The 46698-nt window shown below is 50.6% G+C and carries 31 protein-coding genes and 1 pseudogene; 22 read left to right on the top strand and 10 right to left on the bottom strand.

Annotation, left to right across the window (positions count from 1 at the left end; all coding sequences use genetic code 11):
* Window positions 1–250 precede the first annotated feature (250 nt).
* From EJQ19_RS01160 to EJQ19_RS01220, 14 genes are all read left to right on the top strand, one after another.
* Entirely contained in the window at window positions 251–2566 is a 2316-nt protein-coding gene (locus EJQ19_RS01160; RefSeq protein ID WP_126139384.1) for a helix-turn-helix domain-containing protein, read from the top strand.
* Between the two features lie 277 nt (window positions 2567–2843).
* A complete protein-coding gene (locus EJQ19_RS32755) occupies window positions 2844–2966 on the top strand; it encodes a hypothetical protein (RefSeq protein WP_277600916.1) in 123 nt (40 codons plus the stop codon).
* Window positions 2953–5661 carry a discoidin domain-containing protein gene (locus tag EJQ19_RS01165; RefSeq protein WP_126139385.1) on the top strand — a complete coding sequence of 903 codons (2709 nt, stop codon included), beginning with the start codon at window positions 2953–2955 and terminating at the stop codon, window positions 5659–5661. The genes EJQ19_RS32755 and EJQ19_RS01165 overlap by 14 nt, the downstream gene beginning before the upstream one ends.
* Before the next feature lie 171 nt (window positions 5662–5832).
* Complete coding sequence (locus EJQ19_RS01170; RefSeq protein WP_126139386.1) at window positions 5833–6807, top strand: ABC transporter permease; 975 nt, start codon at window positions 5833–5835, stop codon at window positions 6805–6807.
* A 3-nt stretch (window positions 6808–6810) separates the two neighbouring features.
* Window positions 6811–7707, top strand: a complete 897-nt coding sequence (locus EJQ19_RS01175; protein ID WP_126139387.1) for a carbohydrate ABC transporter permease — start codon at window positions 6811–6813, stop codon at window positions 7705–7707.
* Window positions 7708–7773: 66 nt separating this feature from the next.
* Window positions 7774–9360, top strand: coding sequence for an extracellular solute-binding protein (locus EJQ19_RS01180; protein ID WP_126139388.1), 1587 nt, complete (start codon window positions 7774–7776; stop codon window positions 9358–9360).
* A 146-nt stretch (window positions 9361–9506) separates the two neighbouring features.
* Window positions 9507–14951 carry an S-layer homology domain-containing protein gene (locus tag EJQ19_RS01185; protein WP_164716252.1) on the top strand — a complete coding sequence of 1815 codons (5445 nt, stop codon included), beginning with the start codon at window positions 9507–9509 and terminating at the stop codon, window positions 14949–14951.
* An 84-nt stretch (window positions 14952–15035) separates the two neighbouring features.
* Complete coding sequence (locus EJQ19_RS01190; RefSeq protein ID WP_164716253.1) at window positions 15036–17759, top strand: discoidin domain-containing protein; 2724 nt, start codon at window positions 15036–15038, stop codon at window positions 17757–17759.
* Between the two features lie 633 nt (window positions 17760–18392).
* Window positions 18393–19277, top strand: a complete 885-nt coding sequence (rarD, locus tag EJQ19_RS01195) for an EamA family transporter RarD (RefSeq protein ID WP_126139391.1) — start codon at window positions 18393–18395, stop codon at window positions 19275–19277.
* Window positions 19278–19855: 578 nt separating this feature from the next.
* Window positions 19856–22225 carry a helix-turn-helix domain-containing protein gene (locus EJQ19_RS01200; protein WP_241242673.1) on the top strand — a complete coding sequence of 790 codons (2370 nt, stop codon included), beginning with the start codon at window positions 19856–19858 and terminating at the stop codon, window positions 22223–22225.
* A 233-nt stretch (window positions 22226–22458) separates the two neighbouring features.
* Complete coding sequence (locus EJQ19_RS01205) at window positions 22459–24114, top strand: type 2 periplasmic-binding domain-containing protein (RefSeq protein WP_126139392.1); 1656 nt, start codon at window positions 22459–22461, stop codon at window positions 24112–24114.
* A 78-nt stretch (window positions 24115–24192) separates the two neighbouring features.
* Window positions 24193–25167 carry an ABC transporter permease gene (locus tag EJQ19_RS01210; protein WP_126139393.1) on the top strand — a complete coding sequence of 325 codons (975 nt, stop codon included), beginning with the start codon at window positions 24193–24195 and terminating at the stop codon, window positions 25165–25167.
* 53 nt (window positions 25168–25220) lie between these two features.
* On the top strand, window positions 25221–26096 hold the full coding sequence (locus EJQ19_RS01215; RefSeq protein WP_126139394.1) for a carbohydrate ABC transporter permease: 876 nt from the start codon (window positions 25221–25223) through the stop codon (window positions 26094–26096).
* 13 nt (window positions 26097–26109) lie between these two features.
* On the top strand, window positions 26110–29307 hold the full coding sequence (locus EJQ19_RS01220) for a glycosyl hydrolase family 95 catalytic domain-containing protein (protein WP_126139395.1): 3198 nt from the start codon (window positions 26110–26112) through the stop codon (window positions 29305–29307).
* 665 nt (window positions 29308–29972) lie between these two features.
* On the opposite strand, the gene EJQ19_RS01225 is transcribed toward EJQ19_RS01220, so the two are convergent.
* Both EJQ19_RS01225 and EJQ19_RS01230 read right to left on the bottom strand, forming a co-directional pair.
* Window positions 29973–30455, bottom strand: coding sequence for a TspO/MBR family protein (locus tag EJQ19_RS01225; protein ID WP_126139396.1), 483 nt, complete (start codon window positions 30453–30455; stop codon window positions 29973–29975).
* A 171-nt stretch (window positions 30456–30626) separates the two neighbouring features.
* Window positions 30627–30821: pseudogene (locus EJQ19_RS01230) on the bottom strand (hypothetical protein); the annotation flags it as partial.
* Window positions 30822–31591: 770 nt separating this feature from the next.
* Here EJQ19_RS01230 and EJQ19_RS01240 point away from each other — a divergent pair.
* Complete coding sequence (locus EJQ19_RS01240) at window positions 31592–32068, top strand: NUDIX domain-containing protein (protein ID WP_164716254.1); 477 nt, start codon at window positions 31592–31594, stop codon at window positions 32066–32068.
* A gap of 166 nt (window positions 32069–32234) precedes the next feature.
* Window positions 32235–32705 carry a GNAT family N-acetyltransferase gene (locus EJQ19_RS01245; RefSeq protein ID WP_126139398.1) on the top strand — a complete coding sequence of 157 codons (471 nt, stop codon included), beginning with the start codon at window positions 32235–32237 and terminating at the stop codon, window positions 32703–32705.
* 476 nt (window positions 32706–33181) lie between these two features.
* Here the strand turns inward: EJQ19_RS01245 and EJQ19_RS01255 are convergent, their stop codons facing one another.
* From EJQ19_RS01255 to EJQ19_RS01280, 6 genes are all read right to left on the bottom strand, one after another.
* The gene (locus EJQ19_RS01255) at window positions 33182–33499 is read right to left on the bottom strand and encodes an NIPSNAP family protein (RefSeq protein ID WP_164716255.1); all 318 of its coding nucleotides are present in this window, start codon (window positions 33497–33499) and stop codon (window positions 33182–33184) included.
* A gap of 313 nt (window positions 33500–33812) precedes the next feature.
* Window positions 33813–34844, bottom strand: coding sequence for a zinc-binding alcohol dehydrogenase family protein (locus tag EJQ19_RS01260; RefSeq protein ID WP_126139400.1), 1032 nt, complete (start codon window positions 34842–34844; stop codon window positions 33813–33815).
* Window positions 34845–34928: 84 nt separating this feature from the next.
* Window positions 34929–35495, bottom strand: coding sequence for an SDR family NAD(P)-dependent oxidoreductase (locus tag EJQ19_RS01265; RefSeq protein WP_126139401.1), 567 nt, complete (start codon window positions 35493–35495; stop codon window positions 34929–34931).
* A 9-nt stretch (window positions 35496–35504) separates the two neighbouring features.
* Complete coding sequence (locus EJQ19_RS01270; RefSeq protein WP_126139402.1) at window positions 35505–36065, bottom strand: NAD(P)H-dependent oxidoreductase; 561 nt, start codon at window positions 36063–36065, stop codon at window positions 35505–35507.
* A 67-nt stretch (window positions 36066–36132) separates the two neighbouring features.
* Window positions 36133–36714: a TetR/AcrR family transcriptional regulator gene (locus EJQ19_RS01275; RefSeq protein ID WP_126139403.1), complete on the bottom strand. Its 582-nt coding sequence runs from the start codon at window positions 36712–36714 to the stop codon at window positions 36133–36135.
* A 69-nt stretch (window positions 36715–36783) separates the two neighbouring features.
* Window positions 36784–38163, bottom strand: a complete 1380-nt coding sequence (locus tag EJQ19_RS01280; RefSeq protein ID WP_126139404.1) for an FAD-dependent oxidoreductase — start codon at window positions 38161–38163, stop codon at window positions 36784–36786.
* A gap of 374 nt (window positions 38164–38537) precedes the next feature.
* Here EJQ19_RS01280 and EJQ19_RS32990 point away from each other — a divergent pair, with 374 nt between their 5' ends.
* The 5 genes from EJQ19_RS32990 to EJQ19_RS01305 all read left to right on the top strand — a co-directional run bounded on the left by EJQ19_RS32990 (window position 38538) and on the right by EJQ19_RS01305 (window position 41856).
* Window positions 38538–38687: a TetR/AcrR family transcriptional regulator gene (locus EJQ19_RS32990; RefSeq protein ID WP_420901653.1), complete on the top strand. Its 150-nt coding sequence runs from the start codon at window positions 38538–38540 to the stop codon at window positions 38685–38687.
* 283 nt (window positions 38688–38970) lie between these two features.
* On the top strand, window positions 38971–39573 hold the full coding sequence (locus EJQ19_RS01290; protein ID WP_126139405.1) for a hypothetical protein: 603 nt from the start codon (window positions 38971–38973) through the stop codon (window positions 39571–39573).
* A 51-nt stretch (window positions 39574–39624) separates the two neighbouring features.
* Window positions 39625–39921, top strand: a complete 297-nt coding sequence (locus tag EJQ19_RS32995; RefSeq protein WP_164716256.1) for a stalk domain-containing protein — start codon at window positions 39625–39627, stop codon at window positions 39919–39921.
* A gap of 310 nt (window positions 39922–40231) precedes the next feature.
* A complete protein-coding gene (locus EJQ19_RS01300; RefSeq protein ID WP_338143315.1) occupies window positions 40232–40867 on the top strand; it encodes a DUF3221 domain-containing protein in 636 nt (211 codons plus the stop codon).
* A gap of 602 nt (window positions 40868–41469) precedes the next feature.
* Entirely contained in the window at window positions 41470–41856 is a 387-nt protein-coding gene (locus EJQ19_RS01305; protein ID WP_126139407.1) for a VOC family protein, read from the top strand.
* Between the two features lie 55 nt (window positions 41857–41911).
* Here EJQ19_RS01305 and EJQ19_RS01310 read toward each other — a convergent pair whose 3' ends face one another.
* Together EJQ19_RS01310 and EJQ19_RS01315 are read right to left on the bottom strand one after the other, a co-directional pair.
* Entirely contained in the window at window positions 41912–43612 is a 1701-nt protein-coding gene (locus EJQ19_RS01310) for an MORN repeat-containing protein (protein ID WP_126139408.1), read from the bottom strand.
* 30 nt (window positions 43613–43642) lie between these two features.
* A complete protein-coding gene (locus EJQ19_RS01315; RefSeq protein ID WP_126139409.1) occupies window positions 43643–44029 on the bottom strand; it encodes a DUF4280 domain-containing protein in 387 nt (128 codons plus the stop codon).
* 277 nt (window positions 44030–44306) lie between these two features.
* On the opposite strand from EJQ19_RS01315, the gene EJQ19_RS01320 reads away from it, so the two are divergent.
* Window positions 44307–46698 (top strand): TolC family protein (locus EJQ19_RS01320; RefSeq protein ID WP_478354288.1); only part of this gene is annotated, 2392 nt, incomplete at its 3' end.

Consider the following 46698-nt stretch of genomic DNA (forward strand, 5'->3'; position numbering starts at 1 on the left):
CAGATGTGTATAAGAGACAGCTTGTATCCATTAGGGAAACCCGCTTATGTAGCGGGTTTTTCGTGTTGGTAATACGGATCGAAATTGAACTAATCGTCAATTTCTCAGTACTTTTCGATAAGACGGGGAACAGATCGTGTCACCCCATGCAAAAATAGCCACCTTGACCGTATATGCGCAATGGAACGATAATCGAAATACAGTAGGCAAAGGGTCTGTACAAGCGATAGCTTATTGTGGGAGGTTATCTATGAAGTCAAACGTTTCGGGCAAAGTGATGCTCATCTATGGGATCGTTTTCATGTTTATCATATCGCTAACCTTCGGTCTGTCCTACTTTGGCACGGTTGGCAGACTGAAGCGGGATCTCACAGATACGAATCTGGCGCTGCTCAAGCAAGTGGATCAAAAGATGGAGGCGGCTTTTCGGCAGACGGAAAAGGATTTGCTCGGTTTGACCGATCAGCTGGAATTCGTTTACTTCATGTACGGCAGCTATATGGAGGACTCGCTGCGCTACACAACCTTTTTTGGTCTCAATGAGAAGCTGAAAAACTTTATTAATTCCAATCCGAATTATTCGTCAATCTTCCTTTATTCCTCAACCAGCGGGGACATCTTCACGGATAAAGCTTTCATGCAGGCAGCTTCAAGCGAGGAAAAGTGGTTGGATGCGTATATCGATATGCCGGAATATGTACGGTGGCTGACGACGCATCAAGTGTGGGACGGGTTCGGGAATCAGGATGTGGTTACACTTGTACGCACTTATCCGACCATCAGCAGTCCGGGCTATCGTAAAGGGGTGGTCGCGGTCAACATAAAAGAAGAGGTCCTTTATACAATGGTAAAAGCCGTATATGAGGACAGCAAGGTCGGGCATCTCTTCATTATCGATAAGGATGGAAACGTTGTAACCCACGATGACAAAACACAAATTTACCGGAATATGCGGGAGCTGCCCTATATCAAGCAAGCATTATCCGACAAGAGTACGGGTTCGTTCACAATGAATATGGAAGGTATCGATCAAACCGTGTTTCACCGCTATTCCGACTATACTGGCTGGACGATGATCAGTATCGTGCCGGAGGCGCAAATCTATAAGCCGCTTCAAGTGACGCGCAATCTGTTGTTCGTTTTTGCTGCTGGGATGATTGCTCTTGCACTGATCGTGTTATTTTATGTGAACAGGTGGACGTATAAACCGTTGGATCGTTTAGTTGGGAAAGTATCGGGCTCATATCGCTCAGGACGCCAGGAGAGGACCGGTGCTAGAGCGCTTGGTCTACAGGAACTGGAACGGGTGTTCGATCAGATGGTACTGGACCAGGAGCATTTGGAGAAGCATGTGCGCGATTCCAAGCCGGTTCTAAAGTGGAAAATTATGATGGATCTCCTCGCCGGCTACAGAACAGACTATTCGTCCGTTCGTCATCACCTGGAATTCGTAGGGGTTCGATTATATCCGGACAGGTATCTGGTCTGCACCGCGGAAATAAGCAAAGAGGGGGAAGCTGGGGAAGCTGTAACCCCTCGGGACGAAACCTTGTATACGTTTGCTTTCTGCAATGTGGCCGAAGAGCTGATCAACAGTGAATGTGCCGGCTCTGCCATCGATCTGGGGGGCGGTCGGGCCGCCGTAATTTTCAGCTTCGCGGAGGGAGATGCTGAGCAGAACCACTTGCGGGCCCTTGCTATCCTGGAGATGATTCTCGATGTCATGAAAAAGCAGTTCCGTCTGAATGTTACAGTTGGGGTTGGCCGAAGCTGCAAAGAGATGAAGCACATTGCCGCCTCCTATGACGAGTCGCGTAAAGCGCTCCATTATAAAATGGTGTTCGGCCAACACTCTGTGATCTCCATTGAAGATCTTCAAACGGCAGACAGTCAGGACTATTACCGCCTGAACCGGATGGCGGAGCCAATTATGGACGCGATGAAGAGCGCCGATATGGAGAAGCTGCGGCGCGGTCTGGGGGAGCTGTATCAAGTGGCGGTTGAAAGTAATCTGCCTCCAGACCTGCTGCGTCAGCTATCCTTTGATATGATTATGAAATCGCTGCAAGCGGCGGGCGCCATCGGGGTAGAGCCAGAGGAATCGATGGGGGCGTTGGACAGCATTTACGAGAAAATCAGTCGCTGCGAGAATTGGAGAGAAGCCGAGAAACTCGTTCTGTCGGTGCTTGAAGAACTGGTGGCGAAGATCGAGGAGAAGCGCAGCCACCGGGGCCGGAATGAGGCCATCGAAAGAATGCTGACCTATATCCAGGAACATTACCACGAAAGTGATCTTTCACTGGATCGGTTGGCTGAGCAATTTCATCTCAGTCCGACCTATATCAGCAAGCTGTTTAAAGAATATACGGAAAGCAATTTTATTGATCATCTCATCGCGATTCGAATTGACGCCTCCAAGTCGTTGCTGTTGGATAAGGAACGCAAGGTGAACGAAGTTTCCGAAGCGGTAGGCTACGCGAATACAAGAAGCTTCCTGCGAACGTTCAAAAAGTATTCGGGCATGACGCCGACGGAGTTTCGGGAATCGGCGAAGATCAAGTCCTAAAACTACGGTTAATTGAAAATAAAGCATTCACGCTCCGCCGCACACTCAACAGTGGGCGGCGTTTGTCTTTTCTAAAAGCACACGCTTATAAGTCCAGTGTGCGAATTTTCGCCGCTGTTTACTTATCCGTAAAAAATGAAACCGTGCTTAAAAGTGTCACGCGAGAAGGATTAAAAAAGGTCATGTAGTGCAGATTTCGTCTATTCTCAAGTGATGGATGTCGCCTTACGATCATACCATCCGCTAACCTGCGGATAATACCAAAGGGAGGAGGAAGATGACAAACCGAAAAGTGATGGGGGTGGAGCACAGGCGGGTAACGGAAGGTTGGACAAGAGATATTTTTGAAAGCGCTTCAAAAAAATGGGCCGGGAGGATTTCATTTGATGAGGATATTTAGAAAAACAGGCTTGTACCTATGCGCAGTTACGATGTTATTCAGTTCGGCGCTCATGGCACCCACGGGCACGGATCTCGTCCGGGCGAGTGGGAACGAGAAGCTGTTGAGCGGCAATTCTTTGGGAGCCTTGTTCCCTGTATCCACTCAGACAATCGCTACTGGAGCCACCTATTCATGGCTGACAGAGGGCACACATGCGACAGATTCCCTCATTGTCTCGACGGATAACAACGGGGCACCGGACATGTCCGATGGAATTAACGGCCCGGACGGCAATTACAGCAACAATTCTACATGGGCTAACAACACGGTCGCTTTCGGAACGATGATCTATGACTTGAAATCTGTCTACAAGGTAACGACCGTCAAAGTGTGGGCGGACACGGCGACGAATAGCGGAATGAAGCGTTTTGAGGTGCTGGCCAGCCTCGACGGTTTGACCTATGCCCAGGCAGGAACTGTAGAAAATACGAATGCGGCGAATTCTGGCTTCGCTGCGGTTGAATTATCGATCAAGCCGACTGTGTACGCCAGATACATCAAAGTGATTATGCATAAAGATACGCCCCAATATAACATGAGACTTGGCGAGGTCGCCGTGTTCGGGGATTCCCTGGAGCCGCAGGCACTGCTCAGCAACAATTTCTTAAGGTCCGGAGGTCCCTACAATACGAACACGCCTAGGCTGCCGACGAATGCTGTGTATCAATGGGCAACAGACCAGCCCTTTGTGACGCAAGGCGATTTAATTACAACCGACAATGATGCCAAAAATGACGGGGCAGGAGGCGTAGCCGACCTCATTGACGGCTCAAGTACCGAAACTTCGGCGGATATGACCGTCAACTCCGCATGGTCGTCACAGGGAAAGTACGGAACCGTCATTTTTAACTTGAACGAGATATATCAGATTGGCAACATCGATGTATGGACTAGAGCGGACAGCACCAAGTATATGGATGGTTATGAGGTCCAGTTGAGCACGGATGGAGTGAACTATACGTCACTTGGCTACACAGCCAATCCGAACGCTCGTACATCCAGTGCGATTGTGAATACGGTATCCTCCGGCGTGCCGGGGAGAAATGCCAAATATGTCAAGATCATTATGCATAATGCGAATGACTCCCAGCAACTGACGGTCGGCGAGATCGCAATCTGGGGTTGGAAGCTGTACGATACGTCGCTTTCGCAGACCGCAACGCCCGAGCAGGTGGAGGTGAGAGCGGATTTGAAAAATTACAGCACTCTCTATCTTGATTGGTCCAGCTATAACCATGTAGTTAACAACGTAAATAAATACGCGGTGTATATCGAAACCTCCGACTTTACCAACGCCTCCGGCCTGACGGCTGCAATGACCTTAAATCCAGGCACAGTCGGGCAATTGGGCAAATACACGCCTTATTTTGCGCTTAAACCGGAGACGACCTACTATATAGCGGTAACGCCGTTCCGCTCAGGAAGTACAGAACGAACCGATGTGACTACGCTTCGGATAACGACGCCTTCCGTACTCGGCAGAGCCAAAGCGGGGGACATATTTGCGGTTAACGATGCGCCCTATGGCGGAGGGAACTATGTCAATCACGGGGCTGATGAAGAGGCGAATCTGACGAAAAAATTGAAGCTGCTGAGGGAAATCGGCGGCATTAACAAGAGCAGATGGTGGGATCACAGCAGTTCAATGAAAACGAAATACGGCAGCTACGGAGTCAACTTTCATCTGTTTTATCACGGCAGCAGCTATGTGGCCGGGGATAATAATCAAGGCGTGTGGACGTTTTCCTCCTTTAATGAGCCTGACTTGGCTGGGACCGCTCCCTCATCGGCCGCAACGACTGTCATGAATAATCATAGCAGCATGAAAGCGGTTGACAACAGGAATCTGCTGGTGGAGCCCGCGCTTGCCGGAGTCGATGCCGCCAGTCTTGCTTGGTTGGATGACTTTTACAATTCCGACGGGCAGAACGGTGCATTGGTCAAATCTTATTTTGACGTCATGGATGTTCATCCTTATGTGAAATATGCGGATGCGGCGGTGCCAGGGCTGGATCAAGGAACGCCGGAGAAGTTAATATCCAAAATCGCTGATTTAAAAACGGTGATGTCAAGCCATGGAGACACCGGCAAGCCCATTGTGTTTACCGAGTTAGGCTGGAGCACCTATTCAGGCGGGGGATTTTTGAAAAAGGTTGACCGTGCGACGCAGAGGAACTACTTGGCAAGGGCATATCTGCACGCGATCGCCAGTGGTGTCAGCACGGTGCATTGGTACAACTTCCAGGATGACGGGACGACCGCAAGCAATTTGGAGCATAACCTTGGGCTTATCGACTGGAATGCGGTGCCGAAGCCCAGCTATTACGGCTATTACACGCTAGTAAGGGTGATGAAAGATGCGGAATATCTGGGGCCTGTAACCGGCATCGGCAATCCTTATTATGGCTACAGGTTTTGGGACGAGAATAAAAACCGGTACGTGACCTCCTTGTGGGATGCCAGTTGGCAGACAACAAGCACCGGGAATGCAACAGCTGTGTTGGCAACAAGCGATGCCGGGGTTACGGTTGTCGGCATTGATGGCAGCCATAAGTATCTCCCCGCGGTAGCGGGAAGCATATCGATCCCGCTTACAGGAGCACCCTTGTTCATTTACTCCAGTCAAAGCGTAAGCGTGACTTCAGTCAGCTAGAGACACTTGTCACCTTAAAGAAGTGAACCCTACACAAAAAAGGTGACCAGTCGGCAAGCTAAAAAAATACATGGCGTTCAAGACGTGTCTCTTTTCTAACACAGCGGCTGCGGAGTACGATCAAATCGCCGGCACACCAACCGGTCCACATTGCGAAAGGGTGAACACCATATGGAGGAAAAACAGGCTCGTTTCAATACGGTGACACGACGGAAGCCAGTATCCATCAAGCCGGCCCCGTCCGCATTCCGCAGCCGCTTGACTAGGGACCGCCATTTATATTTGATGCTGCTGCCTGTCATTGGATTCTACTTAATGTTTAAATACGCGCCAATGGCAGGTGAAGTGATCGCCTTTAAGGATTATCGATTTGCTGATGGCCTATTCGGCAGCAGGTGGGTGGGGTTTAAGCATTTCGAGAGCTTGTTCCAAAGCATTGATTTTTGGAGGGTTCTCAGGAATACGTTGCTTCTTAACGTATATAGCCTTGTATTTGGATTTCCGGTGCCCATCGGCTTGGCGCTTCTGCTGAATGAAGTGCGGAGGGAATGGTATAAGCGGATTGTTCAGAATTTGCTGTACTTGCCTCACTTTATTTCGTGGGCGGTGCTGGGGGGGATCTTCATTGCGATGCTTTCCCCAAGCACGGGCGTTGTCAACATGGTGCTCACGAAGGTGTTTGGTATCGATCCCATCTATTTCATGGCCAGCTCTGCCTGGTGGCCGTTTGCTTACACCTTGTCGGGCATTTGGAGGGAGGCAGGCTGGGGTACGATCCTTTATCTCGCTGCGATGGCATCGATTGATCCTCAGCTGTATGAGGCGGCCAAGATGGATGGCGCCTCCAAGCTGCGCCAGATCTGGCATATTACACTGCCGGGCATTCGCAGCACCATTGCCATTTTGCTCGTGCTCCGCATGGGACAGATGATGGATGTGGGGCTTGAACAAACGCTGGTGCTGCAAAACATGTCCGTCCTGGATGTGGCGGATGTGATCAGCACTTATGTATACCGGGTCGGGCTGCAGAATATGAACTACAGCTATACGACCGCTCTCGGTTTATTCCAATCCGCAGTCGGACTGATTCTGGTTGTAGGCGTAAACAGATTGACCCGGGTGTTTGGAGAAAGGGGGTTATGGTGAGCAATGGATAGGTACAAGTCACGCGATTCTCTCTTTGTCCGCTTGGGGACCGGGGCAAACTATACGATATTGGCTTTCTGCGCGCTTATCGCTTTATATCCGCTTTGGTATGAAATAGCGGCTTCCTTCAGCAGCAGCAGGGCCATTACGGCGGGCGAGGTCGCGCTGTGGCCGGTTGATTTCAATACAGAGGCCTACAAGCGGCTTTTCCTGGATGGACAGCTCATTGTGGCTATGCGCAATACGGTGCTGGTTACAGTTGTAGGCACTGCGCTCAACATGATCCTGACCGTACTGGCTGCTTATCCGTTATCAAGACGAAGACTTATGGGGCGCCAGGCGCTGCTCATGTTCATTACGTTCACCATGCTGTTCATCTCGGGTGTCATTCCGAATTTTATTCTCGTGAAGTCGTTGGGACTTATGAATACGTACTGGGCGTTATGGCTTCCTTCTTTGATCAGTACATACAACATGTTTGTTATGAAAACGTTCATGGAAGGCTTGCCGGAAGAAGTGGAGGAGTCGGCGGCGATTGACGGGGCAGGCGATTGGAGAATACTAGCCCAAATTATGATACCTCTTTGCAAGCCGATTATTGCCGCACTGTCGCTCTTTTATGCAGTCGGATGGTGGAACTCCTATTTTAACGTGCTGTTATATGTGACCAAGTCAACCATGCATACACTGACGCTTAAGCTCTACCAGATGATTCTGCAGGTGGATCAGAGCCTTCTTGACAGCGGTTCGGGAAGCGAGGGGGTCGCACAGGTGGTTCTGACGCCGGAAGGCATTAAAGCGGCTGCGATTGTTATTGCGGTTACGCCGATTCTGATCGTGTATCCGTTCTTGCAAAAGCATTTTGTCAAAGGTGTCTTGATCGGTTCAGTGAAAGGTTGATATCATGGGGCGAGCAGTCCTTGATATAGATGCAAACTATATTTTAAGGGGATGAGAAGGTTGAAAATGTACAAACATGCTTGGAAGCCGGTTCTTGCGGTAAGTCTGTCACTCGCAGTTCTGGGGGCTTGCAGCTCGAACTCTGCAAATGTAGGGAGCTCCGCGTCGCCGCAGGGCAGTACTGCTGCGTCGGCGGGACCAAAGAAAGAAATCAGTATTTCCGTCTTTGACCGTGGAACCGTACCTGCGGAGGAGGGGAGCTATGAGAACAACCGCTGGACCAAGTGGATCAATGAAAATGCCCCGGCAAAAGTGACGTGGGTCCCTGTTCCGCGCGGGCAGGCTCAGCAGAAGCTGAGTACACTTATCGCGTCTGGCAGTGCGCCCGATCTGATCTGGGAATATGACCGCAACTACATTGCACAATTGGCCAATCAAGGCGCGATCCAGCCGATTGACGGGTATATTGAGAAGTATAGCACGACGTTGAAAAAGTATTTATCGGAGCATCCCGAGCTCAAATCGGCGATGACGATCAATGGCAAAACTTACGCAATTACCACCAGCAGAAGCGTAGATGGGATTGCCAATCACGGCATATGGATTCGCCAGGACTGGCTGGATAAGTTGGGCTTGAAAACGCCGACAACGACAGAAGAATTGGTTGAGGTGGCCAAAAAGTTCAAGGATGCCGACCCTGACGGCAACGGCAAAGCGGATACGGTCCCTATCGTCTTTAATGGCAATGCCATTCAAATCATCAGAGCCTTCTTCTCCGTGAATGAGAACCAATGGTATCTGGAAGATGGCAAAATGAAATTCGGCAGAACCCTTGACCGGTATAAAGATTCCATTGCCTATCAGAAGTCCTTATTCGATCAAGGCTTGCTTGATAAAGAGTACATTACGGACAGTAACTTTCAACGCGCTCGTCAAATGTGGACGACAGGCAAAGCGGGCATTTACTTCAGCAGTTGGAATATGGAGAACGAATTCAAGGATCTGAAGAAGAATGTGCCGGATGCCAAGATGGTCCCGCTGGAGCCCGTAGCCAGCAAATACGGGAAAAATGGCTTATATCAAGAGCTTCCTGCAAATATCCTGGTCGCCTTTAACTCCCAGATGAAGGAGGATAAGATTGAGGCCGCCATTAAATTTCTGGACTGGATGATCGAAAAGGGTGACATGGTGATGAAGTACGGCGAAGAGAACGTTCACTATAAGCTGGTAGACAACGTAATCCCTCAAAAACTTGACGCGGATAAGTTCCGTAAGGAAGTATCCTATGCTAACGAGTATGCGATCGTATCGGATTTCAGCCTGAAGGCTGAATGGTTCCCTGCGATGGCTGCACAAGATGCGGAATCGCAGGAATATGCCAAACTTAAAACGCAATCGCTGAATACGGCGCTTAAGAACAAGTATCGCAGAGACATCGCGTTTAATCCTGATTTTGCAGAGGCAAGCCAACTGATCGCTACGTTCCATCCGATTGCCACACAAATTGAAGTAAAAGCTGTAACCGGCGGGAGCGCAATGACCCCGGAAACGGCTATGGAAGAGGTTCGCAAGGAATGGAAGCGTCTGGGCGGCGACAATGTGGAGAAGCTTGCGCAGGAGTGGTACGAGAAAAACAAAGCATTTTTGAACTAACAGGATCGGGAAGGTTGTGCCAACGTTCAACGGGAAGCAGCCTTCCCAATCGCATTGTGCGAGTTCAAGAAGGTAATCTGTATATGCGTGCCGTACGGCTAGCGGGTTAACTTGAAAGAATGAAGGAAAGGAAGCGAGACTCTGGAATGAAACCATTCATCAAGCTAAGCGCAGCATTTCTCGCTGTGCTGTTGTTTATTCAGACGATAAGCATTACAAGTGGCAGAGACGCCATCGCGCGTGCGGCCGAGGCGGATCCGCCCAAGCTGCTTAGCAACAATGCACAGGGGGTGTTGTTCCCGGATCCTGAACGTTCTATTGCAACCGGGGCTTCTTATGTCTGGCAGCGAGAAGGAATTTTCACAACGGATTCCGGGCTTGTCTCGGGAGATGCGGATGCCGGGCCCAAAATGACTGACGGATCTGTAAGCGCTCTCATTTCAAGCCAAACCCAAATCGGGGAAGCCTACGGAACGCTGGTTTATGACTTGCAAGATGTATACCGGGTAGCATCCGTGCAGACTTGGGCTGAGTATTCGGTAGCGAGCGGCGTGATGCAGATCGAGATCTATGCCAGTCTGGACGGCACGAATTATAATCGCGTTGCGGTTACCGAACCGACGTTAGCGGATACGGCGGGCATAGCACCGTTAGTCAGCGAGATTAAACCGGCTCCTTATGTTAGATATGTAAAAATTATTTTACATAAGGATCCGAACAAGCTGAAGCTGAGCATCGGTGAGGTAGCTGTGTGGGGGGAGCCGGCGGAGCCGCAGTCGCTGCTAAGCAATAATCAACTAAAAGCCGGAGGCTATTACCCTGTCGGCACGCCCAAGACGGATACCAAGGCCACCTATAAATGGAATACAGATCAGCCATTTGTGACCCAAGCGGGAATTATGACTAGCGACAATGAAGCGGGAGCGAAGGATGACGGCAGCGCCGGCGGCCTGCCCGATCTGACCGATGGCTCAAGTGTGGAAGAGACGGCTGGTACGACGGCCAGTATGGACGCAGGCTCGAAGGGTCAATACGCCGCTGTAACGTTTACGCTGAACGATATGTACCAGATCGGAAAGATCGACGTATGGTCCAAAGCGGGCGGGGGCAGTTTCATGGATGGATACGAGGTGTTGTTGAGCACGGATAATGTCAATTACTTCTCAACGGGCTATACAGCTAATCCGAACAGCCGTTACACAGGGACGATGGTGAATTCGCCTTCCTACGGCATCCCGGGCAAGCATGCCAGGTATGTCCGGATCGTCATGCACAATGCCAACGACTCTGACCGGCTAATCGCGGGTGAGATTGCGATCTGGGGGTGGAAGCTGTATGATGCGACGCTGGCAAAAAAGGATACGCCGGATCAAGTTGAATTCTCTACCTACGTGAAGAATTACAACACATTGTACCTGGACTGGTCGGCGTACAATTCTGTCGTCAATAAAGTGAACAAATATAGCCTCTACATTCAAAAGAGCGATTTTACGAACACGAACGGAAAAACACCCTTTGCCACCGCCGATAACGGAACCGTTGAACAAAAGGGAAAATTTGTACTCATTTCTTCCCTGGAGCCGGAGACGACGTACTACATCGCGATCACGCCCACGAGCACTGCATCAGGCGAACGAAAGGATGTCAGGACGGTCAAGGTAAAGACACCTAGTGTGCTTGGCGGAGACAAGGTCGGCGATATATTTGCCATTAACGACGCGCCTTATGGCGGCGGCAACTATGTGAATCACGGGGCCAAAGAGGATGAGAACATTATCCGCAAGCTGATCCTGATGAGGAGCATCGAAGGCATTAATATGAACCGTTGGTGGGTTCACGATTCCTGGATCAAGTCGTTCTCCAATAAATACGGGGTCGGTTTCCACTCGTTCTACCACGGGCCCCAGGATGTTCCCTTGGACAATAAGCAAGGCACTTGGACCTTCTCCACAGTCAACGAGCCTGACCTGAAAGGGACGAATCCCGCTGCGCTGGCCATGACCATCAAGTCGAATCACGAAAGCCTGAAGGCTGTAGACAGCCGCAATATGCTGGTTGAGCCGGCATTAGGCGGGACGGAACCGGCAAGTATGACCTGGTTGGAAAACTTTTATAAATCCGACGGGCAAAACGGGGCGCAAGTCAAAAATTATTTTGATGTGCTGGATGTTCATCCTTACGTCAAAAATCATGAAGGCAGCCTGCCCGGACTCATTCCGGGTGCGCCGGAAATGTTAATTGGGAAAATCAAGGAAATACAGGCGTTAAAAGCCAAGTATGGCGATCAAAATAAGCCGGTTATTTTTACGGAGCTCGGGTGGAGCACGTATAACGGAAGCGGGTATCTTCGACAGGTGGACCGGGTTACACAAGGAAACTATTTGGCAAGAGCTTACATGCATGCGATTGCCGGCGGCATTAAGAGAATGCACTGGTACGATTTCCAGGACGATGGGACCGATTCGACCAATTTGGAGCATAATCTCGGAATGATCGACTGGTACGGTGTCCCGAAGCCGAGTTATTACGCGTACTATACGCTGGCGAAGGTGTTAAAGGATGCCCAATATATAGGAGTTAAAGCCAACGTCGACCATCCGTATTATGGCTATGAGTACTGGGATGAAGGGAAAAATCAATATATTACTTCACTCTGGGCGGCGGATGAATCGACCAAAACGGCAACGTTTCAAACCCAGGATACAGGGCTTACCGTTGTGGGTATCGACGGAAGTTATTCGTATTTGCCTGTCAGCGGCGGAATGGCAAGTCTGACCATTAGCGGCACTCCTGTATTTATTTATTCCAAATCCCGCCTTGAGGTTTCGTCCATCGACGATTCTTTCGTGCTGACCGACAGCAAAATTGATGTTCGGCGCGGTGATGTTCTTCAAACGGATATTAAACGATCCGGCATGGGGGCGGAGCTGAGCGGCAGGCTGGAATTGCTCGGCCCTTCCGCCGATTGGAAGTTGGATGGCGAAGTGAACTTTGCTCCGGGAACGGCCGCCATTCCGATTAGCATTCCCATACCGATAAATGCGGAGGAGAAAGCGCAGGAGCTTACACTCCAGGTGATCTCCGGCACCTCGCTGATTGCATCTATCAAATTGACGGCCAATGTGCTGGAGACGATGAAGGTCCGCATCGTTCCCGAGGTCGTAGCGCCGGGGCGGTGGGATCAATGGAACGCGGCGCTTTATGTAGAGAATGCGACCCCGGACAAGGTGCTAGGGGGTTCGGTCAGCGTTACCGAGGCGGTATATGTAGCTTTGGGGGAATTCGGTCCGATCGCCTTTAGCGGCTTGCAGCCGGGAGAAGTCAAGAAGCTGACGATTCCGATCACGGGACTTCCGGAGCAAGCAAGAGCCAAGCTAAAACTCGCCGTTGAGCTGGACAGCGGATTTACGAAAATCGTAGAGAGGTCGTTTAACTTCCTTGCCGCTGTGAACGACCAGACGGTGCCGATTATCGACGGTAGGCTATCTGAGCCTGAATGGCATTCAGGCATGCCAATCGTCATCAATAGGTCGGATCAGAATAAAAATATTGCGAACTGGGGCGGGGAAACGGATCTCAGCGGCAAGGGCTTCCTGAAGTGGGATCGCAGGAATCTCTACTTCGGCATGGAGGTTCAAGACGATATTCATGTTCAACAAGGAACAGGTGGTGACATGTGGCAGGGAGACAGCATCCAGTTTGCCATAGACACAGGCAGATCTGGCGGAATAGGCAGCGCCAAGAACAATGAATTCGGCATCGCGTTGGGGGAACAGGGCCCTTTCGTTTGGAGATGGCTGGCCGCCAACGGAAAGACGGTAGGAGAAATGACAAGCGTGCAGGCAGCAGTATACCGAAGTGAAACCGCTACTACCTACGAGCTGGCTCTCCCTTGGTCGGAAATATTGCCGGAAGGGAGTGCGCCATCGGAAGGGGACATCTACGGCTTTTCCATGCTGATTAATGAGAATGACGGTACGACCCGTCGCGGTTGGCTGGAATATATGAGCGGGATTGGCTCCAGCAAAAACACACAATTGTATGAGGATCTGATTCTGGCTCAAGTCGGCTCACCTGAGGTGAGAGTAACAGGGATTGCGCTTGATCATAGAGCGGCGACGCTCGGCATCGGGGAGCCTCTGGTTCTGAAGGCAACGGTGTCGCCTGGTGAAGCAACTAACAAGAAGGTGAAGTTCACTTCCAGCAATCCATCGGTTGTAAGCGTTACCCAAGAGGTCTATGGACAGACGGCGACCGTCAAGGGCATGTCAGCTGGCAAGGCGACGATTACAGTGACGACCGAAGACGGCGGCTTTACGGCAAGCAGTACAGTGACGGTCAGGCCGCCGGTTGAAGACATGCCATCCGGCGGTACGAGTGGAGGCGGAATCCCGGTGTCAGAACGAGATCCGGAACCGCCGGTTATTCGAAACGGTACGATTGTGATTCCGGTGCAGGAGGCGAATTCGAATGGCGTTGTGTCCGTTGAGGTAGACATGGACGTTTTGGAGAAAGCGATTCAAAGTGCAGGTTCTGCCCCCGGACACCTCCTCGCAATAGAGCTTCCCGGTGTGCCAGAAGCCGAGAAGGCCCAGATCAAGCTCCCTGTGGCAGTGCTGAAAGCGGCTCAGGTGGCAAACATCGAAAGGGTGGAAATTCGAACAAACCTAGCGACGATTGCTCTGACTCCGGATGCTTTGGTCGGCTATGTGAAGCCGGATTCGATGAATGTGGAGATTTCAGTTGCGAAGGTCAGCCCTACTGTGCTTATGGGAGCGGTTGCTGAGCGGACGGGAGCTTCGGCAATCTACGATTTTAGCGTTATGCTTGACGGTGTGAAGATTGAACGGTTTTTCGGCAAAAAAGCCGTTCGTGCCTCCATCAACTATACGTTGGCAGCTGGCGAGAACGCAGATCAGGTCATCGTCTACCACATTCCGGGGGGCAGCACGCTTGAGGTGGTAAAGAACGGAAAGTATGACGCTGTCCAGGGCAAGGTTACGTTTACAACGGATCATTTCAGCTTGTATACCGTCCTGTATACGCCTGTTGTCTTCGGCGATCTGGAAGATGCAGCTTGGGCTAGAAGCAGCATTGAGGCACTGGCGGCTAGAGAGATTGTTAACGGTTTAGGCGGCGAGCGGTTCGCACCCAATGATCGGGTGACAAGAGCGCAATTTATCCAGATGTTGATGAACGCTTTCAACCTTACCGACTCGAACGCAGCGGCGAGCTTCCGCGATGTGCAGCATGACGATTGGTTCTACCAAGCGGTGGCAAGCGCCCAAAAATTGGGCATCGTGGAGGGCTACGAAGATGGTTCCTTCGGCATTGACCGTGAAATTACGAGACAGGACATGGCGGTAATGACGTACAGGGCTATGGCGGCTGCACAGATCCGTTTGCGGCAATCGGTTTCGACAACGAGCTTCACGGATGGAGCGAAGATTGATGTCTATGCGAAGGAAGCCGTCGAAGCGATGCAGCAGGCCGGGATAATAAACGGGCTTGAAGAAAATCGTTTTGTGCCGGATCGGCCTGCCACACGCGCGCAAGCCGCCAAGCTTATATACGGTCTGTTATCTATGTAGATTAGGGAGAAGGACCGGCAGTCTTTGGCTAGACCCGGCCTGGCGGTCAATTCCCAGCATTCGGAAAGGAGCTTTGACATGAGGATGACCAAGAAGATCTGTGCGCTTCTCTGCGCCATTGGTATGATGCTGGGATGCGCTTCCGTCGCGATGCCCGCCCGTCAACAAGTTATGGCGGCAGCGGACGAGACACTGTTAAGCGGAAACGCAGTCGGAGGGGCGCTGTTTCCGGCGGGTACGGCTGCTATTCATACAGGGGCGTCTTATGTTTGGCTGAAGGAAGGCACGTACGCCACTGATGCACAATTAATTGCGTCGGACGGTGATGGGGCGCCGGATATGACGGACGGCGGAAATGGTCCGGAGGAGGAGTTCAGCAGTTCGACAGGGGATGCGGCAGGTACTGCAGCATACGGAACGCTGATCTACGACCTGCAAACGGCTTACAGAGTGTCTTCAGTAAAGGTGTGGGCGGATACGGGCAATGGCAGCCGTATGAATCAATTTGAAGTATATGCCAGCTTGGACGGGCTTACTTATAACCGGATTGGCGCTCAGGAAAATACGCGTGCTGCGGGCCAGGGGTTTGCTCCCGTCACCTATGCCATCAAGCCCACTGTCTATGCCCGTTATATCAAGATCATTATGCACAAAGACCCGCTTATGCCGGTCATGCGGCTGGGAGAGGCGGCTATATTCGGCGAAGTGCTGGAGCCAATGGCGCTATTAAGCAATAATGTGTTGAAGGCTTCTGGCGAATATAACACAACCACCCCCAAGATTGCGACAGGTGCATCTTACGAGTGGCTGACAGAGGTTCCCTTCGTCACAGACAGCGACATTATTAAAACAGATAACGATTCCAAGAATGACGGCGCCGGAGGCGTGCCGGATTTAATCGACGGTTCGACCACGCAAACGAATGCAGACTATATTATGACCTCGGTCTGGGGGCGAAAAGGGAACTACGCAGCTGTCGTTTTCAATCTGAAGGATGTATACCAGATCGGAAAAATCGACGTATGGACCGGGGTAGCCACTAGTGGTCCTTTATCCATGGATGGCTATGAAGTGCTTGTCAGCACCGATGGCGTAAATTATTCATCTCTGGGTTATACAACGAATGCGAACAAACGTTCTTTGAACGCAATTGTGAATTCGCCTAGCTACGGCGTTCCTGGCAAGCATGCGAAGTATGTCAAAATCATTATGCATAATGCAAATGACTCGCAAATGCTGAGAATCGGTGAAGTGGCTATCTGGGGCTGGAAGCTGTACGACCCGACGCTGCCAAAGAAAACAACACCGGATCAAGTGGAGTTTATGACAGAGCTGAAAAATTACAGCACGCTCTATCTGGATTGGTCCGGTTACAACGGTGTGGTTAACAACGTAAACAAGTATGGCATCTATATTGAGACAGCCCCTTTCGCCAGCACGGAAGGATTGACACCGAAATTCACGGCGGAGGCCAAGTCCATTGAGCAGGTCGGCAAGTATGCAACCTATTTCGCTTTGAAGCCGGAAACAACTTATTATGTGGCGGTGACTCCCTTTCATTCAACCGGGGGAGAAAGGAAGGACGTCGAGACACTCAAGCTTACGACGCCATCTGTACTCGGCGGAGAACGGGTTGGTGACATATTTGCTATCAACGATTCCCCTTACGGCGGAGGGAATTACGTTCATCATGGAGAGAATGAGGATGTGTTCCTCATGACGAAACTGCGACTACTCAGGGACCTTGGGGGAGTTAACAAGAACAGATGGTGGGATCACAGCAGTGCCATGAAATCGCTGTATGGTAAGAGCGGAGTGAATTTTCATTATTTTTACCACGGTCCTGGGTATGTGCAGTCCGATAATGACGGGGGCGCCTACACGTTCTCTACCTACAATGAACCCGATCTTGCCAATAGAAACCCGTCTGACGTAGCGGCGGCGCTGAAAGCCAATCATGACAGCCTGAAAGCAGTCAGCAGCAAGAGTCTGCTCGTAGAGCCCGCGCTGGGCGGGGTTGACCGGTTGGCGGCAGGCAAGGGCTTGAATTGGTTGGATAACCTCTACAATTCCGACGGTCAGAACGGCGCTCTGGTAAAAAATTATTTTGACGTTATGGACGTTCATCCTTATGTCAAATACGAGTATCCGGCGGTGCCTGGACTGATCCAGGGGACACCGGAAAAACTGCCCGAAATGCTGCAGGCCTTGAAGGACACGATGGTCAGCCACGGGGACGGAGATAAGCCAATTATAATGACCGAGATCGGCTGGAGCACGTATACGGGCGGCAGCTACTTGAAGGCGGTAGACCGGGCGACCCAAAGAAACTATTTGGCGCGCGCCTATCTGCATGCCATCGCGAACGGGATTCGAACGGTACATTGGTATGATTTTGCCGATGACGGTACGGAAACCAACAATTTGGAACATAACCTGGGCCTGATTGACTGGAACGGCAAGCCGAAAGAGAGCTATTACGGCTACTATACACTGATCAGGGTGATTAAAGATTCCAAGTATCTCGGGCAGTTGTCGGGTGTTGCAAATCCCTATTACGGGTATCAATTCTGGGATGAAAATAAGAACAGGTATATCACCGCGCTGTGGGATGCGAGCTGGCAAACATCGAGCAGCCCTACTCGGAAGGCGCATATCGAAACGACCGACCCGGGAGTAGACGTGGTCGGTATTGATGGAAGCTACAAATTCATACCGGCGGTGGCGGGAATTGTCGATGTGCCGCTGACGGGCGCGCCTGCTTTCATCTACTCCACGACCGGCGTTAACGTGAGCTCGATAAACTGACGTCGACGATCATTCAAGGTTTCCTTGAGAAGCTTGTTAAATAAAAGATGAACCGCTGAGATAAGCAGTATGCCCCTGTCTCCCAGAAACCATAATGGTTAATGTAGGACAGGGGTTTTTCACATACTGGATAGGTGGACTGATTATCAACGGAACGTTAATAAACGAACGCTAGCTGTAACTGCATAAAAGCAGGAATTTTCCGCTTTCCCTCCCTAATTCGATGAAATGCCTGCAAAAAGGCAGGAATTTTCGGCGATGACTTTCTTTTTGGAGCGGATATGGTCTAAAAACTGCTTTATAGCAGGCATTTTGTAAGAAACGCCGTTTTGGTGAAAAAAGCCTGCTTTTCTGCAGGAATTAGCTTTTCTTCTTTGACAAGTAAAGGCTGAAGAAGTAGGTAAGGTGCTTCATGACGCAGGATCGTGCGAAAACAAGCTAATCCAGCAGGAAATCCCCGGTTGTCGGGGATTTTTTGCCGTTCTTGGGGGAAGAAGGATCGGACGGGATGGCTTGCGCTATGGTACAATGGGCTAATGAATTAACCGACGGATAAAAAAGGGCGTGCCTGCTTAAGTTGGCGATAAGCCTTGCCATTCGGTTACGCAATGAAGGAAACGGAGAGTATGGGGAATGAAAAAAGGTTTAATCTACGCCATTCTGGCTTATATCGCCTGGGGGCTGCTTCCGGTGTATTGGAAGCTGTTCGGCAGCATGCTGCCGGGGGAAATTTTGGCGCACCGCGTAATATGGTCGTTCGTGTTTATGACGATCCTGCTGCTGGCCGGCAAGGGGCAGTGGAAGGCGTTCACCCAGCTGCTGACCGTGCCGCGCACGCTGCTCGTCGTCGCCACCAGTTCGCTGCTGATCAGCGCGAATTGGCTCATCTTCATCTGGGCCGTGAACAACGGCCACGTGATCGAAACCAGCATCGGCTACTACATTACGCCGCTGTTCAACATCATGCTCGCGGTGCTGTTCCTCCGCGAGAAGCCGACCGGCGCCCAGTGGGTCGCCGTGGGACTGGCCGCGATCGGCGTCGCGATCGCGACGATCGACTACGGACACTTCCCGTGGGTGTCCGTCTCGCTGGCGGCTTCCTTCGGCCTGTACAGCCTCGTGAAGAAGCGCGTGGCTTACGGCGCTTCGATCGGCCTGGCCGGGGAAACCGCGGTCGTGCTGCCGCTCGCGCTGATCTACGTCGGCTACTTGTACGCGACGCATCAAGCAACCGTCGGCACGCTGCCGGCGTACAAGCTCATCCTGCTGCTCCTGGCGGGCGCAGCAACGGCCATGCCGCTGCTCTGGTTCGCCAAAGCAGCGGTGCGTCTTCCGCTCTCGATGCTGGGCTTCATCCAGTACATCGGGCCGTCGATCACGCTGCTGCTGAGCGTGTTCGTGTTCAAAGAGAAGTTCTCGCCTGCGCTGCTGGCGAGCTTCGCTTTTATCTGGAGCGCACTCGTCGTCTATGCGCTGGCCTCGATCCGCACGGCGCGGGCAGCGGCCGTGCAGCGATAGTGACGCCGGACGGGGGAACTTTGCGCCTGGCGAAGCGGCCGTTTGTACAGCCCGCCCGGGCTGAGCTCACCCGAGGCTAGCTGATCTCCGCGTCCTCCCCGTCTGCTCAACTGGAATTTCTCCATTCCATTTTAGCAAAATGGTGCAGTTCTCCCCAATGAACTGGAAAACCTCCAGTACATTTAGAGGGACTACATGAATTTGACTTAATTTGGCGCTCATGAGCTGGAGCAATTCCAGTTCATGTCCCCATTTTCACGAAAAAGGCGTGGATGAACGGGAGGAATTCCATTTCAGCAACGCACGCACGAGCAAGCGGCTCCATAGGAACGGCTCTGCATATAGAGCTGACCCTATTTACGCGCCTTGTGTTATCAAACCAAGCTTACTCACCCCAAATGCCTGCAACCCCGCAGGCGTTTTTTGCATTTCACGCGCAGAAAATGCCCGCATTTCTGCTCGAATCGTGCGCGACGCGACCGGGATTCACCGGAGCGTTTTTCATTTTCCTCTATGCAAGCGTAATCATACCGAAGTACAATAGGTAGGAATACGAAATCAGGAAGGAGCGTGCCGACTTGAAATTCCCACCGAGACTACGGCTGTTTGGCAATCGCAGAAGCGCGCTCTCGACGATGATTGCGACGAATTTGTTTATTTTGTTGATTCCCTTGGCGATGGGGGTCTTTCTCTACACCGCGGTCGAGAAGAGTCTGGAGAGCAGCTCGAACCGCTCCAATGCCGCAATGCTGGAGCAGCTCAAGCTGTCGCTCGACAACAAATTTGCGGAGATTGATACGCTAATGAAGCAGGTCGTGTTCGACCCGAAGCTCGATTACATGCTCAAAATTCCCGCAGATTCCGACGCGGCCAGCCAATACTTGTTCGTCGAATTCATGCGGGACAAGATGGCCAAGTATCGCAGCATGACGAGCTCCTTTATTTTTGACTATTACGTGTACTTCGCGACCAGCGATACGATTGTGAAATCCGATCTGTTGACGGACTCGCGGAGCTTTTATAGCACCCACTACACCTACAAGGACCTGTCCTACGGTCAGTGGAAAAGTATGCTCCAAAACGAACACAGCATGTCCTATTTGCCGACTACACCGCTGATCGGAGCGCCATCCAATGACGATGCGCTGCCGAAGGAAGTCATCACGTATGTGCAATCGCTGCCCATTCTGACGCAGTCGGCCAATCTCGGCAGCTTCGTCGCGCTGATCAACGTTGATCAGGTGAAGCAGCTGTTCGCACAGATGGAGTCGGCCAGTCACAGCGCGATCTACATTCTGGATGCGAACGGCAATACGATCATCAGCAACAGGGGGAATCGCTTCCCACAAGAACTTCATGAGCGGGTCGAGCAGGGAGCCGAACCGTTTCCTTTTAAACTGCAAGGCGTCGATCAGATGGTCTCGGTCGCATCCTCACAGAAGGCCGGCTGGAAGTACGTTTCGATTACGCCGGACGATATTTTTATGAAGCAGGTGAATCAAATTCAAAGCTGGGCCATTCTTCTGTTCGGCCTCTGCGTGATTATGGGGCTGCTTGCCGTCAGCATCGGGGCTTATCGCAATTACAGACCGCTGCAGCGAACGGTGAGCGCGATTATGCGCGGAAAAGAGATGAGCAAGCGCCCCCTCTCGGACGAATACGAGTTCATCCGTCAGACGATCGAAGGCTCCATGCACGAGGAAAAAAGCTTGCGGAGCACGCTCAAACAGCAAGTGCCGTTTATTCGCGCCAATTATTTGTCCCGGCTGCTGAACGGGCATATGGACGTGGACGTCTCCATGCCGGGCGAGGGAAGCCTGCAGTTTATGGAGCTTGATTTTGTCAGCGACCGCTTTGCGGTAATTTTGGTCAAAATCGAAGAGGTGTACCCGGGCGCTGAAGATGAGGAGCAGCGCTGGGCGCATGCCCGGTTCATCATCGCCAACGTTGGCGTCGATATGATCGGCGTGCATCACATGGGCTTTTCGCTGGAGCTCGATCGGGATCGCGTCGCGTTCCTGGTCAACCTGGCCGAGAATCGCGAGGAAGCCGAGGCCGATCTCAGGGAAATCGCCCAGTGGCTGTTTACCATGATCTCGGAACGGTTCCATATCGGCATCACGGTGGCCGCCGGCGGAATCCATCAAGGGCCTAAGGCGATTCGGAACGCATATCCCGAAGCGCTGGCGGCGCTGGAGTACCGGCTGATTCTGGGCCAACATGCCATCATTCATTTTAACGACATTAATGATTCGAAGCAGCATTACTATTATCCGCTGGAAGTCGAGACGCAGCTTATCAATTTTGTGCGGAGCGGCGATACGGACAACGTCGAGAAGACGCTGGATAACATTTATGCGATGAATTTTGAAGCGAGCCATATGACCCCGGAGCTGGGAAAATGTTTGTTTTTTAACATCATCTCCACATTTCTGAAAATCGTGAACGCCACCCATGTGGCACAAGGCGCAGTACTTGGCGCCGACTTCGACCCGATCAAAGAGGTATTCGGCAATTCGACCGCGCAGGGCATGCAGGAGAAAACGAAGGAGCTGTACCAGCGGTTAACCCGCCTGTTTATCGTCGAGCGGACCGATCACAGTACGCAGCTGCTGCAGGATATCGTGCGCGCTGTGCATGAAGAGCTGGGCAATCCGAATCTGGGGCTTGCCCAAATCGCGGAGCGGTTCGGAATGACACCGCAGTACATCTCTACCTTTTTCAAAAAGAATCAGGGACAAAACCTGCTCGACTACATTACCGCCAACCGCATTCAGAAGGCGAAAGACCTCATGGAGAACAAGGAGCTGACGATTGTGCAGATTTCTCAGAAGGTTGGCTATAACAACGACGTTGTGTTCATTCGGGCTTTTAAAAAGCTGGAGGGCATTACGCCGGGCAAATACCGGGAAACGATGCTGGCGAATAGAGCCAGTGTGGACGTATAGAGGCAGCCCTTCGGGGCTGCTTGTCTTTTTTCAGAAAAGCAACTGACGATTTTTAATGTGGCACTGATTCGTTTTCTGCTGAAGGGCATTTCTTACGAAACGTCGGCGGATGTGAAAACTAGAGAGTATTCAGGCTCGTTTCGGGGAGCTACACTGGGAACCAGACACGGCAGCAACGCTTACCGCAGCATACAGTTCCGCAGCACGCAAACTAAAGGGAGGCAAACCAACCAATGAAGAAGCATCTTAAACAAACAGGTTCTGTTCTTGTCGTTTCACTACTCGCGATTTCGGTTGCCGCATGCAGCAGCGATAACGGAAGTAAGGCTACACCGGCAGGCTCCTCAGCCGCTTCGACGGCCGCAGCAAAAGAATCGCAGCCGCCGAAATTGTCTCAGCTCACGTACTGGGTACCGAATCATTCGGCCGCTTCCTCACAAATGAAATCGTACGCTGACATGGGCATGTACAAAGAGCTGGAGAAAATCACCGGCGTGAAAGTCTCATTCCAGCATCCGCCATTAGAAGTGCCGCAGGCGCAAGAGCAGTTCAACCTGATGATCGCGACGAACGATCTGCCGGACGTCATTGAAGCAAGCTGGGGCGCAACAAGCGGTGCCGTCGTCCGCTACCCGGGCGGTCCGGAGAAAGCGATTTCCGATAAAAAAATCGTCAAGCTCAACGACCTCATCGACAAGTACGCGCCGAACCTGAAAAAGCTGCTGGACGCCCACCCGGATTGGAAGAAGCAAATTTCTACCGATGAAGGCAGCATCTACGCATTCCCATTCCTGCGCGGTGACGACAAAGTGCGCGTGTTCTTTGGGCCTTCGATTCGCCAGGACTGGCTCGACAAGCTGGGGCTGAAAATGCCGACCACGATTGACGAGTGGTATACGGTGCTGAAAGCTTTTAAAGAGAAAGACCCGAACGGCAACGGCAAAGCGGATGAAATTCCGATTTATCTGGATAAAAACCTGTTCGCGACCGACGCTCCGTTCATGGGCGCATGGGGCATTAACTACAGCTTCTACCAAGACAAAGGTGTCGTGAAGTACGGCCCGATTCAACCGGAATATAAGGACTTCCTCGCTACGATGAACAAATGGTACAAGGAAGGGCTGCTGGATAAAGACTTTGCGGCGCCGAACGACAAGCTGCTGGATAACAAAATGACGACGAGCCTGCTCGGCGCAACAGCTTCCTTCAACGGTGGCGGTATCGGGAAATATGCTGGTCTGATGAAGGATAAAGAACCAAGCTTCAACCTCGTCGCAGCTCCGTATCCGGTGCTGAAGGCGGGCGATAAGCCGATCTGGGGACAGAAAGATTTTGCCTATAACGGGGTTGGGGCTGCGATCTCCACAGCGAACAAGAATCCGATTGAAACGGTGAAGTGGCTGGATTACGCATACGGCGAAAAAGGCGACCTGCTCTTCAACTACGGCATCGAAGGGCAAAGCTACAAAATGGAGAACGGGAAAGCCGTACTCCTACCAGAAATTCTGAATCCGCCTGCGGGCACTTCCGTGCAGCAAGCCGATGCGAAATATACCCGTGCGACATGGAGCGCGCCGTTCGTCCTCAGCGACAACTTCCAAACGCAGTACATGGCGTACCCGCAGCAAAAGAAAGCGCTGGAAATCTGGTCGGCGCCGACCGTAGAACGCAAGATGCCGCTCGTCACGCCAACGCAGGATGAAAGCAGCAAGTTCGCATCCCTCGTAACGGACATTCAGACGTATCAGGACGAAATGCTGCTCAAGTTCATTATGGGCGTAGAGCCGCTCGACAACTTCGATAAATACGTGAAGAAGATTGAAAGCATGGGCATCCAGGATGCGATCAAAATTCAACAAGCGGCGCTGGAGCGCTACAACAAACGCTAAGCATAGGGCGGTGGGGGCGGGAGATGAGCATTCATCTCCGCCTCCGGCGCGATGCAAGAAGAAAGGCAGGGCCTGACTATGACACAGCACGCGAGCGATCTTGGGGTGCGAAGGGCGGAGCCGTCCCGTAACGTTCAGAAGACGTCCTGGCTGCAAACGATCCGCAAGGACTGGAAGCGTCACTGGGCCATTTATCTGATGGCGATTCCGGTGATTGCCTATTATCTCATTTTTCATTACGGGCCGATGTATGGCCTGCAGATTGCGTTCAAAGAGTACTCCCCGGCAAAGGGAATTTTGGGAAGTCCGTGGGTTGGTTTCAAGCATTTTGAGAGCTTTTTTAATGGCATTTATTTCTGGCGGTTGATCAAAAATACGATCCTCCTCAATGTGTACGATTTAGTGTTCGGCTTCCCGGCAGCCATCGTGTTGGCGCTCCTGCTCAACGAAATTCGTCAAGCGCGGTTCAAACGTGTCGTGCAGTCGATTTCGTACCTGCCGCACTTCGTCTCCATCGTCGTCGTGGCCGGACTGATGGTCGATTTTCTGAGCCGAACCGGTCTTGTCAACCAAATCATCGGCATTTTCGGGATCGAACCGATTGATTTTCTGAAAGAAGCGGGCTGGTTCCGATTCCTGTTCGTTTCCTCGGGCATCTGGCAGGGAATCGGCTGGGGCTCGATTGTGTACCTGGCGGCGATCTCGACCATCGATCCTACCCTGTATGAGGCAGGACGGATGGACGGAGCGAACCGCTGGAAGCAGACGCTGCATATTACGATTCCAGGCATCATGCCGACGATTGTAATTTTGTTTATTTTGCAAATGGGAAATATGCTCACGGTAGGCAGCGAGAAGGTGCTTCTCTTGTACAACCCGCTCACGTATGATACAGCTGACGTTATTTCGACGTATGTGTACCGCAAAGGGGTGCTGGAAGCCAGCTATGGTTTTACGGCGGCCGTCGGTTTGTTCAATTCGGTGATCAGCTTCATCCTGATCGTAACGGCCAACACGGTTGTGAAGCGCATCAGTGAGAATAAACTATGGTAGCCGAAGGCACGCAGGCATCGCAGGCAGGGCTAGGCAAAGGAGATTGAAAAACTATGAGACTATCGCGTGGAGAACGAACCTTCGGCTATTTCAATGTCGCACTGATGCTCGCGCTCTGTGCAGTAACTTTGTACCCGTTTCTGTACGTACTGATGGCATCGTTTAGCAACGCGACGGATTTGCTGCAGAACAGAGGGCTGATGTGGCGGCCTGCGGGTTGGGATTTAAGCGCCTATAAAGCCGTATTCAGCAATCCCATGATTGCGGAAGGCTACAAAAATACATTGATCTACGTATTCCTGGGCACAACGATCAACCTGATCATGACGGCGATTGGCGCATACGTGCTGTCGAGACCCGGTTTATATTGGAAACATACATTGATGTTCTTCATCGTCATTACGATGGTGTTCCACGGCGGTCTGGTGCCGTCCTTCCTTCTCGTGAATAACCTGGGCATGATGAACACGATGTGGGCGCTGATCATTCCAGGTGCGATCAATACGTTTAACATGATTATCATGCGAACTTCGTTTCAAGGCATTCCCGTCAGCTTGGAAGAGTCGGCACGGATGGACGGGGCGAACGATTGGACGATTTTGTTCCGGATCGTGATTCCGCTTTCGCTGCCGGTCATGGCGGTCATGGTGCTCTGGTATGCGGTCGGACACTGGAATTCCTATTTCAGCGCACTGCTCTATTTGAGAAATCGTGAAGATTATCCGCTCCAGCTGGTGCTGCGCGAGCTGCTCATTGAGAACAGCACGGACGCGTACTCGGCCGGCACGGGCGGTGACGATAAATACGCAATCGGCGAGACGATCAAATATGCGGCGATCATCGTGTCGACGGTGCCGATTCTCTGTTTGTATCCGTTCCTGCAAAAATATTTCGTTCACGGCGTGTTAATCGGAGCCATCAAGGAATAAGAGGAGTGACAGCATGCGAGGTGTAACGTACGAGAACGCTCCCAGCGGTTGGAATGAAGCGCTGCCGCTGGGGAACGGGCATTTTGGCGGCATGGTATTCTATGAGGACAACCGCCTGACGATGGCGATGAACCATTACGACGTGTATTACCGGAAGTTGAACCGATATAGTCGGGCGTTTCGTGAGGGTGAAGGGCGAGACTTCGAGCGTCAATATGGCTATTCGTTCGAGGAACTCCGGCAGCGGGCGCTGGAGATGTATCGGAATCCGCAGCAGGAGGCGATCTTTCTGTACGGAGATGCGCTGTCTCCGGAGAGCATGTACCGCAAGTATGGCAAGGCGTCCGGCGGGACTTCGCATTATCCGACGGGGGAGCTAAGATTGTTCGTGAACGAGGGGCTGAGGGAGGCTGCGCGTTCATCGCTCTCGCTGGATGTGGAGCGGGCGGAGGTTCGGTTGGGTGTTGAGGTGGGTGAGAAGGATGGCGAGGAGGAACCTCGGCAAGACGGCGAAAGGCTGGAAGCGTCCTTTTTCGTTGCTCAGGGTGAGGATTGGCTGGTGACGGAGATTCGGCAATCTTCACCTGGGCTGCTGCCGGCCGTGGAGCTGGCGGTCCCGGCCAGGCGGTACGTCAACATGCAGGTGACCTATCATCAGGAGGACGAGACGACATTTTACTACCGGGGATCGTTTTATCCGGATGGCGAGGATCGGGAGCGGCATGCTCCTTTTTCTTTTGTCGTGGTGATGAAAATCGTGGGTGCTGTCGGGCGGTTGCTGGACAGCGAGGATGGGGATGGCCTGCATATTGAGCTTTGCGAGGCAGGCCGAGAAGTGACGCTCCTCACGACAGTTGTAACGGAGGAGGAAACGGGCGATCCGCTCCGTTTGGCGTTGGCGCGTGCGGCTGGGGTAGATCTTGCACGTGTAGCTATGCTGCGGGAAGCGCATCGACAGCATTGGACGCAGTTCTGGCGGCGTTCGTCGGTTTCGCTGTCCGATCCGGTGCTCGAAGATTTGTGGTACATCAATTTGTACGCCATCGCTTGCAGCAGCGGCCGAGGGGGCCGGATGATCGAGCAGGCGTGCGGACTGAACGGTTTGTGGGACATCAAGCAGCCGACCAAATGGGGCAGCATGTGGTACTGGGACGTGAACATTCAGGCGGCGTTTTGGCCGCTGTATACAGCGAACCATTTGGAAGTGGCGCAGGCGTTTAACGATGGTCTGCTCTCGTATGTGGCGGAAGCCGAGCGCATGGCAGAGCAGTTTTATGGGATGGAAGGCATCGCCGGGGATTATCCGCATGCGCTGTACTTCTCTATTTGGCCGTGGTGTGCTCAGTTCCTGTGGAACTATTATCGGTACAGCGGGGATCTCGGGTTTCTGCGGGAACAAGCCTATCCGCTTTTTAGAAAGACCGCCCGATTCTTCGAGAGCTTCCTGCAGGAAAATCCGGAGACCGGACGGCTGGATATTTTTCCGGACATTTCGCCGGAGCAGGGGCCGCTCACCCGCAATTCGACGTGCTCGCTATCGGCGGTGAAGTACTTGCTCTTGATCGCAAGCGAAGCGGGAGAGCTGGTCGGGGCGGCGGAGAGCGACGCCTTCAAATGGCGGGCGCTCGCCGAACGGCTGGCGCCGTATCCGACGGGGGAGTCGCCCGGCTACGGCGGCGTGTTCCTCGACTCGGAGTGGGCGCCGGCGACAGTGCATTTGCGCCATCCGTCGCTGCTCATGCCGATTTACCCGATCGGAGAAGTCGACCGGTACAGCGAGACGGACGTGCGGCGCCGGGCCGAGAATACATTGCGCTACGCCGCCAAGAACACGGAATACGGCATGTTTCAGTTCGGTTGGTTGTCTTGTGTGGCCTCTCGATTGGGCTTGGGCGACACCGCGCTCCGGCTGCTGTATGAGCAGGGCATCGACTTGTCCCTGCGGGTAAATGGATTGTTCGCCGAAGAAACCGAGCGTTGGATGAACTACTGCAACATCACCAACGAGCCTTTGTACCATCCATTTATGATGGAGGCTTCGGGGGAGCTAGTCGCCGCCGTGAACGAAATGCTGCTGCAAAGCTACAGCGGGGTGATCGAGGTGTTTCCCGCTGTGCCTGACGGGCTGTCGGAGATGGAGCGTCCAGCCGGGGAGTACGCGCATCTCGTATATGGGAATGTACGTTCTTATGTGGCTTGGGAGGAGTGTGCTTATCGCGGGCTGTTGGCGGTAGGTGCTTTTGAAGTCAGCGCCCGGCGAGTTGGGGGCCGCACGATGTGGGTGTACGTCGTGAGCCAGGCGGGGAATCGCGCGGTGCTGCGGCACCCTTGGGCAGTTGGTACACGGGTGCAAATCTGGGGCCGAAACGGCACTGGTTGGTCAACGGTGCAGGCGACAGCGGAAGGCGATTGCCTCGCCTGGGATACGCAGGCAGGGTGGGCCTATGCGATTTATCCGCAGGAGGTGGAGCTGCTGCCGGAGGAGATTGAGGGGTGGTGTTTGGCGTCTTCCTTTTCGAAGCGTCCAGATCCGCCTAGCGCAGGGTCAGCAACACCACGAGTCGTGAGGCCGCTCGTCCACCAAGCGCATACCGGCCGGCGCGTTTTCCTCGGCAAAGACGGGGAGACCGACCTGCTTCGCAAGCTCGATCATTTCACGTTTGATTACTACGCCGGTAATCATCGGGAATCGCGCCTAGCGGCGTATCGGCTCGATTTCGGCGTCGGTGCGGAGACGCAGCAGAAGCGCTACGAGCTGGCGCTGCCGAGGCAGATGCACGTGGGCGGCGTGCTCGGGCAGACATTCCGGCCGATCTCGCCGGACATGCTGTTCACCGCGCGCGCTGGCATCGGCTGGGAGCCCGGTAGCGCTGCGCTTGTTGCGCTGGATCGCGGAGAGCCCGACGAGCTGCGCCGGGATTTCATCGGCGGCGAGACCGAGGCGACGTTCGTCATCGAGCTGCCGCGCGGCCGATACGACGTGCTGTTCATCACCGGCGACAGCGAAGCGCCGTCGTACACGGAGATTGCCGTGGAAGGGCAATCGACCTGGAAGCCGGAGCGCGCGCTGCAAGCGGGCGAGTTTGCTTGTGATATTTTGCCGATTGCGATGAGGAAGGATGGGTATGCGGGCATCCGGTTCAGCACCTTGCCGGGAATGGTGTGGCGGATCAATGTGCTGATTGTCAATAAGGGGTATGTGTATTTGTAAGGGATTGCTTATAGCTTTGCGGCGATACGAAAAAGACACCCTTGAGGTGTCTTTTTATATTGAAGATTACTACGTGATGTTATGATATTGTCCATACTTTGAGCATGGTTTAATATGGAAATACAGTACTCCAGAAGAAACGGCACTCTTAATAAAAGAGCGATTTCAACTTTAGTTCATTCCGCTAACGAAGAACGTTTATTGAACGTTTGACTATTTATTATCCCTCGTGATAAGTCCAAGAATAAACAGGATAATTCCGATAAGTGGAATTATCACTTCAAACAGATGCAATCTAATATGCATATTGTTTTGAACGTAGTACATCAATACAAAGAGAAAAATACCTGACAGCATTAATTTGTTTGATGGCATTTATTAATCACCTCAGTCCAAGTTTATCATATTGATTGAATGTTATGCTTAAGAACGATAGCGAGGCGATGGAACTGATCCATCGCTTGTTTTTTAATTCTGTGCCACTCATGACGTGATCCACGGCACCCTCATTAGCCTCGGGATGGCGATTCTCACGGCTCAAATTTTCGCGAAGATCAAGGCTCCAAAGATCAATGGCTGGATTACCATGTTTGGATTGGGCGTGCCCGGGAACGGCATGCTGCTGCGAGCCGCTTGTACCCTAGCCATCCCTGGCCCAGTAAAACTCAGAAAGTACGGCTAGAATTTTTATTCAGCTGGTAGATAGACCAGGCTAATAAAGTGGCGAAACATGACCACAATAAGTAAGGAACCAGCAGCCAGGCGGCTAGCTTGGAATAAGGAATCGTGTAGTAGATCAGAAGGAACGTAGTAACAGCAACGACAAGGGTATCCAGGAAAGCTAAACGGAGGTTTTTCAGTTTAAATTCGAAAAAAGTAAAGGCTTGATTCGCGATATAGTTGATGAACAAGATCAGGATGTAGGCTATGGATACTTCCTGGAAGCCGTCGGTTTTGGTATAGACGATTGCAATTGACAGGGAAATCAAGACATAGAGGATGCTCCAAACAATGCCGAATAATTTGGGCGGAGGGCTCCATGTTGGCTTACGAAGACTTGCAAAATACGCCAGATCGGTAGGAAACAGAACACTTGAGATAGAGAAGAGTGCATAAGTAATAAGGAAAACAGTAATAAACGATAACAAATCGAAGCACCTCCATTTTGTTTATCCTAGTATATTAACCTATATGATTTACTTTGACTAAAAAGGATAACCTGTTACTATAAAATTTTAGTATTTCTACGTAAAGGCAGGATAGTTGTAACTCAAATAAGCGAATAAAAGTAAAAAGCCGCCTTACAGGCGGCCTAAGCGTTATCTCTTTTTCACTTTTAACAATCGTAAGCTATTAAGTGTCACAATCAAAGTAGCCCCCATATCAGCCAAAATCGCAAGCCACAAGGTCAGCCAACCGGGAATGATCAGTACCAGGGCCAGTAGCTTGATGCCCAAGGAAAATGTTACGTTTTGTTTGATGATCGACAAAGTTTTTTGGCTTAGTCTTATTGTGTGTTGCATGTTCGATCAACTCCTTACTATTCGATGAAGTAACTGAATTAATTACAAAAAATAAATATTGCCATCAACATAATAATCCCCTAACACGAACCTTTGTTTTCTATTTTATCCAAGCATTCTGACCATGTAAGGCATTTGCAGCTTAGTCCACTGTCTAGTATCTGTATCATAAAATTAAGTTGCCTCTTTCGCTCTTCAAGTTGAGAGCGTTTTGCTTTGCCATCTGTTCCCAACGCTCTGATAGTAGGCATTGTGATTTATCAAAGACGAAAAGCAAATGGATCATCTTGTATGCGACCAGGGTGTAAATGCAATTCCTGCCAAATGAATGGAGCTTAATGGATATAAAAAAAGAGATACCAGTGGCTTGCTGTCATACAGTTTAGCGAAAATGCAGTCCATTCCTAACATTTTCAGTCATAGCAAGTCATGTAAATGTGCCTATTATGCTGCAGCTAGCAGGAGATGATGAAGCGAAAGCATTCTTGCAAAAAGACATTCAAGCAAATATAAACATTATTACCGGACAATAACCGGCTCAAGGAACAGTGATTCATTGAACGAACGGGAAACGTTAGCTGAATAAAGACACCGGGGCAGCCGTCCATGATGATCGGCTGCCTTTTCCTCGTCGCTAAAGGGCAGCTTAATAATAGCCCCTACTTTTGTTATAGGTAATTCAAATAAAATGATAGGTTCTTTTTAACACTATAAATGGCATGTTTTATAATTACCATAAAGTGGTTAACGGAGGTGAGGAGATGAATGTCTTTTGTACTGCAGCTGGTTTAATTGTCGAAGATAACAATGTTCTTCTTGTAAAAGTTACTTATGGAGCCAATAAAGGGCGCTGGATGCTTCCAGGAGGTTTTGTAGACGAAGGGGAAACATTTCAGGAAGCCGCAATAAGAGAAGTAAAAGAAGAAAGTGGACTGACTGCTGAAGTAAAAAGCCTTATTGGTGTAAGAGATGGGATTAGAGCTATTCATAATGGTAGTGAACACGGAATATACTTAGTATTTGAAATGGAAGTAACTTCAGGTACTGTTAGTATTGATGGTTATGAGGTTGATGAAGCTAGATTCATACCTGTAGAAGAAGCTCTGCGAGATCCATTGGTAATCCATTTAACGAAAGAAATGATTATCGCACATCGTTCGAATAATAAAGGATTGCGTCAACTGCATAAAACAGTGCAAGCTAACAATAGCTGGACAAAATATGAAGTTTTAGCTTGAAATTCAATTGAGGCACTAAGTTATCAGGAGACTATAGTTGAATAATTAGGGAGCAGATTGCCGCGGCTGGCAGATGCTCCCTTTTCATTTGAGGTAAAGGGAGGAGACTAAGATTATTTCATGAATTATTAATGGTAAAGTTTAATATTGTGCGGGAGGGAATTTATTGAATATAGAAATCATACCCCTCGATGACTCTCATATTCCTAAAGTAAAATGCCTGTTAGCTGGTTACTTAAATTCTTCTTCCAATGGAGTGGACGAATCAGCTCCATCACCAGAGCAACTAGAACTATGTGAACAAGTCTTAAATAGGTTTATTAAAGACGTCTCATCTTATTGTTATTTAGCTAAGCAGGATCATGATTATATTGGCTTCATCGTCCTCTCCTGGAGCTTCTCCATTAGCAAAGGTTACCCAATATTGCGTATAGAGGCTTTATATACATCATCGAAGCATAGAAAGAAGGGCGTTGGCAAAAAGCTAATGGAGCATGCCATTAATCTAGCTAGTGCTAATAATGCCGCACGATTACAGCTCGAAACAGACGATGATAATGCCCCTGCTCGTACTTTGTATAAGCAACTTGGATTTAAATTAATAAAGGGTAAGGGTGTATATATGTCATTTTTATAGATATTATGGTTTCGAATTAACGGGACACTATAGTTGAAATGGGGATTCCAATATGGTTGTTAGCTTGGAAAAAATACGATTCTTAGATATAAAGAATTTACACAGTGGACGGATACCCTGAATGATCTACACGAGAGCATTTGGTTGCAACCGCTATCTGAAGGAAAAGCATCAACCGGAGAAATCATTCCACACCTTGAGAACTGGGATAATTACCTTATCTCGGTAATTATCCCGGCGATTAAAAATGACGAAGGCATGATATTCCCGGACTTCGATTCGTTTAACCAAATAGCTTACGAATATGCGAGATCGGTAGTTTCTAAAGCTAGTCTGCTCGACTTGTCCTCACACGGGAACACCATATTCTTTGCTTTACATCATTCACGAATTTAACGACCACGACAACCATCACAAAAATCAAATAATTGAGGCAGCGCACACGAACCTTTGCTAGCATCGGATAGAACACTGATCTACGGTGTGAAAAATGAAGCGCGATTCATGAAAATCTCTTGGATATTTTCAACAATCGGCCCATCCTCTTCAGACTTACGCTTCACCTCGAGCCACTCGGGATCTTGCCGGAATGCACCCCAAATTTTCTGACGTTCGTCCATATCTTTATATGCCAATACATAATACAGCTTCGAAAGGCCGGTTTGATCGATCCAGAAATCGGTTACTTTTATCCCCAACCGCTCAAAGATCATGAGCGTATGCTGGCTGAAACGCTGTTGAATGGCTTCCATTTTACCCTCGTACATCGTATAAATACGCAGCTCGTACAGCATGACCATTTCCTCGCTTTCATTAATCCTGTTTTGTGTAATCTGCTCTTACAGTAGCTGAATTTTAATGGGAAGGCAATATAAATAACGCGTGGACAAGAGGGTAATTGGAACGAGATAATCTGCTTATCTCCAGCCATGAATGAAGAGGCATATTTTTAACGATAGCTCAACCAGAACAGGGAGCAGGCCACAGCGGCGCTGCTTTCTGTTCTATTGAAATAACGGCAGAGTAATCCGAGTAAATGATAAATATATTTGTGAATGATGGGGCAGTTAGCCGAAAACTACTCCCAGAATGGCTAGTTTCCATCTATCAAAAACGTTCAAGCACGATTTTACCCACGGTCCGACCGGTTTCCAGAAGACGGTGCGCCTCGCGTAAATTCTCGGCGTTGATAGGACTTAACTTCTCTGCAGCGGTCGTTCCGAGGATCCCTTGATCCACGAGTTTCGCGATTTCATTCAGTAGGTGATGCTGCTCGATCATATCGTCCGTCTGATACTTCGAGCGGGTGAACATGAACTCCCATACGAAGGTGGCGCTCTTATCCATAAGCAAGGTCAGATCTAGCAACTCTTTCGTCTCGACGATCGAGCAGATTTTTCCTTGCGGCGCAATGACCTCAGCCATATTCCTCCAGTGCTGCTCTGTACGGTTCAAGCAGAATACGTAATCGACATTTTGAAATCCGATCGCTTCGAGCTGTGGCTTGAATGATTCGTAATGATTAATGACGTGATCCGCGCCCTTCTCCTTCACCCACGCCATCGATTCCGGGCGGGAGGCGGTTCCGATGACGGTTAGACCGACATGTTGAGCTAGCTGCACGGCAATGGATCCCACGCCGCCTGCCGCTCCGATAATCAGGATCAACTTGCCTTTATTTCGGGCTTGATCGTGCGAGATGCCCAAGCGGTCAAACAACCCTTCCCATGCCGTAATCGCAGTTAAAGGCAAGGCTGCAGCCTCAGCAAAATCGATACGGGACGGCTTCTTACCGACGATGCGTTCATCGACAAGGTGAAACTCGCTGTTGCCGCCTGGGCGTACGATACTGCCGGCATAGAAAACTTCGTCTCCGGGCTGGAACAAGGTGACCTCCGGACCGACCTGCTTCACCACACCCGCTACGTCCCACCCCAATACCTTCAGCTGACTTTCGACGCGGTCCTTGGGCGCTCTTACTTTGGTGTCTACGGGATTGACCGAGATAGCCTCCACTTTAATGAGCAGATCCTTTCCCGTTGGAACCGGCTTCTCGATTACGGCATCCACCAACGAGTTGGTATCTTCGATTGGAAGATAGTTATACAGCCCTACAGCTTTCATCAATTCTTGCGACATATTTTATTCCCTCCTTTAGTTGTTGTTTTTGGTTCAAAATACTGCGTCAGCAGCGGGGATTTACCATGGAAGCTGGTTATCCATTTAATAGAAGCCGCCCGTTGGGCCATCTTCCGGCACGGTCGCCAGACGTACGGCCGTTTTCGCCCCTACTTCAGCGGTCAGCTCCGCCTTGTCGCCGCCCATTTGGGTTTTGACCAGGCCGGGATGCACTGCGCTTACCTTCAGATTGGTTCCTTGTGATCGCTGGGCCCAGTAGGCTGTCAGCATATTCAATGCCGCCTTGGACGCCGCATAGGCTGGGGTGGCAATACGCTGTGCCAATTCATTGGAGAGCATGAACCCGATGGAGCCCAAGGCGCTGCTCTGGTTCACGAGTCGGCTAGCGTCGCTCTTTAGGAGCAGCGGCAGCAGGGTTTGCGTAATGTGGTAGGGCGCGAATGTATTGACCTCGAATGTATCGCGGAATGAGTCTCCTTCGTATTCGCCTTTTTCTGCCCATATGCCTGCATTGTTCACGAGAATATCCAAGCGACCGTAGGTGCTGCCGATCCACGCCGACAGTGCGGCGATATGCGCCGTATTCGTCACTTCCAGCTCAACGCCAATCGCCTTAATTCCTTCCTTACGCAGCTTTTCCTCCTTCAGAATAGTTGGGTATTACTTGTTAATCGTGATCAAATCGGCTGTCTTCACATGACGGATATCTTCGAGATGCCGTACGTAAGCGGCCTTGCCTTCGGCAACCTGCTCATCCGTCAAATGGTTCACGTTATGGATGGCAAAAGGAGGCAGATAATGAGCACTTACGTAGTTGGCGAGCGCCTCCATCGGTTTGGCGATATCCCGAATCGGGAACAGGTTATAGCCACATTGCTGATAGGATGCGGAGGTACCTGCAGTCGAGATGGCGATCCCGATCTCCTTGCCTTTCAGGTGCTCGCCGCCTGGACCGAACGCCCAGCCATAAGCCAATACCTCATCGAACCACTGCTTGAGAAGCGGAGGCGTGCTGTACCAGTAGAGCGGATATTGAAAAACAATCCGGTCATGGCGATCCAGCAGCCCTTGTTCATAGGCGACATCGATTCGGCCATCCTGATAGCGCTCGTACAGCGCATGCACCGTCGTATTCGGCTGCTCACTTACGGCTTCGGCCAATGCCCTGTTGATGCGAGAGTTTTGCAAATCCGGATGAGCTACAATAATCAATGTTTTCATCTAAAGCGCTCCTCTAATTTCATTTATACGAGAATGATCATTCTAATTAGATTAAAAAAATTTGGGCTTACTCTCTCTCTAAAGTTCGCATCGTCAGCGTTGAAATACGCGCAAGCTTCTCCATCGGGACCGAAGTGCGCGCCATCACTCTTATCCCCGTTAGCGCGTTATGCAGATACTCCGCCAATTCCTGTGCTTCGTAACGGTCCGCGAATTCGCCGTTCTGCTGTCCCCAGTATACGATCTCAATAAGCAGCCTCTCTACCTTCTCGAAAGCATCCACGGCTTTGGCATCCATTTCTTCATCCCGGCACGCCAGTTCGACGGCTGAATTGACAAACATGCATCCGGGCGGCGCTCCTTCTTCCCCCTTGCTCATGAAATCAAAGATGAATTGAAGGGCTTCCTTCGCGGTCTGCGCTTGCTTCACCCCTGCTGCCAGCTTCGCATCCGTACGGCTCTCGAACCGTTCTATGGCCTTAAGGTACAAGGTGCGTTTGTCCGTGAATGTATCGTAGATGCTTCTACGATGAATGCCCATATGTTCGACAAGATCACTCATTGACGTCTTCTCGTAGCCTTGCTCCCAGAAGAGCTTCATGGCCTTATCCAGGACGACGTTTTCTTCGAATTCTTTGCTTCTGGCCATTGCAACTACCTCCCGCACTATCATACCATTACGAGAATGATCGGTAAAGAATAGGATCGCGTTCCCCGCTTAGTCTAGGATAAGACTCAGCAAATCATTCAGCAGCTCAGCCATGGAAGGATGGGTAAAGATCGTATCGCGGAGTACCGTGTAGGGCTCGCCTGACCTTATGAACACAGAGACGATGTTTACCACTTCACTGGATTCGACGCCAAACATGGTGAACCCGAGCAGTTGCTTCGTTTCTGCGTCAATGACTGCTTTCAGAAGGCCCTCGGTTTGCTTCAGCTGGCGAGCCCGTGTTGAGGCTGTTACGGGTAATTGGGCGACCTTGACGTGATAACCTTGTTTCAGCGCCTCGCTCTCTGTTAATCCAACATGAGACAACGGCGGATCGATGAATACCGAATAGGGCACGAACTTCCGGTCCAGCGTGGTACGGTGTCCGCTACCGAACCATTGGTCCTTCACAATCCGGTAATCATCCAGGGAGATATACGTAAATTGCGGTCCTCCATTCACGTCCCCTAGTGCCCAGATATGCGGCTGGTTCGTCTGCAATTTCTCGTCAACCTGAATGAATCCGCGCGCCGTTTTGTTGATGCCAGCTGCTTCAAGGTTCAATTCATCCGTATTGGCCTTTCTCCCCGTTGCGATTAGCGCGGCATCGCCCTTCCATTCCTCCGAACGGTTGGATGAGGATAAATGAAGGATGAGCCCTGTTTCTTCGTGGTCTTCCATTTGGGTTACACCGGTCTGCAGCTGTATTCGGATTCCTTTGTGCTCGAGCACCTTCTGAACCTCTGCCGCAATATCTTGATCCTCTCTTGGCAGGAAGAGCTCGCCTTGTTCGAAAATCGTGACTTGAGTACCGAAACCGGCGAAAATTGAAGCAAACTCAAAGCCGATATATCCGCCGCCAATTATGGCCAGCCGTTCAGGCAGCTTGGCGAGGTCCAATATTTCAGCACTTGTATATACCTTGCTGCTCTCAATGCCTGGTATGGCGGGAATAACCGGCACTGCGCCTGTGTTGATGAAGATCCTGTCGGCTTCCACAAGCAGGCTGCCCAGTTCTGTTTCGACCCTTACCAGATGCGCAGTTTCAAAAGAAGCGATCCCTGTTATTACGGTTACGCCAGGTTGATCCTGCACCAGTCTTAGGTTCTTGTTACGCAGCAGAGAAACCAATTCATCCTTCTCTCGGATGGCCTGGGCATACAGCTCTTGTCGTACCGCCCGATCGCGAATCCCTTGCTGTGCAGCCAGATGAGCTTGTTGAGCCAGTGCTTTCGTCGGAATGCAGCCTACATTAATGCAGGTACCGCCATACATGTGCGCGGACCGTTCTACTACGATAACCTTCAGTCCTTGTTGGGCGAGAAAAGGGGCCAGTGTTTTTCCGGCTTTACCGAATCCAATGATAAGGGCATCAGTTTGATGCTTCATGTTTTGATCACCTCCGCATTAAAAATTAGACCAAGACATTGATTACTCCTTACACGAATAGAATAGCGTATTTGGGAACGATCATTCTCGAGAGGGGATGGTTTGTTTTTCCTGTAAGTTCATCCTAACATTTCGGGAACGATCGGTAAAGAATTATTTTTTTACTGTCCGTTCTCGAAAAACAGCGTAAGATCCCTTAATCAGTAATTGGCCCGATAGCACAACGACGGAAGCATTATTTTCACTATGACCGGCAGCCGTCGCTCAACAATTGAACTACAACCCCAATGATATTAAGATAAGAATTCATTTATGTATGAAGAAGATCGGTTGAAAACGCAATGAGATATGCTGAAGCCACACGTTAACGTATTTTGGAAGCGGCAATGGAGGAGTTCTCTTCCTATGGCATTGCCGGTGCACGGGTGGAACGAATAGCCAAGAATGCAGGATGCAACAAGAATATGATCTTCATTTACTTTGGAAATAAAGAGACGCTCTTTACGACGCTATTCCTGAAATGAGGAAAATGGTCCACATTAATAAAAATAAGGATTGGAGTCAGTGGATACTTTATGGAAGGCTCCAGAAAGGTTGCAGAGGCCGAGGTAATTGAAATTCATTCGAAAGTAGAGTTATTAAGCTAAAGGGACACGATAGTGTAATAAGAAGGGAGCAGCTAGCCAACGGCAGTTGCTCCCTACTTTCGTTAAAGTAACTTAGATTGTTAGAGCAACATTCCAATATATTTCACGTATGAGTTATTATGGAATTATTTATAAACCGTTTTCGGTGTGGGGAGGGAAAATGAAAGCTAAAGGAACTAAACAAGTTTTTATTACCTTTGGATTTCTTTCTGCTATTACGGTTATTGTTCTTTGGGCAACAGGATTATTTGGCTTATGGTCTTGTGGAATGTCTTTTATCGCAAACAATACTAAGGATTTTACTGATAAAAATGGACATTTTGTAGAAGGGAAATATTCACTTAAAGTTAATTTGTCTGATTTAGAAAATAACATTGGTGAAGAGATATATAATGATGGCGATCATAGGATATTCGTCTCATGGTTTCAGAGAACACATGAAAATGGATATGAAATTGAGTTTAGATCAAGTGGAAAATATTCTTTAGCAGCTGCTTCACTCATTTCAGGTGTTCGTCATGAGACGAACAGCGACAATTCCTTCACTATGATCACGACTGCAAAAATGACAGTTGATTACGAAGGTAAAACATACATTGCTAATGCAACGGGTCAATGTGGTTTAAATTATAAGGATGGAGACTGTTTTTCTTTCATCTTCTTTTTGGATGACGAACAACATGAAAATAATCCGATCGAGCATGCTGGTATAGTCGAACTAATAATTGCTGATCTTTATAAAAATATTTGGAGAAAGAAATAAGTTGCAAATATAGTTTAAGCAAAGGGAGTGATGGTTTGAATATATACGGTATTGAACTATAACGGTCATGCTTACGTACCTGTACGTTTTGTAGCAGAAAGCTTGGGTTTTGGGATAAGGTATTCAGGCAAAGACAATGTGGTATCGATTATGAATGAGCCATCTAACGTTGACGAAGTAACAAAAAAGGTTTGGTTGGTCCAATACCGCATAACTAACGGAGTGGACAGAAATTATGTAAAAGGTGTTTTAGGCGAACCGAGCGAAAACGAACAATTGATGATTCACAACAAGCGGTTTGGAGATATGATATATCCCCAATCCATGGTTATAAATATGATGATTTAAACAGAATCGACGTTAAGGGTCTTGAACAAGGAGACATTAAAGCTCAGATTTTCATTTATTGGTCTAATGAAGGCAAGGTTGAAAGAAGTGTATTATGGTACAAAAAAGATAACTGGATTCACGTGAACTATTTATACGAAAACGGCTCAACCACAGATGCTATCTACGAATAAAGCTGGTTTTATTACGACGCTGAGGCTGGCGCAGCGAAGACTTAAAAAAGGAGTGAAGAGTTCTGAAGAAGTTTATTCTTGGTCTAATCTTTGGTATAGGTTTAACTGCAACAATTGGTGTTTATGCTTCTGATTCAATTCAGGCATATCTATTTCCTGTTAAATTTGTATTTAATGGAGTAAGCAAAGAGATAGACAATAGTGAATACACAACATTGAACCACCAAGGTCATGCTTATGTACCTGTTCGATTTATAGCAGAAAATATGGATGCAACAGTGAGATATCAAGAACAGTCAAAAACAATCTTTATTGATCAAAATGCTAACGCTGGAATTCCTAATATACAAGGATACATTACTAAAGTAGAGAACAATAGAATTCTTGTTGTAAGTTCCGAACAAAAAGATTTTAGTTCTACAGGTGGAGTTAAAGAATTTTACGATGCAGTATGGGTTTCAAATGTACCTAATGAAGTTAAAGTTGGTCAACAGGTACAAGTTTGGTTTCAAGGTGGGGTTCTTACTTCATATCCTGGTCAGGCTAGGAGTGCTAAGATATCCTTCATAACAAGTGAAAAACCTAAAAATGCCACATTATTGGAAGAGCAGGTTATCGAAAAGGCAATAAATACGCAGGCTTATTCTGATTTTATGATATTTGTAATCAAAGAAGTTAAATATGATGAAATTACGGATAAATGGCAAATTCGATTCAAAAATGGAAAGTTAAATACTCAAGAACAGGAACAATTGATTGAAATTCCTGATTAGAAAGGATCTCCTTTTTTCTCATTCAAGTAACTCGCCGCGGCGGTCATCTGCTCCTTGTTTCTTTGAACTAACAGTCAGAAATATTATAAAAATAAGTATCTTTTTTCCAGGATATAAAAAGAACAGAGAGTATTTAACATTGGGAGCAAGGTTTAAGCTAACGGGACACGTTAGCGCAATTATGGAAAAGGATAGTTTACTTGAACCTATCATGGATTTAAGAAATTGGGCAATAATTCATGAAATTGGAGTTGGAACTATTGCAAGTTTCTGAGTATGCTTCGAAAATTATATTAAAGAAGAGCCGAAAGAATTTGAACAATTAATTGGTATAGTATTTGAAAAAAACACAATATAGTGGAATTTCATACGGACTCCTGTGGAGTCTCATATTACCGTTAAACTCTCAAATGGACTTATGGAGGATATGAATTGGCTTGAAAAGGTAAAGAAACTTGTTCTTCTTTTCCAATCTTCCATATAACCGTAGCCGGAAGCTGCTCTTTTTGGAGATATTGATGGATTTATAATGAACCATAATGTAAAATGAATTCATTAAGTGAAACGTAGTTTCACCTAATGGAACAAAGTGGGGTGGTAATATGTTATTTAATTTTTTAGGGATTGATCATATTCAATTGGCTGCTCCTGAAGGTTGCGAACTCATAGCAAAGGATTTCTTTGCTGACTTGCTTGGTTGGAGAGAAATTCCTAAGCCTGAAAACTTAAGAAAGCGCGGTGGAGTCTGGTTTCAATGCGGCATTCATCAGGTGCACATTGGTGTTCAAAAGGACTTTGTTCCTGCTACAAAAGCTCATCCCGCATTTTATGTTCAGAATATCGATTCGTTGCGGGACTACTTACTACGAAATAATGCTCAAGTAATAGAAGATGATGCAAGAACAGATGAAGGGGTAAAACGTTTCTATTTGCATGATCCATTCGGCAATCGTCTTGAATTTCTTGAGCTGAGGGACGACGAACGTTAACTTAATAATTTTAAAAAGCCGCCCCCCTTTCGCATCGGAAAGGGGGCGGCTCGCTTTATTTCGTCGAGCTCACCTGCAGCAGGTGGGCTTCTTTCACGGAATCAAAATGCGTCAAGGTGAACACGTAGTCACCCTTGTAATACGAGTTCGTGTACGCGCCCGATCCAGCGCCGACGCCGAGCTCGAGCACATTGTAACCGGCCTCGTTCGGCTCGGTTACTTTTTTGAACGTCTCGATCGCCGGCTGCAGCAACGCGAGCGGCTTCGAGCCCCAAAGGGCCAGGGACGTGACCACGGCCTCTTTGGGGTTCGTCTTCGACGGCTCTACCAGCAGGGACATCTGGTAGGCCGGGTAGTTCAGCAGCAGCTTCACGCTGGCTGCTGCCGGAACCGCCGCTGCCGCCCCACCGGCGGCGGCTCCCGCACCGCCCGCCTCCCCAGAGGCGGCGGGCGAACCCCCGTCAGCGCCTGCGGCTGCTGACGACAACCCGCCGGAGGCGTCCGCAGGCGCCTCCTGGCCCGCGAGCGTGACGCTGTCCGGCTGCAGCGTCACTTCCTCCGGTTTGCCCAGCAAGTCTTCGACTTTCTTGCTGGACAAACCGAGGAACCCCTGCAGGCTGGCCTGCCCGCCAGCCCAGAAGCTCCGCAGCAGCGGCGCGCCGTCTGCGTCAAACAACGTACCGAGGCCGTCATAGACGCCGGCCTTGAAATCGCCCTTGTAGACGAGCTTGCCGAGCTCGTCGTACGCTTCCCCGGCACCGTTCAGGGTGCCGCTGACGAACGTGCCCTTGAAGCGGGGCACGCTCTTGTCATCGAACAACGTGCCTTCGCCGTTGTACGTCCCGACCAAAAACTGGCCTTTATATTTCATCAGGCCGTTCGCGCCAAATTCCGTACCGTCCCCGGAATAGACGCCGTTTTTAAAGCCGCCTTCATACACCGGCAGTCCTTTGGCATCAAACAATTTGCCGGCCCCGTTATACTGCCCCGCTGCAAATTCACCCTCGTACTTGACGATGCCGCCCGCGGAGAAGAGCTTGCCAGCCCCGTTGTACAGGCCGCCGCTCCACGCGCCGTCATAGACGACATCGCCGCCAGCCGCAAACAGCTTGCCGGCGCCGCCGTACTTGCCATTTTGGAACTCGCCGATGTACAAAACCTTTTGATTCGCGTCGTACGCCGTGCCCGCACCGTTATACTGATCGCCGGCGAAAGCGCCTGTGTAGAGCAGATGCCCCAGTTCATCGTAGGCCGAGCCTTGGCCCGCCCGCTGCCCCTTATCAAAATCGCCCTCATACGCCAGTTTGCCGTTCGGATAATACAGCTTACCTTTGCCGGCGTAGACGCCGTCGACGAGATCGCCGACATAGCGCGACGCTTTCTGGGTATCGACGACCTTGCCTGTGCCCGAGAAGCTGGCCAGCTTCGTCGTGTCCTCCTGCAGAACCGTGACGCGGTGCAGCCACTTGTTCACGATGGCAGGCGGCCGCACAAAAATAAAAAACAACAGCACAAGAATCAGCAGCACGATGCCGAGAAGGAGTCGCTTGGAGATGTAGTAAGAGCCGATCAGTACATAGTTTTTCAGCGACGTTTCGCGGGTAACGAGAATTTTGCGCAGTACCTGCTGGAATTTCTGAATGGCCATCTTCGGCAGCCTGCCGACGGTCAATATGGCCTTCATGACTTGCCCGATGAAAGGCGCTACGACGGGCTTGAGCACTTTTTCAAGGGTTTTGATCGGCTGGATCTCCACAATGTTCACTCCTAAAATGGGGTAAATGCGCTAAGGCACCTGAATGGTCATCTGACCGGGCTGTTGAATTTGAATGACGCCGCCCCAGTTGCACATGCACTTGGACGTGTTGTTGAGCGCCGGCATGTTGGCGACCAGTACGGTCGGTGAGCCGGGCATCCAAGGCGCAGCCGTGACGGGGACGCAGGGCATCGGCGTCAGCACGCCGAAAGCGGCGGCGGTTGCGGCGGCTACGGTCGGATTGGCCGGCGAGTTGCACATGCCGAACGGCAAAATGTTCGCCATCGGCTTGTTATCCATGATATTGGCGATCGGCATCGAGGTCAGCACTTTGTTGGCGGGAAGCACCATCAGCGAACTGGGCGCGGCCCCGAACGTGCATTGCAGCATGGCACCGCCGCAGACTAGATTTCCCATGGCAGAAAGTCTCCCTTCAAATACGAGTAGCTGGGCGTAAAGCGAAATATCGTGAAGATGCGCGTCTATTTTGCGGAATGTGTCAGTGGTTGGAAGAAACATAGCGGACATGACTTGAGACTATTTTCCGTCAGATTTCGCGTCTACTATTACTTTTATACTACTAGAAAAGAGGTAGAGCGGCAATCCAAACCTGCATTCGATTTGATTCGATATTTTTCTCCAAAGAATGGATGCGAGAGTGTGTAAGATATTGTACTATTAAGAGGAAGGTTTGATGCGAGCGGAGGGGTTCGTTCTGAAGAGATTGCATGTGTTTAAAATAGGGCTGGCGCTCGTCCTGGGGACGGCTTCGCTGCTGCCTGCCGGCCTGCGGGCGGAGGCCGCTTCGGTCAAGTCGCTGACGCTGAAAGAAGCCATGGAACGCGGCGTCAAAGTCAGTGCGCAAATGCGCGATGCGAAGAACGACATTCTTAAGAAGCAGCTGGAGCTGGAACAGGCGCAGCAGGCCGTGAAAAGCGAAGAAGCCAAGGCGCAGGGGCTGTTTGCCAAAGCACATAATTTAAACCAGGACATGAGCGTCAAAATGAAGGTGCCGGACGCGCGGTCCCAGCTATTTATTTCCCGGGAAACGTTTCGGCAAACTGCGACAAATGTCGGCTACGAAGTGGAGAAAGCGTACCTGACCGCTTATCAGGATTTGTCGGCGGAGGGGCGCTCCCGCACGAAGCTGGAGCAAGCGAAAGCGGCGCTGGACGGCGTTCGGACGAAGCGTAAGTACAACCTGGCAAGCCCCGAGGATCAGGATAAAGCGGAAAAGGCGCTGGAAGAGGCGAACTCGAATTACAAACAGGCGCAATTGACAGCCAAAGCGAGTCGGCTTGCACTGGGCAAGCTGCTGCAGCTCGATATGGAGAATCCGGTGGCGCTGGAGTTTCGGCCGTTTTGGGCGAATTTGAATCAGGCGGCGCTGCCAGCTTTGATCGATCGGGGCCAGAAGACGACGCTGTCTTTGCTCAAAGATACGGAATCGCGCCGATTGGCGGACGAGAAGCTGAATGTGACCAAAGATCTGCTCAGCTCGAAATTTGGCCCTGCCCGCATGCGGGTGATGGAGGCCATGTACAAGAACCCGGATATCGACATGGATTTGTTTCAAAGCAGCTATGACGCAACACTTACGCAGGTGAAGCAGGACTGGCAGGGGTATTTTTGGCTGCTCGGCTTTATTCCCATCCCGAAATCGCTGCTGCAAGGGGAATTTGACGGCCTGCGGTATTTGGACGACCTCCACAATGCGCTGCCCATCGCCACGATCGAGCAGGGCAAGGCAACGCAGCAGGAAAAAGACAGCCGTACCGCCGTTATCGCGGACATTCGAGGGGCGTTCCTCGAGGCAAAAGGCACCGAGGAGACGTACGCACAGGCTTTACGCGATCGGGACCGCGCAGTCGATGAATTGGCGAAGGCCAATCAGAAAGCGAAGCTGAGCCTGATCAAGCAGGACGAGCTACAGTCGTTCAAAGACGCGGTCACGCAGGCTGAGCAAAGTATCCAGCTCGCGCAGATCGGGTACATGCTGGCAATCGGCAAGCTGGACACGGCGACGGGCGGTGCAGTAAGCCGAACGTATCGGGACGGCATTATTCCGTACCACGATTTGGATGACGGGTTGTCGGCGGTGAAGACGCAGAAGCCGAAAGCGCCGCTTGGCACTTGGAAAATCAAACAGGCCGTGGGGCCGCTGCTGAGCGATTTCAGCGTAACGGTCAGTAAGAAGCTTGGCGCAACGGAGTATGCGGTGTTCACGAAAGATGGGAAACGCATCGGCAAGAAGATGAAAGTGAACAAACCTTTGCGCAATTTGGCGTTGAAATTCAGCGATCCGGATTCGCTCAAAGTTGTACTCTACGCCAAAGGGAAAAAAATAATAGAGCTCCCGCTGGAAGGGAAAGGCAGCGCCGGGCAATTGGTTGATCCTGCACAGGATGGTGAGGCTGCGGCAGGAGAGGGGAACGGCGGCTCCGGCAACGGCGGCTCTGGCGCGGGTCAGGGTGCAGGCACAGGTGACGGCGATAATGGCGAAGGTGACGCAGCAGGCACCGAAGCAGGACTCGGCACAGTCATTATCGGCACGTTCAAAGTGAATCTGGATGCGCTGACGCCGGAGGCGTTCAATGCCGCTTCGGCGACGATGACGGAGTCCGGTCAGGGTATGCTGTACAAGCCGGATGCGCCGGGCGCTTCCTGGATCGGTATGGATAATATAACGGACAGCGACGCACTTGCAAATCCACCGAGTTCGGCGGTATTGTCGCCGACAGCGCTGGCAGCGATTAAGCTGACGGTCGCCATCGACAAGCCTGGCGAGATTGCCTCGACGCAGACGCCGGAGGAACTGGCGAAGCAGATCGAGACGCTTAAGAAAGACGTCCTGAAGCTGGAAGAGGACAAAGCAGCGGCTGTCACGGCGATGAAGCTGATGGACATTGCCAGCCTGTCGGCGCAGCTCAAGGAAGCGCAGGCGAAGCTCGGCATGATGGAGGCGCTGCAAAAAGGCGACAGCCAGGCGGCGCTCGCGCAGATGGCGCTGGTGAACAACCCCGACGCGTTGGTGGCCGCCATGGCAGAGGAAGCCTCCGAGCCCGAGCCCGGCAACGGAACGGGCA

Origin of the sequence: Paenibacillus whitsoniae (assembly GCF_003955665.1) — a bacterium.
Taxonomy (GTDB): domain Bacteria; phylum Bacillota; class Bacilli; order Paenibacillales; family NBRC-103111; genus Paenibacillus_E; species Paenibacillus_E whitsoniae.

Bases quoted from the DNA above. Each gene is read 5' to 3' on its own strand.
- EJQ19_RS01160 (WP_126139384.1), top strand. From the start codon at position 251: ATGAAGTCAAACGTTTCGGGCAAAGTGATGCTCATCTATGGGATCGTT.
- EJQ19_RS32755 (WP_277600916.1), top strand. From the start codon at position 2,844: ATGACAAACCGAAAAGTGATGGGGGTGGAGCACAGGCGGGTAACGGAA.
- EJQ19_RS01165 (WP_126139385.1), top strand. From the start codon at position 2,953: ATGAGGATATTTAGAAAAACAGGCTTGTACCTATGCGCAGTTACGATG.
- EJQ19_RS01170 (WP_126139386.1), top strand. From the start codon at position 5,833: ATGGAGGAAAAACAGGCTCGTTTCAATACGGTGACACGACGGAAGCCA.
- EJQ19_RS01175 (WP_126139387.1), top strand. From the start codon at position 6,811: ATGGATAGGTACAAGTCACGCGATTCTCTCTTTGTCCGCTTGGGGACC.
- EJQ19_RS01180 (WP_126139388.1), top strand. From the start codon at position 7,774: ATGTACAAACATGCTTGGAAGCCGGTTCTTGCGGTAAGTCTGTCACTC.
- EJQ19_RS01185 (WP_164716252.1), top strand. From the start codon at position 9,507: ATGAAACCATTCATCAAGCTAAGCGCAGCATTTCTCGCTGTGCTGTTG.
- EJQ19_RS01190 (WP_164716253.1), top strand. From the start codon at position 15,036: ATGACCAAGAAGATCTGTGCGCTTCTCTGCGCCATTGGTATGATGCTG.
- rarD (WP_126139391.1), top strand. From the start codon at position 18,393: ATGAAAAAAGGTTTAATCTACGCCATTCTGGCTTATATCGCCTGGGGG.
- EJQ19_RS01205 (WP_126139392.1), top strand. From the start codon at position 22,459: ATGAAGAAGCATCTTAAACAAACAGGTTCTGTTCTTGTCGTTTCACTA.
- EJQ19_RS01210 (WP_126139393.1), top strand. From the start codon at position 24,193: ATGACACAGCACGCGAGCGATCTTGGGGTGCGAAGGGCGGAGCCGTCC.
- EJQ19_RS01215 (WP_126139394.1), top strand. From the start codon at position 25,221: ATGAGACTATCGCGTGGAGAACGAACCTTCGGCTATTTCAATGTCGCA.
- EJQ19_RS01220 (WP_126139395.1), top strand. From the start codon at position 26,110: ATGCGAGGTGTAACGTACGAGAACGCTCCCAGCGGTTGGAATGAAGCG.
- EJQ19_RS01240 (WP_164716254.1), top strand. From the start codon at position 31,592: ATGAATGTCTTTTGTACTGCAGCTGGTTTAATTGTCGAAGATAACAAT.
- EJQ19_RS01255 (WP_164716255.1), bottom strand. From the start codon at position 33,499: ATGCTGTACGAGCTGCGTATTTATACGATGTACGAGGGTAAAATGGAA.
- EJQ19_RS01260 (WP_126139400.1), bottom strand. From the start codon at position 34,844: ATGTCGCAAGAATTGATGAAAGCTGTAGGGCTGTATAACTATCTTCCA.
- EJQ19_RS01270 (WP_126139402.1), bottom strand. From the start codon at position 36,065: ATGAAAACATTGATTATTGTAGCTCATCCGGATTTGCAAAACTCTCGC.
- EJQ19_RS01275 (WP_126139403.1), bottom strand. From the start codon at position 36,714: ATGGCCAGAAGCAAAGAATTCGAAGAAAACGTCGTCCTGGATAAGGCC.
- EJQ19_RS01280 (WP_126139404.1), bottom strand. From the start codon at position 38,163: ATGAAGCATCAAACTGATGCCCTTATCATTGGATTCGGTAAAGCCGGA.
- EJQ19_RS01290 (WP_126139405.1), top strand. From the start codon at position 38,971: ATGAAAGCTAAAGGAACTAAACAAGTTTTTATTACCTTTGGATTTCTT.
- EJQ19_RS01305 (WP_126139407.1), top strand. From the start codon at position 41,470: ATGTTATTTAATTTTTTAGGGATTGATCATATTCAATTGGCTGCTCCT.
- EJQ19_RS01315 (WP_126139409.1), bottom strand. From the start codon at position 44,029: ATGGGAAATCTAGTCTGCGGCGGTGCCATGCTGCAATGCACGTTCGGG.